58 protein-coding genes and 5 tRNA genes (2 of these 63 running past the window's edge) are annotated in these 56,175 nt (G+C 54.6%); 25 read left to right on the top strand and 38 right to left on the bottom strand.

Annotated elements, in window-relative coordinates; translation table 11 throughout:
- Nucleotides 1–134, top strand: the 3' end of a protein-coding gene (gene hypF / locus AOY24_RS15780) for a carbamoyltransferase HypF (protein WP_054176961.1). Its footprint begins 2,107 nt before the window's first position; the window shows 134 of its 2,241 coding nt (coding positions 2,108–2,241); the start codon falls outside the window, past its left edge; its stop codon occupies nt 132–134.
- Nucleotides 135–240: 106 nt separating this feature from the next.
- On the opposite strand, the gene norW is transcribed toward hypF, so the two are convergent.
- Nucleotides 241–1,383 (bottom strand): NADH:flavorubredoxin reductase NorW, encoded by a 1,143-nt coding sequence (norW, locus tag AOY24_RS15775; RefSeq protein ID WP_054176947.1) that lies wholly within the window; start codon nt 1,381–1,383, stop codon nt 241–243.
- A complete protein-coding gene (gene norV, locus AOY24_RS15770) occupies nt 1,380–2,825 on the bottom strand; it encodes an anaerobic nitric oxide reductase flavorubredoxin (protein ID WP_054176946.1) in 1,446 nt (481 codons plus the stop codon). The genes norW and norV overlap by 4 nt, the downstream gene beginning before the upstream one ends.
- Before the next feature lie 187 nt (nt 2,826–3,012).
- Between norV and norR the strand changes: the two genes are divergently transcribed.
- Nucleotides 3,013–4,530, top strand: a complete 1,518-nt coding sequence (gene norR, locus AOY24_RS15765; RefSeq protein ID WP_054176945.1) for a nitric oxide reductase transcriptional regulator NorR — start codon at nt 3,013–3,015, stop codon at nt 4,528–4,530.
- Here norR and gutQ read toward each other — a convergent pair.
- The 7 genes from gutQ to srlA all read right to left on the bottom strand — a co-directional run bounded on the left by gutQ (nt 4,527) and on the right by srlA (nt 9,485).
- A complete protein-coding gene (gutQ, locus tag AOY24_RS15760) occupies nt 4,527–5,492 on the bottom strand; it encodes an arabinose-5-phosphate isomerase GutQ (RefSeq protein ID WP_054176944.1) in 966 nt (321 codons plus the stop codon). The two genes, norR and gutQ, sit on opposite strands and share 4 nt — an antisense overlap.
- The gene (locus AOY24_RS15755; RefSeq protein ID WP_042999605.1) at nt 5,485–6,258 is read right to left on the bottom strand and encodes a DNA-binding transcriptional repressor; all 774 of its coding nucleotides are present in this window, start codon (nt 6,256–6,258) and stop codon (nt 5,485–5,487) included. Before AOY24_RS15755 ends, gutQ begins: the two co-directional genes overlap by 8 nt.
- A gap of 68 nt (nt 6,259–6,326) precedes the next feature.
- Nucleotides 6,327–6,686 carry a transcriptional regulator GutM gene (gutM, locus tag AOY24_RS15750; protein ID WP_042999606.1) on the bottom strand — a complete coding sequence of 120 codons (360 nt, stop codon included), beginning with the start codon at nt 6,684–6,686 and terminating at the stop codon, nt 6,327–6,329.
- A 91-nt stretch (nt 6,687–6,777) separates the two neighbouring features.
- Nucleotides 6,778–7,557 carry a sorbitol-6-phosphate dehydrogenase gene (srlD, locus tag AOY24_RS15745; RefSeq protein WP_042999607.1) on the bottom strand — a complete coding sequence of 260 codons (780 nt, stop codon included), beginning with the start codon at nt 7,555–7,557 and terminating at the stop codon, nt 6,778–6,780.
- A 10-nt stretch (nt 7,558–7,567) separates the two neighbouring features.
- Complete coding sequence (gene srlB, locus AOY24_RS15740) at nt 7,568–7,930, bottom strand: PTS glucitol/sorbitol transporter subunit IIA (RefSeq protein WP_042322676.1); 363 nt, start codon at nt 7,928–7,930, stop codon at nt 7,568–7,570.
- 11 nt (nt 7,931–7,941) lie between these two features.
- Complete coding sequence (locus AOY24_RS15735) at nt 7,942–8,925, bottom strand: PTS glucitol/sorbitol transporter subunit IIB (RefSeq protein ID WP_044266608.1); 984 nt, start codon at nt 8,923–8,925, stop codon at nt 7,942–7,944.
- The gene (srlA, locus tag AOY24_RS15730) at nt 8,922–9,485 is read right to left on the bottom strand and encodes a PTS glucitol/sorbitol transporter subunit IIC (protein WP_044266606.1); all 564 of its coding nucleotides are present in this window, start codon (nt 9,483–9,485) and stop codon (nt 8,922–8,924) included. Before srlA ends, AOY24_RS15735 begins: the two co-directional genes overlap by 4 nt.
- Before the next feature lie 269 nt (nt 9,486–9,754).
- Here srlA and mltB point away from each other — a divergent pair, with 269 nt between their 5' ends.
- The 15 genes from mltB (at nt 9,755) to luxS (ending at nt 21,013) form a co-directional block, all read left to right on the top strand.
- A complete protein-coding gene (gene mltB, locus AOY24_RS15725) occupies nt 9,755–10,834 on the top strand; it encodes a lytic murein transglycosylase B (RefSeq protein ID WP_042999611.1) in 1,080 nt (359 codons plus the stop codon).
- Nucleotides 10,835–10,977: 143 nt separating this feature from the next.
- Nucleotides 10,978–11,475 (top strand): nicotinamide-nucleotide amidase, encoded by a 498-nt coding sequence (gene pncC, locus AOY24_RS15720; protein WP_044255090.1) that lies wholly within the window; start codon nt 10,978–10,980, stop codon nt 11,473–11,475.
- A gap of 80 nt (nt 11,476–11,555) precedes the next feature.
- Entirely contained in the window at nt 11,556–12,617 is a 1,062-nt protein-coding gene (recA, locus tag AOY24_RS15715) for a recombinase RecA (protein ID WP_042999613.1), read from the top strand.
- A gap of 114 nt (nt 12,618–12,731) precedes the next feature.
- Complete coding sequence (recX, locus tag AOY24_RS15710) at nt 12,732–13,232, top strand: recombination regulator RecX (protein ID WP_044255094.1); 501 nt, start codon at nt 12,732–12,734, stop codon at nt 13,230–13,232.
- A 128-nt stretch (nt 13,233–13,360) separates the two neighbouring features.
- Nucleotides 13,361–15,988, top strand: a complete 2,628-nt coding sequence (gene alaS / locus AOY24_RS15705) for an alanine--tRNA ligase (protein WP_054176943.1) — start codon at nt 13,361–13,363, stop codon at nt 15,986–15,988.
- A gap of 240 nt (nt 15,989–16,228) precedes the next feature.
- Nucleotides 16,229–16,414, top strand: coding sequence for a carbon storage regulator CsrA (gene csrA / locus AOY24_RS15700; protein WP_000906486.1), 186 nt, complete (start codon nt 16,229–16,231; stop codon nt 16,412–16,414).
- A 334-nt stretch (nt 16,415–16,748) separates the two neighbouring features.
- Nucleotides 16,749–16,841: transfer RNA gene (locus AOY24_RS15695), tRNA-Ser, on the top strand.
- Between the two features lie 3 nt (nt 16,842–16,844).
- A tRNA-Arg gene (locus tag AOY24_RS15690) sits at nt 16,845–16,921 on the top strand.
- A 62-nt stretch (nt 16,922–16,983) separates the two neighbouring features.
- Nucleotides 16,984–17,060 (top strand) — tRNA-Arg (locus AOY24_RS15685).
- A 61-nt stretch (nt 17,061–17,121) separates the two neighbouring features.
- Nucleotides 17,122–17,198: transfer RNA gene (locus AOY24_RS15680), tRNA-Arg, on the top strand.
- 192 nt (nt 17,199–17,390) lie between these two features.
- A tRNA-Arg gene (locus AOY24_RS15675) sits at nt 17,391–17,467 on the top strand.
- Between the two features lie 252 nt (nt 17,468–17,719).
- Nucleotides 17,720–18,286 carry a fructose-1-phosphate/6-phosphogluconate phosphatase gene (gene yqaB / locus AOY24_RS15670; RefSeq protein WP_042999618.1) on the top strand — a complete coding sequence of 189 codons (567 nt, stop codon included), beginning with the start codon at nt 17,720–17,722 and terminating at the stop codon, nt 18,284–18,286.
- Complete coding sequence (locus tag AOY24_RS15665; RefSeq protein WP_042999619.1) at nt 18,283–18,711, top strand: YqaA family protein; 429 nt, start codon at nt 18,283–18,285, stop codon at nt 18,709–18,711. The genes yqaB and AOY24_RS15665 overlap by 4 nt, the downstream gene beginning before the upstream one ends.
- A gap of 78 nt (nt 18,712–18,789) precedes the next feature.
- Nucleotides 18,790–20,349: a glutamate--cysteine ligase gene (gshA, locus tag AOY24_RS15660; protein WP_042999620.1), complete on the top strand. Its 1,560-nt coding sequence runs from the start codon at nt 18,790–18,792 to the stop codon at nt 20,347–20,349.
- A gap of 148 nt (nt 20,350–20,497) precedes the next feature.
- A complete protein-coding gene (luxS, locus tag AOY24_RS15655) occupies nt 20,498–21,013 on the top strand; it encodes an S-ribosylhomocysteine lyase (RefSeq protein WP_003037312.1) in 516 nt (171 codons plus the stop codon).
- 41 nt (nt 21,014–21,054) lie between these two features.
- Here the strand turns inward: luxS and AOY24_RS15650 are convergent, their stop codons facing one another.
- The 16 genes from AOY24_RS15650 to AOY24_RS15575 form a co-directional block, all read right to left on the bottom strand.
- Nucleotides 21,055–22,170, bottom strand: a complete 1,116-nt coding sequence (locus AOY24_RS15650) for an ATP-binding protein (protein ID WP_054176942.1) — start codon at nt 22,168–22,170, stop codon at nt 21,055–21,057.
- Complete coding sequence (locus tag AOY24_RS15645) at nt 22,167–22,874, bottom strand: RNA ligase family protein (protein WP_042999622.1); 708 nt, start codon at nt 22,872–22,874, stop codon at nt 22,167–22,169. Before AOY24_RS15645 ends, AOY24_RS15650 begins: the two co-directional genes overlap by 4 nt.
- A gap of 270 nt (nt 22,875–23,144) precedes the next feature.
- Nucleotides 23,145–24,683: a multidrug efflux MFS transporter permease subunit EmrB gene (emrB, locus tag AOY24_RS15640; RefSeq protein ID WP_042999623.1), complete on the bottom strand. Its 1,539-nt coding sequence runs from the start codon at nt 24,681–24,683 to the stop codon at nt 23,145–23,147.
- 15 nt (nt 24,684–24,698) lie between these two features.
- A complete protein-coding gene (gene emrA, locus AOY24_RS15635; RefSeq protein ID WP_044266594.1) occupies nt 24,699–25,871 on the bottom strand; it encodes a multidrug efflux MFS transporter periplasmic adaptor subunit EmrA in 1,173 nt (390 codons plus the stop codon).
- 124 nt (nt 25,872–25,995) lie between these two features.
- Entirely contained in the window at nt 25,996–26,526 is a 531-nt protein-coding gene (gene mprA, locus AOY24_RS15630; RefSeq protein ID WP_042999625.1) for a transcriptional repressor MprA, read from the bottom strand.
- Nucleotides 26,527–26,616: 90 nt separating this feature from the next.
- On the bottom strand, nt 26,617–26,952 hold the full coding sequence (gene ygaH / locus AOY24_RS15625; protein ID WP_042326037.1) for an L-valine transporter subunit YgaH: 336 nt from the start codon (nt 26,950–26,952) through the stop codon (nt 26,617–26,619).
- Complete coding sequence (locus AOY24_RS15620; protein WP_043001836.1) at nt 26,942–27,679, bottom strand: AzlC family ABC transporter permease; 738 nt, start codon at nt 27,677–27,679, stop codon at nt 26,942–26,944. Before AOY24_RS15620 ends, ygaH begins: the two co-directional genes overlap by 11 nt.
- 114 nt (nt 27,680–27,793) lie before the next feature.
- On the bottom strand, nt 27,794–28,978 hold the full coding sequence (locus AOY24_RS15615) for an MFS transporter (RefSeq protein WP_042999626.1): 1,185 nt from the start codon (nt 28,976–28,978) through the stop codon (nt 27,794–27,796).
- A 195-nt stretch (nt 28,979–29,173) separates the two neighbouring features.
- Entirely contained in the window at nt 29,174–30,169 is a 996-nt protein-coding gene (proX, locus tag AOY24_RS15610; protein WP_054176941.1) for a glycine betaine/L-proline ABC transporter substrate-binding protein ProX, read from the bottom strand.
- Between the two features lie 68 nt (nt 30,170–30,237).
- On the bottom strand, nt 30,238–31,302 hold the full coding sequence (gene proW, locus AOY24_RS15605; protein WP_054176940.1) for a glycine betaine/L-proline ABC transporter permease ProW: 1,065 nt from the start codon (nt 31,300–31,302) through the stop codon (nt 30,238–30,240).
- Entirely contained in the window at nt 31,295–32,497 is a 1,203-nt protein-coding gene (proV, locus tag AOY24_RS15600) for a glycine betaine/L-proline ABC transporter ATP-binding protein ProV (protein WP_042999629.1), read from the bottom strand. The genes proW and proV overlap by 8 nt, the downstream gene beginning before the upstream one ends.
- A gap of 355 nt (nt 32,498–32,852) precedes the next feature.
- Complete coding sequence (gene nrdF / locus AOY24_RS15595) at nt 32,853–33,812, bottom strand: class 1b ribonucleoside-diphosphate reductase subunit beta (RefSeq protein WP_054176939.1); 960 nt, start codon at nt 33,810–33,812, stop codon at nt 32,853–32,855.
- A 10-nt stretch (nt 33,813–33,822) separates the two neighbouring features.
- Nucleotides 33,823–35,967, bottom strand: a complete 2,145-nt coding sequence (gene nrdE / locus AOY24_RS15590; protein WP_054176938.1) for a class 1b ribonucleoside-diphosphate reductase subunit alpha — start codon at nt 35,965–35,967, stop codon at nt 33,823–33,825.
- On the bottom strand, nt 35,940–36,350 hold the full coding sequence (nrdI, locus tag AOY24_RS15585) for a class Ib ribonucleoside-diphosphate reductase assembly flavoprotein NrdI (protein ID WP_042999632.1): 411 nt from the start codon (nt 36,348–36,350) through the stop codon (nt 35,940–35,942). The genes nrdE and nrdI overlap by 28 nt, the downstream gene beginning before the upstream one ends.
- On the bottom strand, nt 36,347–36,592 hold the full coding sequence (gene nrdH / locus AOY24_RS15580) for a glutaredoxin-like protein NrdH (protein WP_044266583.1): 246 nt from the start codon (nt 36,590–36,592) through the stop codon (nt 36,347–36,349). The genes nrdI and nrdH overlap by 4 nt, the downstream gene beginning before the upstream one ends.
- Nucleotides 36,593–36,782: 190 nt before the next feature.
- Nucleotides 36,783–37,214, bottom strand: coding sequence for a carboxymuconolactone decarboxylase family protein (locus AOY24_RS15575; RefSeq protein ID WP_044255114.1), 432 nt, complete (start codon nt 37,212–37,214; stop codon nt 36,783–36,785).
- Between the two features lie 88 nt (nt 37,215–37,302).
- Here AOY24_RS15575 and AOY24_RS15570 point away from each other — a divergent pair, with 88 nt between their 5' ends.
- The gene (locus AOY24_RS15570; protein ID WP_054176937.1) at nt 37,303–38,646 is read left to right on the top strand and encodes a PLP-dependent aminotransferase family protein; all 1,344 of its coding nucleotides are present in this window, start codon (nt 37,303–37,305) and stop codon (nt 38,644–38,646) included.
- Nucleotides 38,647–38,701: 55 nt separating this feature from the next.
- On the opposite strand, the gene AOY24_RS15565 is transcribed toward AOY24_RS15570, so the two are convergent.
- A complete protein-coding gene (locus tag AOY24_RS15565) occupies nt 38,702–39,028 on the bottom strand; it encodes a DUF883 domain-containing protein (protein WP_042999636.1) in 327 nt (108 codons plus the stop codon).
- Between the two features lie 161 nt (nt 39,029–39,189).
- Between AOY24_RS15565 and AOY24_RS15560 the strand changes: the two genes are divergently transcribed.
- Complete coding sequence (locus tag AOY24_RS15560; protein WP_042999637.1) at nt 39,190–39,534, top strand: DUF2002 family protein; 345 nt, start codon at nt 39,190–39,192, stop codon at nt 39,532–39,534.
- Between the two features lie 34 nt (nt 39,535–39,568).
- On the opposite strand, the gene alaE is transcribed toward AOY24_RS15560, so the two are convergent.
- Nucleotides 39,569–40,018 carry an L-alanine exporter AlaE gene (gene alaE / locus AOY24_RS15555; RefSeq protein ID WP_042999638.1) on the bottom strand — a complete coding sequence of 150 codons (450 nt, stop codon included), beginning with the start codon at nt 40,016–40,018 and terminating at the stop codon, nt 39,569–39,571.
- Between the two features lie 473 nt (nt 40,019–40,491).
- On the opposite strand from alaE, the gene stpA reads away from it, so the two are divergent.
- Nucleotides 40,492–40,893: a DNA-binding protein StpA gene (stpA, locus tag AOY24_RS15550; RefSeq protein WP_042999639.1), complete on the top strand. Its 402-nt coding sequence runs from the start codon at nt 40,492–40,494 to the stop codon at nt 40,891–40,893.
- Between the two features lie 43 nt (nt 40,894–40,936).
- On the opposite strand, the gene AOY24_RS15545 is transcribed toward stpA, so the two are convergent.
- Entirely contained in the window at nt 40,937–41,464 is a 528-nt protein-coding gene (locus AOY24_RS15545; RefSeq protein WP_054176936.1) for a rhodanese family protein, read from the bottom strand.
- A 9-nt stretch (nt 41,465–41,473) separates the two neighbouring features.
- Nucleotides 41,474–41,773, bottom strand: coding sequence for a helix-turn-helix transcriptional regulator (locus AOY24_RS15540; protein WP_042999641.1), 300 nt, complete (start codon nt 41,771–41,773; stop codon nt 41,474–41,476).
- A gap of 181 nt (nt 41,774–41,954) precedes the next feature.
- On the opposite strand from AOY24_RS15540, the gene AOY24_RS24060 reads away from it, so the two are divergent.
- On the top strand, nt 41,955–42,125 hold the full coding sequence (locus AOY24_RS24060) for a YqaE/Pmp3 family membrane protein (protein WP_042999642.1): 171 nt from the start codon (nt 41,955–41,957) through the stop codon (nt 42,123–42,125).
- A gap of 123 nt (nt 42,126–42,248) precedes the next feature.
- Nucleotides 42,249–42,698: a peptidoglycan-binding protein LysM gene (gene lysM, locus AOY24_RS15535; RefSeq protein ID WP_042999643.1), complete on the top strand. Its 450-nt coding sequence runs from the start codon at nt 42,249–42,251 to the stop codon at nt 42,696–42,698.
- Between the two features lie 10 nt (nt 42,699–42,708).
- Here the strand turns inward: lysM and csiR are convergent, their stop codons facing one another.
- The 6 genes from csiR to glaH all read right to left on the bottom strand — a co-directional run bounded on the left by csiR (nt 42,709) and on the right by glaH (nt 50,022).
- Entirely contained in the window at nt 42,709–43,401 is a 693-nt protein-coding gene (gene csiR / locus AOY24_RS15530; protein ID WP_042999644.1) for a DNA-binding transcriptional regulator CsiR, read from the bottom strand.
- 45 nt (nt 43,402–43,446) lie between these two features.
- Nucleotides 43,447–44,847, bottom strand: coding sequence for a GABA permease (gabP, locus tag AOY24_RS15525; RefSeq protein WP_042999645.1), 1,401 nt, complete (start codon nt 44,845–44,847; stop codon nt 43,447–43,449).
- Nucleotides 44,848–44,976: 129 nt separating this feature from the next.
- Nucleotides 44,977–46,260, bottom strand: coding sequence for a 4-aminobutyrate--2-oxoglutarate transaminase (gene gabT, locus AOY24_RS15520; protein ID WP_054176935.1), 1,284 nt, complete (start codon nt 46,258–46,260; stop codon nt 44,977–44,979).
- A 22-nt stretch (nt 46,261–46,282) separates the two neighbouring features.
- Nucleotides 46,283–47,734 carry an NADP-dependent succinate-semialdehyde dehydrogenase gene (gene gabD / locus AOY24_RS15515; RefSeq protein WP_042999647.1) on the bottom strand — a complete coding sequence of 484 codons (1,452 nt, stop codon included), beginning with the start codon at nt 47,732–47,734 and terminating at the stop codon, nt 46,283–46,285.
- Between the two features lie 24 nt (nt 47,735–47,758).
- On the bottom strand, nt 47,759–49,027 hold the full coding sequence (gene lhgO / locus AOY24_RS15510; protein WP_054176934.1) for an L-2-hydroxyglutarate oxidase: 1,269 nt from the start codon (nt 49,025–49,027) through the stop codon (nt 47,759–47,761).
- Nucleotides 49,028–49,044: 17 nt separating this feature from the next.
- Entirely contained in the window at nt 49,045–50,022 is a 978-nt protein-coding gene (gene glaH / locus AOY24_RS15505) for a glutarate dioxygenase GlaH (protein ID WP_042999649.1), read from the bottom strand.
- Between the two features lie 273 nt (nt 50,023–50,295).
- On the opposite strand from glaH, the gene AOY24_RS15500 reads away from it, so the two are divergent.
- On the top strand, nt 50,296–51,795 hold the full coding sequence (locus tag AOY24_RS15500; RefSeq protein ID WP_054176933.1) for a carboxylesterase: 1,500 nt from the start codon (nt 50,296–50,298) through the stop codon (nt 51,793–51,795).
- Nucleotides 51,796–51,881: 86 nt separating this feature from the next.
- Here AOY24_RS15500 and AOY24_RS15495 read toward each other — a convergent pair whose 3' ends face one another.
- Genes AOY24_RS15495 through AOY24_RS15485 form a run of 3 tightly spaced genes read right to left on the bottom strand, consistent with a single transcriptional unit; the run spans nt 51,882 to nt 54,830 of the window.
- Nucleotides 51,882–53,396: a tripartite tricarboxylate transporter permease gene (locus AOY24_RS15495; RefSeq protein ID WP_042999650.1), complete on the bottom strand. Its 1,515-nt coding sequence runs from the start codon at nt 53,394–53,396 to the stop codon at nt 51,882–51,884.
- Nucleotides 53,397–53,406: 10 nt separating this feature from the next.
- On the bottom strand, nt 53,407–53,838 hold the full coding sequence (locus AOY24_RS15490; RefSeq protein WP_042999651.1) for a tripartite tricarboxylate transporter TctB family protein: 432 nt from the start codon (nt 53,836–53,838) through the stop codon (nt 53,407–53,409).
- Nucleotides 53,839–53,852: 14 nt separating this feature from the next.
- Nucleotides 53,853–54,830 (bottom strand): tripartite tricarboxylate transporter substrate binding protein, encoded by a 978-nt coding sequence (locus AOY24_RS15485; RefSeq protein WP_054176932.1) that lies wholly within the window; start codon nt 54,828–54,830, stop codon nt 53,853–53,855.
- A gap of 152 nt (nt 54,831–54,982) precedes the next feature.
- On the opposite strand from AOY24_RS15485, the gene tctD reads away from it, so the two are divergent.
- Both tctD and AOY24_RS15475 read left to right on the top strand, forming a co-directional pair.
- A complete protein-coding gene (gene tctD / locus AOY24_RS15480; RefSeq protein WP_044255134.1) occupies nt 54,983–55,657 on the top strand; it encodes a transcriptional regulator TctD in 675 nt (224 codons plus the stop codon).
- Nucleotides 55,644–56,175, top strand: partial view of a sensor histidine kinase gene (locus AOY24_RS15475; protein WP_042999654.1) — the 5' end (the start) only. The gene runs 896 nt beyond the window's last position; only the first 532 of its 1,428 coding nucleotides appear in the window; its start codon is at nt 55,644–55,646; its stop codon lies beyond the right edge, outside the window. The genes tctD and AOY24_RS15475 overlap by 14 nt, the downstream gene beginning before the upstream one ends.

Here is a 56,175-nt window from a genome sequence, read left to right as displayed (position 1 = left end):
TACTGTCAGCTCGCCTGGCTTATTATCTGGCGGATTTTACGCTGTTGTTCCCGCAGCAGTTACCAGCCGGTGACGGTGGACTGTCGCTGGGACAGGGGGTGATTGCTGCGGCGCGTGGGATGGCGGAAGCATAAAAAAGCCCCGGGGCAGGCGGGGCGAAACGACAAGCAATATCGCACTTCCGTGTGCATGAGGTTAATCAATCAGTGGCGATAGCGCCGGATGGCGACGCAGAGCGTCTTATCCGGCCTGCCGAGGCAACGTTTTCAGCAGGGCGAAAGCCTCCTTCATTCTGTCTTCACTTACCACGAAGGCGCAGAGCTGTCCTTCACCGTTCATCCCTTTGGCTACCATGCCGTCAGATTCTGCGGCAATGTGCCAGTTCAGATCGCGACGCTGGGTTTCCCCTGCCAGATGCAGCGGCAGTTCTGGCGTTTTGATTTTGACTAACATGGCAGGCAGCTTCAGCGGCGCGTTGCCGCCGAGCAGATTTTTCGCCAGGTACATCGCACTGAGCTGAATAGGCTGCAGGAACGGTAGCACCTGAGCGTTGATCTCCGCGCAGTCGCCGAGGGCATAAATATCCGGGTGGCTGGTTTGCAGGTAGCTGTCGACACAAACGCCGCGGTTGAGGGTTAAACCGGCGCGACGCGCCAGCGCCGTTTCCGGGCGCAGACCCGTGGCGGCAATCACCACATCGACGTGAATGCTGCGCTCGCGATCGAACGTTGCACGAATACCGGATGCGGTTTTCTCCAGCCCTTGTAACTGTGATTTCAGCAACAGGTGTACGCCCATATCGGTAAGACGATGCTGTAAGCGACTGCTCACTTCCGGCGGCATCAGCGAAGCAAGCAGGCTGGCTGCGTTATCTATCAGCGTGACCGCTTTACCTGCGCGGCAGAAATCCATCGCCAGTTCGGTTCCAATCAACCCGCCGCCGACAATCAGCACCCGTTGGGCATCGCGTAGCTGTGTTTCGCAGGCACGGTACTCCTGCTGGCTGTTCAATGTGAGCATTAACTCACGTCCTGCTATCGGTGGAACAAAGGCCGCAGCGCCCGTAGCCAGCACCAGTTTGTCGTACTGCCACTGCTTGTCCTGGCTTTTTACCACGTGGGCATCGGCATCAATGTCGGTGACCCAGGTGTGGGGAAAGAGACGCAGAGCAAACTGTTCAGCAAACTCTCCCGCCGACTGACGGGTGAGGTCGTCGGCGTGCTGCGCCTGGCTTATCACATGACTGAGATCGGGTTTGTTATACTCATCCATGCTGTCAGCCGCAATCAGAGTTAACGGGACATCCGCGTCCTGCTTGCGAATGTTTTTGACTAACTGGCGGGCAGCAAAGCCCGAACCAATGATGACAATTCCCCGGCTCATTTTGCCTCCGTTGCCAGCACGTCGAAGACATCTTTGCCTAATGAACATTCCGGACAGAGGAAGTTGTCCGGCACATCGCTCCACGGCGTACCTGGCGCGACATCCTGCAACGGTTCACCTTTTGCCGGATCGTAAATCCACTGGCACACGCTGCACTGCATGCTCGGACCGAGGTCGGCTGCTGCGGCGGCGCAGGCGCATGCTTCTTCTTTGGTTGTCGCTTTCACTGTCGCGTCCGGCAACGGCGCGAGCGCCCATTGACGCGCGATTTCACGACCGTGCTGGCGGCACAGTTCCTGCGCATTCAGGTCCGGGCGCCATTTGGCCTTCAGGCTCAGCGACATTTCAAAACCGGCATCCTGTAAACGGGTGGATAAGCGGTCGACCGCTCCGCCACTCCAGCCGTGGGAACCAAAAGCGCTGGCGTGTTTGTTACGAAAACGCAGACCGGTCATCTCCTCCACCAGACCGGCGATTTTCGGCATCATCACATTGTTCATCGTGGAGGTGCCGACCAGCACACCTTTAGAGCGGAAAACGTTGGTCAGGATTTCGTTTTTATCGCTGCGGGCGACGTTAAAAATTTTCACTGCCACGTTCGGGTCGACTTCGTTAATTCCCTGCGCAATCGCATCCGCCATCATGCGGGTGTTATTGGACATGGTGTCGTAGAAAATTGTGATGCGATCTTCCTGATAATCCGCCGCCCATTTCAGATACAGCTCAACAATCTGGGTCGGATTATCGCGCCAGACCACGCCGTGGGAGGTGGCAATCATATCGACCGGCAGGTTGAAGCCGAGGATTTCGGTAATTTTTGGCGTCACCAGACGACTGAACGGGGTCAGGATATTGGCGTAGTAACGCTGGCACTGTTCGAACAGCTCGGTCTGATCCACTTCATCGTTAAACAGACGTTCGTCGCAGTAGTGCTGACCGAAAGCGTCGTTACTGAACAGGACGGCATCGCCGGTCATGTAGGTCATCATGCTGTCCGGCCAGTGCAGCATCGGCGTTTCCACGAAGATCAACTGCTTGCCATTACCAATATCCAGCGTGTCGCCGGTTTTCACGACGTTAAAATTCCACTCCGGATGGTGATGATGACCGGTAATTGAGTCAATCGCGTTGGCGGTGCAGTAGATAGGGGTATCCGGGATCTGCGTCATCAGCTCGGTCAGCGCCCCGGCGTGATCTTCTTCCGCATGGTTGATAATGATGTAATCGATGTCTGCGAGGTCGATTTCATTACGCAGGTTCTGCACAAACTCACGGCTGAATTTATGATCGACGGTATCGATCAGGACATTTTTTTCTTCACGGATGAGATAGCTGTTGTAGCTGCTGCCGCGCAGCGTTTTGTATTCGGTTCCGTGGAAATCACGCACTTCCCAGTCACGTTGGCCAACCCAATGGATATTATTTTTAACCAGAATAGACATAGCAACCTCAATTCATTTAGCGTTGTTCAAATAAGTTGTTTCGCTTATTGCAGGTCGCGTGCCAATTTTTTATCTATTTGATTTTTATTGATTTAAAATTTTATACCCATTAGATGGTAGTCAAAAAGACTATTCATAACACAGTCAATATGACAGTATGGATTGTCAAAATGACAGTGAGGACAGCATGAGTTTTTCTGTTGATGTTCTGGCGGGGATCGCCATTGAATTACAGCGCGGAGTGGGCCATCAGGATCGTTTTCAGCGTCTGATTACTACGCTGCGCCAGGTGCTGGAATGCGATGCTTCTGCGTTGCTGCGTTATGAGGCGCGCCAGTTTATCCCGCTGGCGATTGATGGTCTTGCACGTGATGTGCTCGGCAGGCGTTTTACCCTCGAAGGGCATCCCCGACTGGAGGCCATCGCCCGCGCCGGAGACGTGGTGCGCTTTCCGGCAGACAGCGATTTGCCTGACCCGTATGACGGATTGATCCCGGGGCAGGAGAGTCTGAAAGTGCATGCCTGTATTGGGTTGCCGCTTTTTGCCGGGCAGAACCTGATCGGCGCGCTGACCCTCGATGGCATGGCGCCGGATCAGTTTGATGTTTTCAGCGATGAGGAGTTACGGCTCATCGCCGCGCTGGCCGCTGGTGCATTGAGCAATGCGCTGCTGATTGAACAACTGGAAAGCCAGAATATGTTGCCGGGGTCGAGTACCGATTTCGAACAGATAAAAGAGACGCAGATGATTGGTCTCTCGCCGAACATGATGCAGTTGAAAAAAGAGATCGAGATTGTGGCAGGCTCCGATCTTAACGTGTTAATCAGCGGCGAAACTGGTACCGGGAAAGAACTGGTGGCGAAGGCGATTCACGAAGGTTCACCTCGCGCGGTCAACCCGTTGGTCTACCTGAACTGCGCCGCGCTGCCGGAAAGCGTGGCGGAGAGCGAACTGTTTGGTCATGTGAAAGGGGCATTCACCGGGGCCATCAGCAACCGTAGCGGCAAATTTGAAATGGCCGATAACGGCACGTTATTCCTCGATGAAATTGGTGAACTGTCGCTGGCTCTGCAAGCCAAACTGCTGCGCGTATTGCAGTATGGCGATATTCAGCGCGTCGGCGATGACCGCAGCCTGCGCGTGGATGTGCGCGTGCTGGCAGCAACGAATCGCGATCTGCGTGAAGAGGTGCTGGCGGGACGTTTTCGTGCCGATCTGTTTCATCGTCTGAGCGTGTTTCCGCTTTTGGTTCCCCCGCTACGGGAGCGTGGGGAAGATGTGGTGTTGCTGGCGGGTTATTTTTGCGAGCAGTGTCGATTACGACTGGGGCTTTCCCGCGTGGTGCTCAGTCCTGGGGCGCGTAGCCATCTGCTGAATTACGGCTGGCCGGGTAACGTGCGTGAACTGGAACATGCGATTCATCGGGCGGTAGTGCTGGCGCGCGCGACCCGATCCGGAGACGAAGTGGTACTGGAAGCGAAGCATTTCGCGTTGCAGGAGGAGGCCATGACGCCGCAGCCGGAAGTGACAGCGGGTTTACCGCGCAATCACAATCTGCGTGATGCGACGGAGGCGTTCCAGCGGGAAATGATTCGCCAGGCGCTGGCGCAAAATAATCACAACTGGGCGGCCAGCGCCCGGGCACTTGAAACGGATGTCGCCAACCTGCACCGGCTGGCGAAGCGTCTGGGGCTGAAGGATTAGAGTATCCCGGCCTGATAGAAATCCTGCAGGTTGATGGCGCCGGTGAGCTTACCGGTTTCATCCACCACCGGCGCGGCGGTAATTTTGCGTTTCATCAGGATCTCTTTGGCATCAATCGCCCGGCTTTCTGACTGCAAGGTGATGCCGTTGTGGGTCATCGCTTCACTGACCGGCGTGGTGAGCGCGCCGCCGCCAACCAGCCAGCGACGCAGGTCGCCGTCGGTAAAGACGCCTTTCACCTGCATCTGGTCGTCGCAAACGGCGACCAGACCCAGACCGGTACGGCTTAATTCCAGCATCGCGTCCATCACGCTGGTAGCAAGTTGAACCTGCGGGACAGCATCGTCACGGCGCATCAGGTGATGCACTTTATTAAGCAAACGCGCGCCCAACGCACCGGCCGGATGCGAGCGGGCAAAATCTTCTTCATTGAAGCCGCGTGCCTGCATAATCGCCATCGCCAGCGCGTCGCCCATCATCAGGGTATTGACGGTGCTGGAGGTCGGCGCCAGGTGCATCGGGCAGGCTTCGCGCTCAACGGAGATATCCAGAACAGCCTTCGCCGCCAGACCCAGCGGTGAATTGGGTTTGCCGGTCATTGCCAGCAGGGCGATGGATTTATCTTCCAGACGCGGGATGATGAGATCCAGCTCTTTTGCGCCGCCGGAATAGGAGATAAACAACATCACATCACGGCTTTCGATCATCCCCAGATCGCCATGCAGCGCTTCGGCAGGGTGAACAAAAAAGGCCGGGGTGCCGGTACTGGCGAGCGTCGCGGCGATTTTCTTACCAATATGGCCCGATTTGCCGATACCTGAGACAATCACTTTGCCTTCACAGTGGATAATGGTATTGGCGGCGCGGATAAAATCATCGCCCAGACGTTCCGGCAGACGGCTTGCTTCCTGTAATTCCAGCATTAACGTCTGACGGCCCGCGTTCAGTAGTGCATCACTCATTGGTTTCTCCGGTTATGATCACTTCAATCCCTTTCTCTTCCAGCGCCTGACGAAATGCGGGATCAATACCCGCGTCGGTAATCAGTTTGTCGACGCTTTCCAGACTGCACACAACATTCGGACTCTTGCGGCCAAACTTTGATGAGTCCGCCATCAGAATGACTTCGCGAGCGGCGTTACACATCGCTTTGCTGACGGTGTAAACCTCATTAAAGGTGGTCACGCCGGCACTGAGATCAATACCGTCGGTGCCCATGAAGAGTTTATCAAAACTGAACTGCTCAAAGGCGTTTTCGGCCAGTTGTCCGTGAAATGAGGCCGATTTTTTACGAAATGTTCCGCCAGGCATCAGGATGGTTTGTTCGTTGTCTAACTCGGACAGCGCGTTGACAATGTGCAGGCTGTTGGTCATGACGGTGATATTGCTAAAGCGGGTAAGCATCGGCACCATTTGTAGCACGGTACTCCCGGCATCCAGAATGATGGAGTCGCCATCATGGATAAAGCGGACCGCAGCTTCAGCAATACGCTCTTTCTTATGCGTATTGATCAGCGTTTTGTGATCGATAGGCGGATCGGACTCATCTTTATTTAACATCACGCCGCCATAGGTGCGAATGACGGTACCGGCATTTTCCAGAACGACAAGATCTTTGCGAATGGTCGTGCCCGTGGTGTCAAAGTACTGGGCCAGTTCTTCCACAGAGCTTTTACCCTGTTTTTGCAGATGCTCCAGAATGGCGGCCTGACGCTGACGAGGTTTCATAGGCGAAATAACCCTGAATTAAATTTGCGAAATGATAATTTCGCAAGCTAATAGCATTCACAACGAAATTACCCATGTTTCAGATTAAGCGCCAATGATAGTGCATTCTGCGATAGCGGATCATGGGGAAAGATCACATCAGGCTGTAATTCATTAAGATGTTTGCCCTGAATGTCGGCGATTTTTCCTGGTCTGGCGAATACGGTGAGACCTTTCATAAACAACGTATCGGTGACTCGCTGATTGTCATCGACAGCGACGGCGACCACGACGCGCGGTTTAAAACGTCCTCCTGAACGCCCTACGCCGACACGTCCCTGTTGGCAAAGCCGGTCAAATGCATTGTTAAAGCGCGATATTTGCCAGTATCCCAGCGCCAGTTGTGCACACCAGGCAATGACGGCGACAGTAACGAGTGCGGATACCATATGTTGCTCCTTTTATTTTGCCAGACGGCGGTTTTACTTTATCCGGCCAGCGGGTAGGCCCGGTAAGCGTATCGCCACCGGGCGATACCCATTAAAACATTACTTGTCCACCGGTAACGTTGATTGACTGCCCGGTGCAGTACGACGCTTTCGGGCTGGCATAGAATAACAACATGTTCAGCACATCCTGATAGTCGCAGCCGCGCTTCAGCGGAACCTTATCAATGTAATACTGCTCCACTTCGTCTGGCTTGATACCCAGCTTGGTGGCGTACTGCGGCAGCAACGACTGGAACATCGGTGACTTTAACAGGTTGCCGAGCATCAGCGAATGCACGGTAATGCCATATTCCGCCAGATCCAGCGCCAGCGACTGCGTTAACCCCACGCCGCCAAACTTCGCCGCGCTATAGCCGGAATTGTGCTTGCTGCCCACTTTACCGGATTTGGAGTTGATCTGAATAATACGTCCCTGAATCCCATCGCGGATCATCAGACGGGAGAATTCACGTGCGCAGAGGAAGTAGCCGACCAGATTCACCTGCAGCGAGCGGTCAAAATCACCGAGCTGGAAATCACTGATAAATGCTGCTTTCGCAATCCCGGCGCTGTAAACCAGCAGATCCACGCGGCCAAAGATTTCATCCACACCGCGAGAGAGTGCGAGCACGCTCTGTTCGCTGGTGGCGTCGGCGCCGAAACCGTAGGCCATGCCTTCGCCAAATTCTGCGTTAATCTCCTGTGCAACGTTTGCGGCTTTATCACTCTGAATATCTACCACCGCAACGCGATACCCTTCTGCTGCAAGCCCACGGCTGAGGAACGCCCCCAGGGTCTGTCCTCCACCAATGACAACGGCAACCTGATTCATTTTTCTCTCCTTAAGCGACAAACTTCAAAATACAGCCCGGTGCGATATCGTCCGGTACAGGCCCCGCGACATGCACGGTGCCGGGAAATTCCGCTTCGCTCAGCCCATCGAAGCGCAGGGTGATATGCCCCAGTTCACGTAAATTCTGCTCGGCCACACTGCCAACGGCAGTGACCGGATAACGATGCTGACCCAGTTCGAACTGGGCGCCGGGCTGCAGCGGGCCGTTCAGTTCGCCATGACAATGGATAAAGCAAAACTCCTCGATATCCGCAGGCGCGCCTTCACGAAAGGTAATCAGCATCTGGTCGCAGAGCGCATCCGGTGCGCTCTGGCCGATACGGGTGATGGTGGTCTGATAAATAACGGTCATGTCGACACCTCTTATTGATAGATAAAGCCGGAAACAAACCAGGCGATGAGAACGGTGGGCGCCCCCGTCAGGAAGCGGCTCACCAGTACCGACGGCACGCCGACGCGAACGGTGTCCTGACGGGCTTCTGCCAGCGACAGACCGACCGGAATAAAGTCACAGGCTGCCTGGGCGTTAATGGCAAACAGGGCGGGCAGCGCCAGATGCGGCGGGATGTTGCCCAGGCCAATTTGCACGCCGATCAGAACGCCGATAACCTGCGCAATGACCGCACCTGGGCCGAGGAACGGCGACAGCAGCGGGAACGAACAGATCAGCGCCAGCGTCACCAGACCCAACGGATGGCTGGCAAGCGGCGCCAGGCCATGGGCGATCCAGTCACCCAGACCCGAGGCCATGATGATACCGATCAGTGCCGAGACGAATGCCATGAACGGCAGAATGGTTTTCAGAACCGTATCGATGGTGTCGCGACCGGACTGGAACAGCACGGCCACCGCCGACCCCATCCCCATGCCGACTTTTGCTAACAGGCCATCGCTCTGTTCGGTGATTTTTTTGCTGCTGTCGTAATCACGCCCGGCGGTAGCGCTTGCCGGTTGTGATTGCGGCTGCGGTGCAGCAGACGCGTCGCTGATGACGGTGATGTTGTCTTCCCTGACGCCAGAGACATAAATGTCTTCAACAATATACTGGGCCAGCGGGCCGGATTTCCCGGTTGAGTGAATGTTCACGGTCGGAATACGGCGTTTAGGATAGATGCCACAACGCAGCGTCCCGCCACAGTCAATGATGGCAACGCCAATTTCGTCTTCAGGCGGTTCTCCCTCTTTAAAGCCATCGACAGCCTGCCAGCCGGTTAACTGCGCCAGTTTGTCGACAATCGCCGGGCGAGTGCCTGCGGTGATATAGACAATTTTCTTTCCGGCGGTCACGTCCAGCTCTAACGGGCCACCCCAGCCGCCAGTTCCTCGTTCAATTCGAATACGCGTCATGATGCTGCTCCTGCAAGGTGGACTTTCTGCTCAAGTTGGATACCCATCTTTTTCTCAAAGATGGAGGTTGTGAGGTCCGTGACCCAGCCACGAAAGAAGTTGGTGACCACTCCGACCAGCAGATAGCTCACGGCCAGTGGCCCGAGCGGGAGACCTAACGTGGTCAGGCCGCTGGCAATGCCGAGGTAAACGAACAGTTCGCCAGGGTTGATATGCGGGAACAGGCCGTTCATTGAGTGACAGCTGTAAGAGGCGGCTGCGTAATAGCTGGGCTTGTATTTCTCTGGCATGAAGCGGCCCAGACTCAGGGTCATGGGGTTACAAAACACAAACGTGCCAATAAAAGGCAAAATCAGGTAGCGGGACAACGGATTCCCGGCGCAGCGCTGGGCGAAGCGTTCGATTCGCTGCTGGCCGATAAAGTTGATCAGCGCATTCATGATGACCAGCAGGCTGATCAGCAGTGGAAGAATGCCGGTGACCATCCCGGTAAACACCTCTCCACCTTTCTGGAACAGCCCGATGAACCACTCTGCTCCATGTGTAATGGTTTCGATCATTGTTCTCTCCTGTAGGGATTTTTAGTTATCTTGCGAATGGGTGACTTATTTTAATCAGATTGAAAGAAATAAAAGTGTTATTTTGATCTCAAAATGAAAGTAAAATATTTTAAGTTGAAAGTTTTTGTGGAAAGGAAAGAATGTACTGACGATCTAACGAGGGGAAGTGATACGTAAATTGTGTGACGGAGCGCGTCAGGCGCTTCCTTGTATGGCGGGGGATGCTTTACCATACTTCTCTCTGGCTGAATCTGTTTAATGGATGTCTCATGTTCAAGCGTCGTTATGTAGCATTACTTCCCCTGTTTGTGTTACTTGCTGCCTGTAGTAGCAAACCGAAACCTCAAGAGCCTCAAACGACAACGGGCACGCCTTCCGGCGGCTTCCTGCTTGAGCCCCAGCACAACGTTATGCAAATGGGCGGCGACTTTGCCAATAACCCAAATGCGCAGCAGTTCATCGATAAGATGGTGAACAAGCACGGTTTTAATCGTCAGCAGTTGCAGGAGATCCTGTCACAGGCGAAGCGCCTGGATTACGTTTTGCGTCTGATGGACAGGCAGGCGCCGACCACGCAGCCGCCGGCCGGACCTAACGGCGCATGGCTACGCTATCGCAAACAGTTCATTACCCCGGATAACGTGCAAAACGGCGTGGCATTCTGGAATCAGTATGAAGATGCGCTCAACCGTGCCTGGCAGGTTTACGGCGTTCCGCCGGAGATCATCGTGGGCATTATTGGCGTGGAAACCCGCTGGGGCCGTGTGATGGGAAAAACGCGCATTCTGGACGCGCTGGCGACGCTGTCGTTTAACTACCCACGTCGTGCGGAGTACTTCTCCGGCGAGCTGGAGACGTTCCTGCTGATGGCGCGTAACGAACAGGATGACCCGTTAGATTTGAAAGGATCCTTTGCTGGCGCGATGGGTTACGGACAGTTCATGCCGTCGTCTTATAAAGAGTACGCGGTAGATTTCAACGGCGACGGCCACATCAACCTGTGGGATCCGGTCGATGCTATCGGTAGCGTGGCGAATTACTTCAAAGCGCACGGTTGGGTGAAGGGCGACGCGGTGGCGGTGATGGCGAACGGTCAGGCACCGGGACTGGCGAATGGCTTTAAAACGCAGTACAGCCTTTCTCAACTGGCGGCCGCCGGACTCACGCCGCAACAACCGCTGGGCAACCATCAGCAGGTGAGCCTGCTGCGCCTGGATATTGGTACCGGCTACCAGTACTGGTACGGTTTGCCGAACTTCTATGCTATTACCCGCTACAACCACAGCACCCATTACGCGATGGCGGTGTGGCAGTTAGGTCAGGCAGTGGCGCTGGCGCGCGTGCAATAATGGTTTTTACCCAGGGTTGCTTCGGCTTCCCTGGGCCTCACTCGATTTTTCGGAATCCCCCTCGTAAAATTGTTACCTCATCCCCATCTCCGTTGGGAAAGTGTTATCTTGTCCGGCATATTTTTTAACTGACAGAGGCTGATATGACTGACAGTGAACTGATGCAGTTAAGTGAACAGGTCGGGCTGGCGCTGAAAGCGCGTGGTGCGACGGTGACTACCGCAGAGTCCTGCACCGGCGGTTGGGTGGCGAAAGCCATTACCGATATTGCTGGCAGCTCCGCCTGGTTTGAGCGCGGTTTTGTCACCTACAGTAACGAAGCAAAATCGCAGATGATCGGCGTGCGGGAAGAGACGCTGGCGCAGCATGGCGCGGTCAGTGAACCGGTGGTGGTTGAGATGGCGATTGGCGCACTGAAAGCGGCACGTGCCGATTTTGCGGTTTCCATCAGCGGGATCGCCGGGCCGGATGGCGGCAGCGAAGAGAAACCGGTCGGCACCGTCTGGTTTGCCTTCGCCAGCGTGCGCGGAGAAGGGATTACCCGTCGGGAATGCTTTCACGGCGACCGTGAGGCGGTGCGTCGGCAAGCCACGGTTTATGCGCTGCAAACCCTGTGGCAACAATTTCTACAAAATACTTGATACTGTATGACCATACAGTATAATTGCGACAACAGTACAGAATCACTATCCGGTTTCAGCCGGCATGACAGGAGTAATTAATGGCTATCGACGAAAACAAACAGAAAGCGTTGGCGGCAGCGCTGGGCCAGATCGAAAAGCAATTCGGTAAAGGCTCCATCATGCGCCTGGGTGAAGACCGTTCTATGGATGTGGAAACGATCTCCACAGGTTCGCTTTCACTGGATATCGCGCTGGGCGCAGGCGGCCTGCCGATGGGCCGCATCGTCGAAATCTACGGGCCGGAATCATCCGGTAAAACCACGCTGACGCTGCAGGTGATTGCCGCGGCGCAGCGCGAAGGTAAAACCTGTGCGTTTATCGATGCAGAACACGCGCTGGACCCGATCTATGCACGTAAGCTGGGCGTTGATATCGACAATCTGCTCTGTTCTCAGCCGGACACCGGTGAACAGGCGCTGGAAATCTGTGATGCGCTGGCGCGTTCTGGCGCTGTCGACGTTATCGTTGTCGACTCCGTAGCGGCACTGACGCCGAAAGCGGAAATCGAAGGCGAAATCGGTGACTCTCACATGGGCCTCGCGGCGCGTATGATGAGCCAGGCGATGCGTAAACTGGCCGGTAACCTGAAGCAGTCCAACACGCTGCTGATCTTCATCAACCAGATCCGTATGAAAATTGGTGTGATGTTCGGTAACCCGGAAACCACGACCGGTGGTAACGCACTGAAATTCTACGCTTCTGTTCGTCTGGATATCCGTCGTATTGGCGCGGTGAAAGAGGGCGATAACGTGGTTGGCAGCGAAACCCGCGTGAAGGTGGTGAAAAACAAAATTGCGGCACCGTTTAAACAGGCTGAATTCCAGATCCTTTACGGTGAAGGTATTAACTTCTATGGCGAACTGGTTGACCTGGGCGTGAAAGAGAAGCTGATCGAGAAAGCGGGCGCCTGGTACAGCTACAACGGCGAGAAAATTGGTCAGGGTAAAGCGAATGCAACCACCTGGCTGAAAGACAACCCGGCGACTGCGAAGGAAATTGAGAAGAAAGTTCGCGAAATGCTGCTCAATAACCAGGATACCAAACCTGACTTCGCTGCTGATGACGGTGAAGGCGTTGCGGAAACCAACGAAGATTTTTAATCGTCAGGTGTCGTCCGTCCGGATAACGCAACACTGCCATCCGGCAAAAAGTTGAATTACACTCAAGGGCTGCATTGATGCAGCCTTTTTGCATTTCTGATTTCGAAGGTTGTTATGAGTGAACCCACACCGCGCCGACCCGCGTATTCCCGGCTGTTAGATCGCGCAGTACGTATCCTCGCGGTTCGTGACCACAGCGAACAAGAGTTGCGACGTAAACTTGCCGCCCCGGTGATGGGGAAAAATGGACCGGAAGAGATTGATGCGACTGCGGAAGATTATGAACGAGTGATTGCCTGGTGTTACGAGCATCAGTATCTCGATGACGACCGGTTTATCGCCCGCTTTATCGCCAGCCGCAGCCGTAAAGGCTATGGTCCGGCGCGCATTCGCCAGGAGTTGAATCAAAAGGGCATTGCCCGTGAATCGACGGAAAAAGCAATGCGGGAATGTGAGATTGACTGGAGCGTTCTCGCACGCGATCAGGCCTGTCGTAAATATGGTGAACCGCTGCCTGGCGCATTTTCAGAAAAGGTTAAGATACAGCGATTTTTGCTCTATCGTGGATATCTGATGGAGGATATCCAGGAAATATGGCGAAATTTTGACGATTGAGCGCATACGGGATTTTACTTCCCCGTAAAGAAAACTTATCTTATTCCCACTTTTCAGTTGCCGGCGGCCCAGTCAATCAAGAGTTGTTGCTGGTAATGATTTTTCGTTAGCAAGATTTCAGGATAATTATGAGCAAGAGCACCGCTGAGATCCGTCAGGCGTTTCTCGACTTTTTCCATAGTAAGGGACATCAGGTAGTTGCCAGCAGCTCCCTGGTTCCAAACAATGACCCCACTTTGTTGTTTACCAACGCCGGGATGAACCAGTTCAAGGACGTTTTCCTTGGGCTCGACAAGCGTAATTATTCCCGCGCAACCACATCTCAACGCTGCGTGCGGGCGGGTGGTAAGCACAACGATCTGGAAAACGTTGGTTACACTGCACGTCACCATACCTTCTTCGAAATGCTGGGTAACTTCAGCTTCGGCGACTATTTCAAGCATGATGCAATCCAGTACGCATGGGAATTGCTGACCGGTGAAAACTGGTTTGCCCTGCCGAAAGAGCGTCTGTGGGTGACCGTCTACGAAACAGACGATGAAGCCTATGAAATCTGGGAAAAAGAAGTCGGTATTCCTCGCGAGCGTATTATCCGCATCGGTGATAACAAAGGTGCGGCTTATGCGTCCGACAACTTCTGGCAGATGGGCGACACCGGTCCGTGCGGTCCGTGCACCGAAATTTTCTACGATCATGGCGATCACATCTGGGGCGGCCCTCCGGGAAGCCCGGAAGAGGACGGCGATCGCTACATTGAGATCTGGAACATCGTCTTTATGCAGTTCAACCGTCAGGCTGACGGTACGATGGAGCCGCTGCCTAAGCCTTCCGTGGATACCGGTATGGGTCTGGAACGTATTGCGGCTGTGCTGCAACATGTCAACTCCAACTACGAAATTGACCTGTTCCGTACGCTGATTGAAGCAGTAGCGAAAGTGACCGGTGCAACCGATCTGAGCAACAAGTCACTGCGCGTGATTGCGGATCACATTCGTTCCTGTGCGTTCCTGATTGCCGACGGCGTGGTTCCGTCGAACGAAAACCGTGGCTATGTTTTGCGTCGTATCATTCGTCGTGCGGTACGTCATGGCAACATGCTGGGCGCGAAAGAGACCTTCTTCTATAAACTGGTGGGTCCACTGATTGACGTCATGGGATCGGCGGGCGAAGAACTGAAGCGTCAGCAGGCTCAGGTTGAGCAAGTTCTGAAAACCGAAGAAGAGCAGTTTGCCCGTACGCTCGAGCGTGGCCTGGCGCTGCTGGACGAAGAACTGGCGACACTGTCCGGCGATACGCTGGACGGCGAAACAGCATTCCGTCTGTACGATACCTACGGTTTCCCGGTTGATCTGACGGCTGACGTGTGCCGTGAGCGCAACATCAAAGTGGATGAAGCCGGTTTTGAAGCCGCCATGGAAGAGCAGCGTCGTCGCGCGCGCGAAGCCAGCGGTTTCGGTGCGGACTATAACGCGATGATTCGCGTGGATAGCGCCTCTGAATTTAAAGGCTACGACCATCTGGAACTGAACGGTAAAGTGACCGCGCTGTTTGTTGATGGTAAAGCGGTTGATGCGATCAGTGTCGGTCAGGAAGCCGTTGTCGTACTGGATCAAACCCCATTCTATGCGGAATCCGGTGGTCAGGTTGGCGATAAAGGTGAACTGAAAGGCGCGGGCTTTGCGTTTGCCGTAAGTGACACGCAAAAATATGGTCAGGCAATTGGCCACCTCGGCAAGCTGTCTGCGGGCTCTCTGAAAGTGGGCGATGCGGTCCAGGCTGATGTGGATGAGGCGCGTCGTGCGCGTATTCGTCTGAATCACTCCGCAACGCACCTGATGCACGCGGCGTTGCGCCAGATTCTGGGCAAGCACGTGGCGCAGAAAGGGTCGCTGGTTAACGACAAAATGCTGCGCTTCGATTTCTCGCATAATGAAGCAATGAAGCCGGCGGAAATCCGGGCGGTTGAAGATCTGGTGAACGCGCAGATTCGTCGTAACCTGCCGGTTGAAACCCACGTGATGGATCTGGAAGCGGCGAAAGCAAAAGGCGCAATGGCGCTGTTCGGCGAGAAATATGACGAACGCGTTCGCGTGCTGAGCATGGGTGATTTCTCTACCGAACTGTGCGGCGGGACGCACGCCAGCCGTACCGGTGACATCGGCCTGTTCCGTATTGTCTCTGAGTCCGGAACCGCCGCCGGGGTTCGTCGCATTGAAGCGGTAACCGGTGAGGGCGCCATTGCGACTGTGCATGCAGAAAGCGATCGTTTAGCCGATATTGCACATCTGTTGAAGGGCGATAGCCAGAATCTGGGCGACAAAGTGCGTTCAGTGCTGGAACGTACTCGTCAGCTTGAGAAAGAGCTTCAGCAGTTGAAAGAACATGCTGCGGCGCAGGAAAGTGCGAATCTTTCCAGCAAAGCGGTTGATATCAATGGCGTTAAGCTGTTGGTGAGTGAGCTTGCGGGTGTTGAGCCGAAAATGTTGCGCACCATGGTTGATGATCTGAAAAATCAACTGGGGTCGACAATTATCGTGCTGGCAACGGCAGCGGAAGGTAAGGTTTCTCTGATTGCTGGTGTGTCTAAGGACGTGACCGACCGTGTCAAAGCAGGGGAACTGGTAGGTATGGTCGCTCAGCAGGTGGGCGGTAAGGGTGGTGGTCGTCCGGACATGGCGCAAGCCGGTGGTACGGATGCTTCTGCTCTGCCTGCGGCGTTAGCCAGTGTGCAAGCCTGGGTCAGCGCAAAATTGTAATAACTATAAGCGTTAGCCGATGCCGCGGATAAGCATTCCGCGGCGTTTGCATCAACGTTGTCGACAACGATAAAGTCAGGTTGAAGTTGTGTATATCGGCTAAACTTAGGTTTAACAGAATGTGATGCCGTGACTGCTTACATGTAATGTGTTTGTCATCGCTTACTTTTTGGCGTTATATGATGGATAATGCCGGGATACAGAGAGACCCGACTCTTTTAATCTTTCAAGGAGCAAAGAATGCTGATTCTGACTCGTCGAGTTGGTGAGACCCTCATGATTGGAGATGAGGTCACCGTGACAGTTTTAGGGGTGAAGGGCAACCAGGTACGCATCGGCGTAAACGCCCCGAAAGAAGTATCTGTCCATCGTGAAGAGATCTACCAGCGTATCCAGGCTGAAAAATCCCAGCAGTCCAGTTACTAAGGTTTCCGCGTCTCACCTGACCGGGTGAGGCGCAACCTGACATCGTCGCAATATCCCACTCTGTTTCGTTTTTCTGTGACTCTTTTTCCAGTTTCGCCTGGCGCTACTGCATCCGTATGTCTTTTCCATTGAGGTAGTCCGTTGCCCAGAGTCCAATTTATCTGTTGATAAAACACTCTTTTTGCCGTTTTTGCAGACTAATTGAACGTGAAGTGTGCAAACGATAAAAGCTCAGGAAAAATTGTTTGACTTATAAGTCCCAGAAAGTAATATGTGCGCCACGCAGCGACGATGAGCAGAAACAAGTTCTTCGAAGCACTCGTAAGAGGCGTGTGGTGAGGTGGCCGAGAGGCTGAAGGCGCTCCCCTGCTAAGGGAGTATGCGGTCAAAAGCTGCATCCGGGGTTCGAATCCCCGCCTCACCGCCATTTGCATCCGTAGCTCAGCTGGATAGAGTACTCGGCTACGAACCGAGCGGTCGGAGGTTCGAATCCTCCCGGATGCACCATCTCTTACTTGATACGGCTTTAGTAGCGGTATCAAAATCTGCAGTAAAGTAAGTTTCCCGATGCATCCGTAGCTCAGCTGGATAGAGTACTCGGCTACGAACCGAGCGGTCGGAGGTTCGAATCCTCCCGGATGCACCATCTCTTACTTGATACCGCTTTTGTGCAGTATCAATATCGGCAGTAAAATAAGTTTTCCGATGCATCCGTAGCTCAGCTGGATAGAGTACTCGGCTACGAACCGAGCGGTCGGAGGTTCGAATCCTCCCGGATGCACCATCTTCTCCCGAATAACAGCGAGTTTGTTGTTTCATGGTCTGCGAGAGCATCGTAAGCACCAGGGGGATAACGTTGCGCCAGCAACAGCCCTAAGGGCGAGGCTTCGCCGAGTCATCCTCCCGGATGCACCATCTCTTACTTGATACCGCTTTTGTGCAGTATCAGTATCAGCAGTAAAATAAGTTTCCCGATGCATCCGTAGCTCAGCTGGATAGAGTACTCGGCTACGAACCGAGCGGTCGGAGGTTCGAATCCTCCCGGATGCACCATCTTCTCCCGGATAACAGCCAGTTTGTTGTTTCATGGTCTGCGAGAGTATCGCGAGTACCAGGGGGGATAGCGTTGCGCCAGCAACGGCCCGAACCGCGAGGCTTCGCCGAGTCATCTTCCCGGATGCACCATTTTTTTCTTTTCCTTACTCCTTTGCATTCATCTCCTGAACAATCCTCAGCATCGTCGTCAGCGACAAAATCCAGCAATTACGATAAAGTAACGTCTGTTTATTTGCCGGTGAGAGCGCTATGTACGAACGTTATGCGGGTCTGATTTTCGATATGGATGGTACCCTTCTGGATACTGAACCGACGCACCGTAAGGCGTGGGTTGAAGTATTAGGTCGTTACGGTATGCATTTTGATCTTCAGGCGATGATTGCCCTTAACGGCTCAGCCACATGGCGTATTGCTCAGTCCATTATTGAGTTGAATCATGCGGATCTCGATCCTCACGCGTTAGCCCGTGAAAAAACCGACGCGGTAAAAATCATGCTCCTCGACAGCGTCGAGCCGTTGCCGCTGGTTGAGGTGGTAAAAGCGTGGCATGGTCGTCGCCCGATGTCCGTCGGAACCGGCAGTGAAAGCGCAGTAGCGGAAGCGCTGCTGGCTCATCTGGGGCTGCGTCGCTATTTTGATGCCGTCGTTGCTGCCGATCATGTCCAGCACCATAAACCCGCGCCAGATACTTTCCTGCTTTGTGCGGAGCGTATGGGCGTGCCTCCGGCGCAGTGCGTGGTATTTGAAGATGCGGACTTTGGTATCCAGGCAGCACGCGCCGCCGGAATGGATGCTGTGGACGTTCGACTCCTGTGAGTGACGGACTGTCGCTCCTTTCATTGTTCGCCAGCAGTTTCCTCAGCGCTACGCTGTTGCCCGGCAACTCGGAAGTCGTTCTGATTGCCATGTTACTGGCCGGACTCAGTCATCCCTGGGTCTTAGTTTTAACAGCAACAATGGGTAATAGCCTTGGAGGGTTAACTAACGTTATCCTTGGGCGTTTCTTCCCGCTGCGCAAGACATCGCGCTGGCAGGAGAAAGCCACAGGCTGGCTTAAACGCTATGGCGCGGTCACACTATTATTAAGCTGGATGCCGGTTGTGGGTGATTTACTGTGCCTGTTAGCGGGATGGATGCGCCTCTCGTGGGGGCCGGTGCTCTTTTTTTTATGCCTTGGCAAAGCGCTGCGTTATATTGTCGTCGCGGCTGCTACCGTTCAGGGCATTACCTGGTGGCACTAATTGTGCCTGGGGATTAGCCTTTAGGTTAACCACTACAATTATGCTAATTAATACGATTTTGACAGGCGGGAGGTCAATTTGATCCCGGACGTATCACAGGCTTTGGCCTGGCTGGAAAAGCATCCTCAGGCATTACAGGGGATACAGCGCGGGCTGGAGCGCGAGACATTGCGCGTGAATGCGGATGGCACGTTGGCGACAACGGGGCATCCTGAAGCGTTAGGCTCAGCGCTGACGCATAAATGGATTACCACGGATTTCGCGGAAGCGCTGCTGGAGTTTATCACACCGGTAGACGGCGATATCCAGCATATGCTGACCTTCATGCGTGACCTGCATCGTTATACCGCCAGAAATATGGGTGATGAGCGCATGTGGCCACTGAGCATGCCTTGCTACATTGCCGAAGGTCAGGACATTGAACTGGCGCAATATGGCACTTCAAATATTGGTCGTATGAAAACGCTGTACCGTGAAGGGTTGAAAAACCGTTACGGTGCGTTGATGCAAACTATTTCCGGTGTGCACTACAACTTTTCACTGCCGATGGCATTCTGGCAGGCGAAATGTGGCGTAGTGGAAGGCGAAGAGGCAAAAGAGAAAATCTCTGCCGGCTATTTCCGCCTGATCCGTAACTATTACCGCTTTGGCTGGGTCATTCCTTATTTGTTTGGTGCGTCCCCGGCGATTTGCGCTTCCTTCCTGCAGGGCAAACCGACCACGCTGCCGTTTGAGAAAACCGACTGCGGAATGTACTACCTGCCGTACGCGACCTCGCTGCGACTGAGCGATCTGGGTTATACCAATAAGTCGCAAAGCAATCTCGGAATTACGTTTAACGATCTCTACGAGTATGTGGCAGGATTGAAGCGGGCGATTAAAACGCCTTCTGAAGAGTATGCGGCAGTAGGGCTGGAAAAAGACGGTAAGCGTCTGCAAATCAACAGCAACGTGCTGCAGATTGAAAATGAGCTGTACGCGCCGATTCGTCCGAAACGCGTTACGCGTAGCGGTGAGTCGCCTTCAGATGCGCTTCTGCGTGGCGGTATCGAATACATCGAAGTCCGCTCGCTGGATATTAATCCGTTCTCGCCAATTGGCGTGGACGAGCAACAGGTGCGTTTCCTTGACCTGTTTATGGTCTGGTGTGTGCTGGCCGATGCACCGGAGATGAGCAGCAGTGAGCTGCTATGTACGCGTACCAACTGGAATCGGGTGATTCTGGAAGGGCGTAAGCCGGGCCTGACGTTAGGGATTGGTTGTGAAACTGCACAGTTCCCGCTGCCCGAAGTGGGTAAAGATCTGTTCCGCGATCTGAAGCGTGTGGCACAAACGCTGGACAGCATCCACGGCGGAGAGGATTATCAGAAAGTCTGTGACGAACTGGTTGCCTGCTTTGATAACCCGGAATTAACGTTCTCTGCACGTATTCTGCGGTCTATGATTGATACGGGTATTGGCGGTACGGGCAGGGCGCTGGGCGAAGCTTACCGCAATCTGCTGCGTGAAGAGCCGCTGGAAATTTTGCAGGAAGAAGACTTTGTGGCTGAACGTGACGCCTCAAAACGTCGTCAGCGCGAAGTTGAAGCGGCAGATTCGGAACCGTTTGACAGCTGGCTGGCAAAGCAGCAGGCCTGACAGAAAAGAAAAAGGCCACTCGGGAGTGGCCAAAATTTCATCTCTGAAAACAGGGATGATGATAACAAATGCGCGTCTTTCATATACTCAGACTCGCACCGGAACAAAGAGTTCAGTTTATTTATAAAAAATTATCGGAGGTGGCTAAATGCCGTTGTTAGATAGCTTCACTGTCGATCATACCCGGATGGAAGCACCTGCAGTCCGTGTGGCGAAAACGATGAACACTCCACACGGTGACGCCATCACCGTGTTTGATCTGCGTTTCTGCATTCCAAATAAAGAGGTGATGCCGGAGAAAGGGATTCACACGCTGGAGCATCTGTTCGCAGGCTTTATGCGTAATCACCTCAACGGTAACGGCGTCGAGATTATCGATATCTCCCCGATGGGTTGCCGTACCGGTTTCTATATGAGCCTGATAGGTACGCCGGATGAGCAGCGCGTGGCAGATGCATGGAAAGCGGCGATGGCCGACGTGCTGAAAGTTCAGGATCAGAATCAGATCCCGGAACTGAACGTCTACCAGTGCGGTACATATCAGATGCACTCCCTGAGTGAAGCACAGGATATCGCGCGTCATATTCTGGAGCGCGACGTTCGCGTCAACAGCAATGAAGAGCTGGCGCTGCCAAAAGAGAAGTTGCAGGAACTGCATATCTAGTTAGTGCTGTAGCCGGACAGAGGTGGCTCTGTCCGGTTTGTTCACTCATCTCTCACCTGATATTCCACGCAGTGCGCTTCATCAGACTGAGGTACTTCCAGCTTTGACGCCATTCTCATTATAACCGCGTCCGGAACCGCATATTGGCGGTTTGCATTTTGCTGCTTCCATTGCGCCCATGGAACTTCAATGTAGACAATTTTTACCCGTGCACCGTAGGCAGTAAAAAGGTCGATGAGCTGGCTTCGTAGCTGTCGGGTAATATTGGTCGCATTCCAGACAAAAGCCGTTTTTTGTCGCAGCAAAGCCCGTGCATCTTCTTTTGCCTGCTGGACGACGCGACCGGTTGCCGACCTGTCTTCCGGGCTAACACCAAGGCGACGGCGGGTATCATCAAGACTCACTACCGGTATGCCGGGACAGTGTTCGCTGATATAGCGATCCTTACCCATTCCGGGCAGCGCACTCATTATAATCACTTCAAAGCTTTCTGTTTCCCAGGGGATGAAATCGGCTGAACTGTTCGAATGCGTCAGATAATGCCAGCGAGCCGCATCGGAAACGAAGTGACGGGCATGTCCCCAGCACTGTTGTTCCTGACAGAAAAGCTCAAACAGGGCGATCCGGTCGAGCATCTCCTCCCTATCCTGACAGCGTCGCCCTTCTATATCGGCACGGGCGAGCAGCGTCAGCAGGCGGGTGTCAATCCGCATAGCCGCGCTAAGCAGCAGGCGCTCAGGGGCGGGACGTTCGAGTAGCCACAACGGCAGTCCGTGCAGGCGAACCAGCGCCGCGATTTGCTCACGCAGAATAAAGGGTGTGGGAATATCTCGCCACAGGATCTGCCGTGTCGTGAGTTCACCTTTGCGCGCATGGCCCAATGACTGGATGCGACCGTGTTCATCACGCTGCGTGGTGCTGCGCTTTTCCACATCGTGTAGCAGCGCCGCAGCCCATAGCAGCTCTTGTTGCTGTGGTGAGCATCGCTGAAAGTCAGGCATGGTTGATAGCGCGTTGAGCACCATTTCAGTATGAATGCCAACGTCCCCCTCGGCATGATGGACGGGATCCTGTGGTACATCGTGCATCTCTTCTACCCAGCGGAATTGTTGTCGCAGCGCCGACCAGCTTTTGTCACCAGTAAGCTGCCAGATCATAACTGGCCTCCAAAGGCAAATTCATGGGCCAGACGAGCCCGTCGCCAGTTGCGCTTCCAGTGTTCCGTTGTTTTGACATGATTCTTACGGACAAACTTAAACACTTGGTGGGCGAAATCATCCACAGGAAATTCGTTGCGATTACGGCTCACGATGCCTTCAAGGGTGCAGGGCTGACCGGCCTGGATATCCCATGGGTCGAACGCGCCGCGTCCGTTGGTTAGCGCAAGAAATTCTCGCTGCCACGCTTTTTCATCCTGACCAGGCTGCGGTCCTGGGATTTCCGGGACGCAGGGAAAATCAAACAGCGCGGCATAGAACTGCACTTCTTCCCAGCTTAGCCACATATCCTGGCAGCGGATGGCAAACAGGAAAAAGTCCTGCTCCAGCGCGTGATATTCAATCGAGTGGACGGCATAGAGGTTCTCGCCGAAAAGCTCTAAATCGCCAAGATCGTTTTTTAGCAATTGCCAGCGCTGGCGAATTTTATGCGTCCACGCGGATTGCGTTGGGGCTGCATGAGAGCGGGCAAAAACGCCGTGGCGATTCAGGCAGTTATTTTCACCATCCAGCTTTTCGGTGTGCACCAGTAGAGGAATAACCTGCAAATCTCGCCAGTAGTCGGCGTTGATACGGTCATCGCTAGTAGTGCCGGGGGAGAAAGGATAGTGCCAGGTTCTCCCGTATTTTCGTTGCGTATTCATGATAATTCATTATTTATGTTGTTATAAAGTTACGCCCGCGGGGAGGCGAGTTGTGAGGTTAACGGGTTTAAAGGGATAGTGTGAATTTCACCCATCAAGGCGAGGGTGTAGATAAAGAGGATTGACAACCTGAGCGAAGCGCTCAGAACCGGCTAGTTGTTAATGGAAGTATTTGGGGCGGCGTAAAGATACACCTCTTATGATGATAAAACAACCACCTGCATTTTCAGGCAATAAAAAAGGGATCCGCGGATCCCTTTAAATCAAACCTTAGTGCGCGCCACCACCGCCACCGCCCGCACCAAATGGGGGTTTGGCGAACCAGACCAGACCGAGCAACACCAGGAAGATCCCCGCCGACATCCAGAAGATCTCGTTGGCTGAAATAATCAGCCCCTGATTCGTTATCTGCTGGGCTATCCAGCCAGACGCCTGTTGCTGCGTCATGCCCAGTCCCTGTAGCTGATCGTACATTGCCTGCGCATTCGGGTTATACGGATTCACCGACTCGGTTAACTGTGCATGGTGCATCGATTCCCGGTTGGTCCACATGGTGGTGGTGATCGATGTCCCGATTGACCCCGCCAGCGTTCGCGTAAAGTTAGACAAACTCGATGCCGCCGCCAGACGCTCAGGCGGTAAGCCAGACAGCGTGATGGTTGTTAGCGGCATAAAGAAGCACGCCACCGCGAAGCCCTGAATAAACTGTGGCCAGGCGGAGGCGCCGAAGTCCATTCCCGGTTCAAACGTCCACGCGCGCCAGTAAAAGCAGACGGCATACATAATAAAGCTGAACGTCACCAGCCTGCGCATATCCAGCTTATGGGCAAAGCGGCCAATAATCGGCGACAGGATCACCGGAATAATCCCCACCGGCGCGGACGCCAGACCCGCCCACGTCGCGGTATAGCCGTAAACCTCCTGCAAAAGCTGAGGTAGCAGAACAATAGCCCCGAAGTACAGCATATAAGCCAGACTGATACACAAACAGCCGATGGTAAAGTTTCGCGACTTAAACAGTGAGAGATCGACAATGGGGTTATCGTCGGTAAGCTCCCAGACAATCAGGAAGCTAATGGCGACCACCGCCACCACGGTCAGAATGATGATCTCCTGTGAGGCGAACCAGTCCAGCTCTTTCCCCCGGTCGAGCATAATCTGCAGGCTACCGATCCCAATGACCAGCAGCGCCAGCCCGATGGCGTCAATCCGCCGCTGTTCCGTGCGTGTTTCGCGTCCACGCAGGGTTTGCAGCGTCATCAGAACGACGGCAATACCGATCGGCACGTTGATAAAGAAAATCCAGCCCCAGTGATAGTTATCGCTGATATAGCCGCCCAGAATCGGGCCGCAAATCGGCGCGACAATCACTGTCATCGACCACAGCGCCAGCGCGATAGAGCGCTTTGCCGGAGGGTAGTTATTGAGTAGCAGACTTTGCGAAAGCGGGATCAGCGGCCCGGCAACCACCCCCTGAACGACGCGGAAGAAGATCAGCATGTTCAGACTACTGGAGACGCCGCACGCCCAGGAGGCGATGGCAAACGCCACCGTTGACCACATGAAGAGCTTCACTTCCCCAACGCGCTTTGCCAGCCAGCCGGTAATGGGAATCGAGATGGCGTTCGCCACCCCGAAAGAGGTGATCACCCACGTCCCCTGGCTCAGCGATGAGCCCAGGTTCCCGGCGATCGTAGGGATCGCCACGTTAGCAATGGTGGAGTCCAGCACCTGCATGAATGTCGCCAGCGACAGCGCAATCGTCATAATGACGAGCTGCGCGCCCTCCAGCGGTTTTTGCTGTTGCATCACACGCACCTCAGATTAGCCTGCGTTGGCCTGCACAATCTCTTCGATCAGTTTATTGACCGGGGCAAGGCTGATTTCACGGGCGTTACTCTCAGACACCGGCGTAGTGCGCACCTGGCTGGCGAGCACCTGACCGTCGCGGTTCGCGGTATCGACGGTGACGAGCGTCGATAAACCAATCCGCAACGGATGTTGCGCCAGCTGCTGTGCATCCAGTTCGATACGTACAGGCAGACGCTGAACCACTTTGATCCAGTTACCGGTTGCGTTCTGTGCTGGCAGCAGTGAGAAGGCGCTACCGGTCCCCATATCAAGACCGACCACTTTACCGGTGTACTTAACATCATCGCCGTAGATATCACTGATCACCGTTGCCGGTTGGCCGATGCGCATATGGGCAAGCTGCGTCTCTTTGAAGTTAGCATCAACCCACAGATTGGTGGCCGGAACCACAGCCATCAGCGGCGTGGTAGGGCTGATCTGCGCGCCAGGCTGCACGGCGCGGCGCGACACGTAGCCGGTCATTGGGCTGACGATCTTCGTTCGCTCGAGCGCCAGCCAGGCGTTACGCACTTCGGTGGCGGCCTGTTGGACGGCGGGCTGATCTTCCAGCTTGCTGTCGAGAATCATCGCCTGATTAGCATTGTATTGCTGAATGGCAACATCAAGCTGCGCCTGAGCGCTGGCCACGGCATCCCGTGCGTGTTGCAGCTCTTCACGACCAATCAGATTGGCGTTACCCAGTGGTACGCGACGGTTAAAATCGCTTTGCGCCTGGGCAAGGGCCGTTTTCTGCACCGCAATGTTCGCCTGCAACTGTTTGCTGTTGATCATTAACTGATGCGTCTGACGGACGCTGGAGGCCAGCGCGGTCTTCGCTTTTTCAAATGCCTGTCTGGCATCCGTCTGATCGAGCGTGACGAGAACGTCACCCTGTTTAACAAAATCAGTGTTATCCGCCCAGACTTTCGTCACGCTGCCGGATACCTGTGCCATGATTTGAACCTGGTTCCCTGCCACGTACGCATCATCGGTCTCTTCGACATGACGCAGTACCAAAAACCAATAAATCCCATATGCCACGGCAATAACGATAAAGAGCAAGGTCAGGAGGAGTAGCGTACTTTTACGTTTGCTTTTCTTCTTAACCGGTTGCTGCGGGGTTTGGGTCTCCGCATTTGCGCTCATGTTGTTCTCCACGATCTTATTTTTTCGTCGGCTGAGCCGAGCTGTTTATCAGAAAGGCCAGCACGTTCAAGTGCTGGCCAGTCAGTTTTCTTTGGTAATCTGGATTATTGAGCGAGTCGACGCGTTAGCTCAGCGCCTCAAGGATAGCACCCTCCTGGTCCATCTGATCGAGACGCGTCAGAAGCTTACGAGTGATGTGCTCAAGCTGTTCTTTTTCTGCAGTGTTAAGAGCGGACCACAGTTGATGCAGGCAGTTATGCTGCGGCGGTAATACTTCGCGCAAAAATGCATGGCCTTTATCGGTTAACTGCAGATGCAGGCAACGACGATCGTTGTCGCTTTCATGGCGCTCGATCCAACCGCGCTTTTCCAGCTCATCAGCGATACGTGTCGCGTTAGTACGGGATGATCCCAGGGCACAGCTCAGTTCAGAAGGCTGAATGCTGTGGTTTTCCTGAGACTCCAGCGTAATCAACGCCATAAACAACGTCTCGTTAATCCCTTGAGCTTTCAGCATTTTATTGCGGTTATCCAGCAGTTTTCCTTGCATATGCATGCAAAGACGAGTCAGCAGGATTTCCTGATACGGAAAATCCTCGTGGCGGCTGGCGCGAAATTTTAGCATTTGTTCAATGGGCGTAAACGAACTATCCATTTGGGCATGACCTCATTAATTTCAGCCGATATAGTAACGACAGTGACAAATAAAGTAAATGTATTATTAAATTAAAATGATTTTTCCAACCTATAAAACCGCCAACATTTTCCACGCTAATCCATAGGCCAGAGCACTTAATAGCGTAGGAATGATGATACTGCGCGTTTTATAAAAACTAGCACCCAGTACAGCAAAGCCCACGAGCGTCGGCACGAAGCGACTGGCATCGTGCATGACCTCAGGGGCCGTTGACACAACCAGCAGGGCGCAAATTGATGCAATGCCGATGGTGTCGAGTAAAACGCCGGTTGCACCACGCTTGCCTGGACGGGTATTTCCCATCTTCAGACGCAGCGGTAAATAGCGAAACCCATAATTTACACAGCCGACCAGCAATCCGAGCAGCAGCACCTCATAGCGCATCGGGAACTCCTTGCCAGAAAGCCTGAATCAGCGCGGTCAGGCAACCACACACAATCCCCGCCAGAATCGCGGCGGGGATGGAAAACAGCGTCACGCCCGCCAGTGCGCCCGCTAAGGCGGCGGTCACGCACAGGGACTGTTTACGCTGGAATGACGCCAGCAGAAAACTCATAAACAGCGCGGGGAGCATAAAACCGAGCGCCGCTTCGACCGCCGGGAATCCTTTCAATAAACCGCTGCCGGAAAAGGCGCCGAGTACGGTTCCCAGCACCCAGGAGGCCCAGGAGCAAAACGCGATGCCAATCATCCAGTTCTCGCTCCAGCGACGGTTATCCCGCACCAGCTTTGCAGTGGCAGCGGCAAAGACTTCGTCGGTGAGACCAAACGCCCACAGGGCGGTTTTCGGTTTACTGAGTTTCTGGGCGATACGACTGCGCAGGGAAGGACCGTATAAAACATGGCGTACATCCATCGCCATAACGGTCAGGGCGGCAACCCATAATGTGCTGCCTGCGGCGAGCATGGTTGTGATAACGAACTGGCTGGCACCGGCATAAATAATGCAGGAGAAAAACACGCTCTCAACCGGGCTAAACCCGAGACGGGTGGCATTGAGACCAAATGCAAAGGCAACAGGAATATAGCTGATGACGATGGGTAAGCTGTCTTTGAATCCTTCCGCACAGGTAGCCGGAGGGGTATTGGGCAGAGATGCGGGCCTTTCCATAGAGTTTTGCGCGTTATCACCAATGTTAAAATTATCAGGGTTAATAATCTCTATCACCTTAACAGACTGGGGGGCTCCTTAACACCCTCAGGAGCCCAAACGCTTGCCGGGCGCTTAAATTGCAGCGTCTTGTCGGTGAAATCCTCGCCACCAGACCAGCAGGTTCAGTACGGCAACGGTCGTCCCTGCCAGACAAACGCCCAGCCATCCGGCATGCTGCCAGGCCGAGGCGGAGATCAATGACCCTGCTGCCCCGCCGATAAAGTAACTGGTCATATACCCGGCGGTCAGACGGTTTCGGGCCTCCGGATACAAACGGTAAATCACCGTCTGATTAGTGATGTGAACCCCCTGAACGGTAAGATCCAGAACCAGAATCCCCACAATCAGCGCCAGTACTGAGGTGTGTCCCAACCAGATAGCGAGCCAGGAAAGCAGTAATAGCAGCAGGCCATAGGTCGTGGTGAGGTGAGAATGTCCTTTATCCGCAAAACCGCCAGCCGGACGCGCGCCGAGTGCACCAGCGGCACCCGCCAGCCCAAACAGGCCAATCATCCCTTCAGAATAGTTAAACGGCGGGGCGGCCAGTAAAAAGGCCATTGACGTCCAGAGAATGCTGAAATTGGCGAAGGTCAGGCAGCCCAGCAGTGCACGCGTGCGCAGCAGTTTATCGCGGGTAAACAAACTGAATACCGAACCCAGCAACTGCGGGTAGTTCAGGTGGGTGTCTGACTTCACCTTTGGCAAGCCGCGCCACAGCGCGATAGCCATCAGCGCCATCAATACGGAGGCGACCCAGAAGACAGTGCGCCAACCGCCGAGATTCGCCAGCAGTCCCGCCACGGTTCGCGCCAGCAAAATGCCCAGCAGCAGGCCGCTCATGATGGTCCCGACCACTTTGCCGCGTTTATCCGGCGTGGCAAGCGTCGCCGCCAACGGCACCAGAATCTGTGCAACCACGGAAAAAAGTCCGGTCAGCGCCGTACCGAGGATCATCATCGCCAGCGACTGACTGCTGGCGGTAATCAGCATCCCGCCCGCCGCCAGCAGCGTCATGGAGACGATCAGCGTCCGGCGTTCAAACATATCGCCAAGCGGAACCAGAAACAGTAAACCGGCGGCGTAGCCAAGCTGAGCGGCGGTGACGATAAACCCCGCTGAACTGGCAGAAAGTAAGAAGTGGCGTGCGATGGTTTCGAGCAGTGGCTGTGCATAATAGTTGCTGGCGACGGCCAGACCGGTAGCCACTGACATGAGAACGATCAGTGCCGGGCTCAGCCCGTGAGAGGTTTTTGTCATTATGTTCGCAATCGTGAGTCAGGTGATGATTTCTTTGGGAATCAATCATAGCGGACATTTATGAATGTTGGGGATTTGTTGCGTGCCGGTTTGTGCGATCAGGGGAGGGAACGGAGGGAGCTGGCCGGGAACCGCGTTCCCGGCTATCGTATGCCAGATAAGCGCATCGCGCGCCATCCGGCATTCAGGAGGCAATTACTTCTGCGCCGCCAGCGCGTCGTTCACCCAGCCGTCAAACTGCTGCTGGTGGGCTTTGATCCAGCCGTCAACATGACCCTGAACGTCAGCTTCCGACGCTTTGCCCTCATGCATCATCGCGTTTTGCGCGTTAATGTCCGCCAGCGGCAGTTTCATGATGGCAAACAGTTTCGCCGCCGCCGGGTTTTTCTCTGCCCAGGCCTTGTTGGCAACGATGTGCATGGTGTTTACCGGGAAGCCATAGTTCGCGCCATTCGGCAGTTTAGTATCGATATCTTTCTGTTCGCCCGGCAGTGAGGAGAACGGCACCTGTAACCAGACCACATCTTTACCTGGCTTCATCACGTCGCTCACCCAGTAAGGCGTCCAGGTGTAATACAGAATTGGTTTACCTTCTTTAAAGCGGGTGATGGTATCGGCCATCATCGCTGCATAGTTACCGTGGCTGACGTCGACGGTTTTTTCCAGATCAAACGCTTTGTTCTGGTGGTTAATCACGGCTTCACAGCCCCAGCCTGGTGAGCAGCCCATCATGTCCGCTTTACCGTCGCCGTTGGTGTCGAAGATTTTAGCGATGTTGGGGTCTTTTAACTGGGCGATATTAGTGATTTTGTACTGCTCAGCGGTTTTCTTATCGATCAGGTAACCCTGCGCAGCCCCGGTGACGAATGTGCCTTCGCGGTAAAACTTCTTGTCCCCGCCTGCCGCAGAAAACATATCGTCGTGCAGCGGCTGCCAGTTGACGGCGGTAAAGGTAGCGTCACCGGAGGCAATAGAGATGTAGCCCACGTTATAGTCGACTTCGCTCGGTTTATTGACGGTGTAACCCAATTTCTCCAGCGCGCGGCTCACCAGCAGCGTCTGAAAGGTTTCTTCGGTGATGGTGCTCTGTACCGGTTGGACGGTAATGCCTTTGCCTGGCAGGTCGGCAGCGAAAGCGCTGGTAGAGACAAGGGTGGCAAACGCTGTGGCAATCATGATTTTCTGTCGCATCGTTGTTCCTTAATTATTGGAGGGACGTGTAGGCCCGGTAAGCGCAGCGCCACCGGGCAACAGGTGAATTACTTAATGAAAGGGCGCGTAACGAGCCCGACAGGACCGGTGGTGTACCAGCGACGGTTACCGCGGCTGCGTGAGTCGCGACCCACGGCCTGAGTCAGACGATCCAGAATGATGGCGAGGATCACAATGCCGACCCCGCCGACGGTGGCCAGTCCCATATCGAGACGACCGATACCGCGCAGTACCATCTGGCCCAGACCACCGACGGCAATCATGGAGGCGATCACGACCATCGAGAGCGCAAGCATGAGCGTCTGGTTGACCCCTGCCATAATGGTGGGCATCGCCAGCGGTAACTGAACTTTGAACAGCATCTGACGCGGACTGGCTCCAAATGAACGTGACGCTTCGATCAAATCAGCCGGAACCTGGTTAATCCCAAGGATCGTCAGACGCACAATCGGCGGCAACGCAAAGATGATCGTCACGACCACCCCCGGCACGTTGCCAATACCGAACAGCATCACAATCGGCACCAGATAGACGAACGCTGGTGTTGTCTGCATGGCGTCGAGCAGCGGACGAACGATCTTCGCCGCCCGTGGGCTGCGCGCCAGCCAGATCCCCATCGGCAGGCCGATTACCACGCAGAACAGCAGGGCGGTCAGCACCAGCGCCAGCGTAATCATCGCCTGCGACCAGGCGCCGATCGCGCCGATGGCAATCAGGGAAACAAGTGTTGCAACGCCCATCCCGACGCCGGAAATCTGCCAGGCGATCAGGGCGAAAACGACGAGCGCCACCGGAGCCGGCATCCCCAGCAGCAACTGCTGAAAACCGTTAAGGATGTAATCCACCGGAACACGAATGCCCTGGAAGACGGGACGAAAATGGGTAACCACCCAGTCGATCCCTTCAGTGACCCAACTGTCGAGCGGGATCAGCGTCTTATGGAACGGATCCATAATGTTGAAATGTTCAGGTGCTGGCGCAGGTGCGCTGGTCAGCCAGTCTGCGCTGCCGCTATCGGCAGGCGTCCCGGACGGCGTGCTCCAGGCGTCAGCGGATGGTGCGGCGCTTTCAGCCGCTGGTGCGGTATCCCACGGATTAGATTGATCAGCCATTGTTTGTCCCCTCGCGATCTAAAGCCTGTAGCAGCATGCGTTTTGAAATAATGCCTACATACTGTTGTTCCTCATCGACAACCGGCACCGCGCACGGCGCTTGTCCGACATGAGAGAGCAGCTCGCTAAGTGGGGTTTGTGCATCTACGGCCAGCGGCTCGTCGATTAACGCCCCTTCAATGCCCTGAGCCTGACCTAATGCCGCTTTTAATGAGTCGATGGAGACCACGCCAACAAACTTATTGCCGCGTTCGATGACGTAACCGTATTCCCGATCTTCGTCCTGTAATAATTTCAGGGCTGAACGGGGGCCAAAGCCCGGCGTTTTACGAATCAGTCCCACCGGGCTACGGCGGGCAATATCTTTCGCGCTAAAGACCTGGCTAATATCGACGCCACGGAAGAAGGTACGCACATAATCGTTCGCCGGATTATTCAGAATTTCATCCGGTGTACCGACCTGAACCACTTCGCCATTTTGCATAATGGCAATTCGGTCGCCAATACGCATCGCTTCATCAAGGTCGTGGGAAATAAAGACGACGGTGCGCTGATGTTTCGCCTGCAGTTTCACCAGTTCATCCTGCATCTCGGTACGAATTAAGGGATCGAGCGCAGAGAAGGCTTCATCCATTAATAAGATGTCAGGGTTAATGGCTAATGCTCTGGCGAGACCGACACGCTGACGCATGCCGCCGGAAAGTTCATCCGGGTAGCCGTGCGCATAATTTTCAAGTCCCACCTGGCGCAGGGCATCCAGCGCTTTTTCGCGACGTTCCTCAGCACTTACACCGGCTAATTCCATGCCGAATGCGGTATTGTCCAGAACGGTCATGTGCGGCATCAGCGCAAATGACTGGAAGACCATCGCAATCTTTTTTCTGCGCACCTCGCGGAGTTCGGCATCCGATATTTTGGCGATATCGACGCCGTCGATCAGTACCTGTCCGCGGGTGGGTTCAATCAGGCGATTGAGAAGGCGTACCATTGTGGATTTACCCGAACCGGATAATCCCATGATGACAAATATCTCGCCTTCTTCAATGGCCAGACTGGCGTCTTTAACGCCAAGCGATAGCCCTGTTTTTTCCAGAATTTGTTCTTTTGAAAGTCCTTTTTCAATATATTTGAAGGCGCGCTGTGGATGCTCTCCAAATACTTTATATAGATTTTTTACTTCTAATTTAATTGCCATGCAATAGAAAGATTCCCGTTATTTATATATATCGATATGTTACCTGATAGAAATAGTCACCTTTTTCTACCCTAACATACTGAGAATCTGAGACAACCCTGAATGTGGCATGAGGGGAAATAGTGTGGAAGGCAAATTGCCGGGACTTCCCATGATATAAGGGCTGAGAGCAAACCACGGTTGGTGAATATTTTTTGTAAGGAACACTGGAAAGGCGCCTGAATTTCGAAAATTCAGGCGAATATGACAACAGCTATTGAGTGTAGAACACCCTGAAATAGTTGGGTGAGAAAAACGTGATCTGCTTAAAATATTAACGTAAATATTGTAATGATATTCCCTATATTAATTTGTGTTAAAAATTCCAGTCTTCGTCTTCTGTTTCGACGGCTTTACCCATTACGTATGACGATCCCGAGCCAGAGAAAAAGTCGTGGTTTTCGTCGGCGTTAGGCGAAAGCGCAGCAAGTATCGCCGGGTTCACCTCCGCCATTTCCGCCGGGAACAGCGCCTCATAGCCCAGGTTCATCAACGCCTTGTTGGCGTTGTAGCAAAGGAACGCATTGACATCCTCTGCCCAGGCGGTGTCGGCATACAGTTCTTCGGTATAACGGACTTCGTTATCGTACAGTTCCATCAGCAGCTCGAGGGCAAAATCCTTCAGCTCGTCACGCTCGGATTGAGAGCGTTTTTCCAGTCCTTTCTGGTATTTATAGCCGATGTAATAGCCATGAACCGCTTCGTCACGAATGATTAGCCGGATCAGATCGGCGGTGTTGGTGAGCTTACCGCGGCTGGAGAAATACATCGGCAACCAGAAGCCGGAATAGAACAGGAAGGATTCCAGAAACACACTGGCAATCTTCTTCTTTAACGGGTCGTCGCTGGCGTAATGCGCGAGGATAATCTGCGCCTTTTGTTGTAACGGCGCATTTTCTTCGCTCCAGGCATAAGCGGCATCGACATCTTTCGTCTGGCACAGCGTAGAGAAGATGGAACTGTAGGAGCGGGCGTGCACCGCTTCCATAAAACTGATGTTCGACAGCACCGCCTCCTCATGCGGTGTCAGGGAATCTGCCATCAGCGACGGGGCTCCGGCGATATTCTGGATGGTGTCGAGCAGCGTCAGGCCGGTAAAGACGCGGATGGTCAGCTGCTGCTCGGCGGCGCTCAGGTTTTGCCACGCTGGAATATCGTTAGACAACGGTACTTTCTCCGGCAACCAGAAGTTGCTGGTCAGGCGGTTCCACACTTCGAGATCTTTGTCGTCCAGAATCTTATTCCAGTTGATGGCGCTCACGCGTGATAATGTCATACCGGTCTCCTTACAATGCGCACGAAACGCAGCCTTCTATTTCTGTACCTTCCAGCGCCAGCTGTCGCAAGCGAATGTAATATAACGACTTAATGCCTTTTCGCCAGGCGTAGATCTGCGCTTTGTTGATATCGCGGGTGGTGGCGGTATCGGGGAAAAACAGCGTCAGCGACAGGCCCTGATCGACGTGTTTAGTGGCTTCGGCGTAGGTATCAATGATTTTCTGTGCGCCGATTTCATACGCGTCCTGATACATATCCAGATTCTCATTGGTCATGAACGGAGCCGGATAGTAGACGCGCCCGGTTTTGCCCTCTTTGCGAATCTCCACTTTCGAGACAATCGGATGAATGCTCGACGTCGCATGATTGATGTAGGAGATCGAACCGGTCGGTGGCACCGCCTGTAAATTCTGGTTGTAGATGCCATAGCGCATTACTTCATCGCGCAGATACCGCCACATTTCACGCGTCGGCAGCGTGATGCCGCTACGGGCAAACAGCGCCCGGACTTTCTCGGTTTTCGGCGTCCAGTTCTGCTCCAGATACTGCGTGAAGAACTCGCCGCTGGCGTAGCGCGACTGCGCAAATCCGGCAAAGGTCTGCCCACGCTCGCGTGCCAGCAGCATCGACGTATGCAGTGCATGCCAGGTGATGGTGTAAAAGTAGAGATTGGTGAAATCCAGTCCTTCTGGCGAACCATAGGCGATGCCTTCGCGCGCCAGATAGCCGTGCAGGTTCATCTGTCCCAGTCCGATGGCGTGGGAGGCGGCATTACCGGCGACAATCGACGGGACGCTGTGGATATGGCTCATATCTGACACCGCCGTCAGCCCGCGAATCGCTGTTTCGACCGTCCGGCCAATGTCCGGAGAATCCATGGTGTGGGCAATATTCAGCGAGCCGAGGTTGCAGGAGATGTCATGCCCGGTCTGGGCGTAGTCAAGATTCTCCTCGTAGGTAGAGGCGCTGTTGACCTGCAAAATTTCCGAGCACAGGTTGCTCATATTAATGCGACCCGCAATCGGGTTGGCGCGATTCACCGTATCCTCATACATAATGTAGGGATAGCCGGATTCAAACTGAATTTCTGCCAGTGTCTGGAAAAAGTCGCGGGCGTTAATGTATTTTTTGCGCACGCGCTCGTCGGCGACCAGTTCGTCGTATCGTTCGCTTATGGCGATATCGCCGAAGGGCTTACCGTAAAGACGCTCGACGTCATACGGTGAAAACAGCGCCATCTGCGCATTCTGTTTGGCCAGGCGGAAAGTGACGTCCGGGATCACTACCCCTAGTGAGAGCGTTTTAATGCGGATCTTTTCGTCGGCGTTTTCGCGTTTAGTATCGAGGAAACGCAGAATATCCGGATGATGCGCATGCAGATAGACCGCCCCCGCCCCCTGACGTGCGCCTAGCTGGTTGGCATAGGAAAAGGCGTCTTCCAGCATCTTCATCACCGGGATCACCCCGGAGGACTGGTTTTCGATGCGCTTGATGGGCGCACCGGCTTCGCGCAGGTTAGAGAGTAAAAACGCCACGCCGCCGCCGCGTTTGGAGAGCTGAAGCGCGGAGTTCACCGCCCGACCGATCGACTCCATGTTATCTTCAATCCGCAGCAGGAAGCAGGAGACCAGTTCGCCGCGCTGCTGTTTACCGGAGTTTAAGAAGGTGGGCGTGGCGGGCTGGAAACGCCCCGAGAGCATCTCATCGGTGAGTTGTGACGCCAGCGCTTCATCCCCCTGCGCAAGTGTGAGCGCAACCATCACCACCCGGTCTTCAAAGTGTTCCAGATAGCGTTTGCCATCAAAGGTTTTCAGCGTGTAGCTGGTGTAAAACTTCCAGGCACCGAGGAAGGTCTGGAAACGAAAACCGCTGGCGTGAGCGCGGGCAAACAGCGACACCACGAAAGCGCGATCGTAGCGTGCCAGAACGCTTTCGTCGTAATACCCTTCGCGTACCAGCGTTTGCAGACGTTCCTCCTGACTGCTAAACGTGACAGAGTGGGGGCCAACATGGGCGGTAAAAAAGGCGTCGACCGCCTGCCGGTCCTTATCGAACTGAATACGGCCTGCTTTATCGTACAGATTCAGCATGGCGTTCAGTGCATGGTAATCCAGCGATTCCTGCGTTACGCGTTCTGCGGTTGTCGTTGCCAAAATTCGCTTACTCCTTTTCGAACGTTGTCGATGTCGGCGGGGGTTCCCATCAGTTCAAAACGATAGAGCCAGGGTACGGCACATTTTTGGGCGATCACTTCCCCTGCGCGACCATACGCCTCGCCGAAGTTACGATTGCCAGAGGCAATGACGCCGCGAATTAACGCCCGGTTGTGAGCATCATTTAAAAAGCGGATCACCTGTCGCGGCACTGCGCCAGCCGTGCCGCCGCCACCGTAGGAAGGCACCACCAGAATGTAGGGATCGTCTACCCGGATCCGTTCGCGTTCATTCAGCGGAATGCGAATGGCGGGCAGCCCCAGACGCTGCATAAAACGGTGCGTATTTTCGGAGCTGCTGGAGAAGTAGACGAGCGGGTTCATGCGCTGGCTACCCGAGGCTCTGGATGCAGACGGTTGATCATATCCGGACGAAATCCTGACCAACGGGTTTCGCCGGCAATGACCACCGGCAACTGGCGAAAACCTTCTGCGCGCAGGGTATCCGCTGCTTCCGGCACCAGATCGACGTTTATCATCTCAAATTCAAATCCACGGCTTTCCAGCGCCCGTTTAGTGGCGTGGCACTGAACACAATCATTTCTAGTGTAAATAGTAATGCGCATGATTCGTATTTCCATTTAAAATGAAAGAACGGCGCGATAAGACGCGTCGGTTTGGGTGTGTACTGATAGAGGGAATACTAGATGTAGTTGAAATAAGTTTCAACCATACAAGATATGGGAATTATCGATTAATTACTCCCCACCGATGAGCCTGGCGGGGAGCGGGAGTTTGTGCTGAAAAATCGCCGGATTACATCCGCATGCTAACGGCCAGGCGGTTGAAGCAGTTCATCAGACCGATCGCAAAGGTCAGGTCGCTGATTTCGCGAGCGCTAAAATGCGTAAGCAGCGGCAGATAAACGTCATCTTCAGCATGGGTTCTGGCGATATCGGTCACCGATTCAGCCCACGCCAGCGCCGCTTGTTCCTGCGCGCTGAAATGATGACTCACTCGCCAGCCGGCCAGCGCGTCCAGTTTACTTTGCGTGACACCCGATTTACGCAGCGCCTTGCTGTGCATTTCCAGGCAAAATGCGCAGCCGTTGATCTGCGAAATACGCAGGTAAATCAATTCCATCAGCGTGGTATCCAGCGCGCTGTTTTCCAGTGCCGTTTTCGCTTGTACCAGGGCGTTATAGACTTCAGGGCTGAGTTCATAGTAGGGCTGGCGTAACGTCGTCATGGTGCTTCTCCTCGTGTTGATGGCCGGCAATGTAGCACTATAATGGACTGCAAAAGAGAGCCATATTTTTACGAAAAAAGCAGACCATATGCCGCGCTATCAGCAAATTGCACGTCAGTTAAAAACGGCCATTGAACGTGGGGAACTCCAGCCCGGAGCCAGACTACCGTCCAGTCGTACCTGGTCACAGGAGCTGGGTATTTCGCGCTCGACGGTGGAAAACGCTTATGCGGAGCTGGTGGCACAGGGCTGGCTGGAGCGGCGAGGGCAGGCGGGAACGTTTGTCAGCGCACAGTTGCATCCGGAGCAGACGTACAGCGAACCGGTGGTCTTTGCCGGAGAAAGTACCGTTCCTCAGCCCTTCCAGATGGGGCTTCCTGCGCTGGATCTCTTCCCGCGAGACATCTGGGCGCGGGTGATGGGGCGACGACTGCGCACGCAGACGCGTTTTGATCTGGCTCTCGGCGACGTCTGCGGTGAAGCCGTGTTACGCCAGGCAATCGTGGACTATCTGCGCGTGTCGCGCAGTATTGACTGTCTGCCCGAGCAGATTTTTATCACCTCAGGCTATGCGGCATCAATGACCCTCATCCTGCGCGCGCTGGCCACGCCGGGCGATGGCATGTGGATTGAAGATCCCGGCTTTCCGTTGATCCGTCCGGTGATTGAGCAGGAAAATGTCGCGCTGCTGCCGGTTCCGATCGATGACGACGGGTTGAATGCGGCGATCGGGATCCGCGATTATCCGGATGCGCGTTTTGCGCTACTCACTCCGGCCCATCAAAGCCCGCTTGGCGTCGCGCTGTCGTTAGCCCGGCGTCATCAACTGCTGGAGTGGGCATCACATACCCAGGCGTGGATTATTGAAGATGATTACGACAGCGAGTTTCGTTATCACGGTAAACCGCTGCCGCCGCTGAAAAGTCTGGATGCGCCACAGCGGGTAATTTACGCCGGTACGTTCAGCAAATCGCTGTTTCCCGCCTTGCGCTGTGCATGGCTGGTGGTGCCAGTAAACCAGGTGAGTCGTTTTCGTCAGCAGGCGGTACGGATGGCCTGTAGCGTGCCGCTGCTCTGGCAGCAAACGCTGGCGGATTTTATCCGTGATGGGCATTTCTGGCGGCATCTGAAAAAAATGCGTCAGCACTATGCGCAGCGAAGGCAATGGACGGAAAGGGCGCTCGGCGAACAGGGATTTCACGTTGTGCCCCAACAGGGCGGGATACAGCTGGTGATTACTGTTGACGGTGACGATATCGCGCCGGTACGCAAAGCCAATGAGGCGGGCCTGGCGGTCCAGGCCCTGAGTCGCTGGCGGTTGAATACATCGGGGATGGGAGGGATTTTGCTGTCGTTCACTAACATCGCTTCGCCTGAAATCGCAAGACAGGTGGCAAAGCGGTTGCGACAGGCCATTCAGTCAGCGCTTTAGTCGAGTTTATGCCAGGCCGGATATACGTAAACGCTATCCGGCACCGGCCTCATCCTTAGCGACGAAGACTCAGCAACGCACCGACAAAGATCCCCACCGCCGCCGCCGTACCGATGCTACACCAGGGTTTATCACGCACAAACGTATCAGCGCAGCCTACGGCGTCACGGGCGGCTTGCTGCACGCGCGTCCGGCCATGCATTTTCGCACGCGTCTCTTTCAGTAGCGCCTGTGCTTTACGCCGTGCGGTATCTGCTTCATCCTTCGCATCGCTACCCAATGACTTCAGTACGGCTTCCAGACTATCGGCTAATTGATTGACGTCATTATGAATATCCTGCACGCCATCATCTACGTCGTTTCGGTTCGGTCGGTTAAACATATGATCCTCCAGTGATTTCGATGTGACTTTCAGTTTAGTCGATATTTTTAACTTCTGAGACGCCTCACGGCGTTATTGCGCGTTTATGGACTTTTCTGAAAGCGTTGCCAATGCTGAATCAGGTAAGGTAAGCCCGCAGTAAAAGATAACGAGGAAAAAATATGTATTTACGACCTGACGAGGTGGCGCGCGTACTTGAAAAAGTGGGGTTTACCGTTGATGTGGTAACACAGAAAACGTACGGTTATCGACGTGGCGAGAATTATGTCTATGTTAATCGCGAAGCGCGTATGGGACGCACTGCGCTGGTGATTCATCCGACATTAAAAGAGCGCAGTTCTTCGCTGGCTGAACCGGCATCTGAAATTAAAACCTGCGACCATTATCAGCATTTTCCGCTTTATTTAGCCGGGGACACCCACGAACACTACGGCATTCCTCACGGCTTTAGTTCGCGTATTGCGCTTGAGCGTTATTTGAATGGACTGTTTGGCGAGGCGAGTTAATTAAGCGACTGGCACAGCCAGTCGCAAAGTCGTTTCAGGCTTTAACCTGTTGGTAGCGACTCACCTTAAACAGGCGGCGGCAATAATCGAGGAAATAGCCATATACCGCCCCCATCATCATCGATATTACGATATTAGAACTGACTGCGGCGGTAATTTGATGCCAGTCAGCGCCCACCGTCAGCAGAATAGCGACATAAACCGGGGACTGGAAGGTGACATAAGCCAGTACATCCGCCAGGTTTTTCAGCCACCCCGCAGAACCCACTTTACGCGACGCCTTCATAAAGAGATCACGATACATTCCATAGGGCCAGGCGATCAGAATGTTGACCGGAATGGCGACCAATCGGGACGAAAGTGATTGCTCAAAGGTCATTCCGGAGAGGAAGATCTCGATCAACATGTTCACGACAGAACAATAAACAACCATCGCGAACGTGTCTGCTACAGCATGACGCAAGCGTGACTGTGGTGAGAACATGCTGATGCTCCTTGTAAAAAAGGGGTAAAATTGCCGTTAAATAAGTTCGTGTTAGTGTTTTGTTGTGGTGTTTTTGCTTAATGCTAGAGTATATTGCTGCATTGTAACTATCAACTAGCGAAATATTTTTATTTTGACGCTTTTTGTCGATAAAATACTCTGTAACCGCCTGATTTTTGTACCGGATAGAGTTTTTGTTGTTTGTGTATTTTAAATGATTAAAAATCAATATGTTATGTTGGTGTTCTGGTTGAGGGGTTTCCCTGTAAGGCAAAAACCGCATTCTATGTTCGATGAGCCGATATGGAGGTTATTCGTCAGAGAATGAGAAAATGAGCCGGAATATTATTTAGCGTATATTAACGGGAGGTGGTATTTCCTCTGTTATATTCCAGGGGCTGGAAAATGTTCTAACAATATAATAGACTGCGCAGTGTAATAATTTGTTTTTGCGTTAAAGGATTTTAATTATTATGAATTTGATGTTACAGAACTTAAATAATATTCGTAAATTACGCGCCATGGCTCGCGAATTCTCCATTGACGTTCTTGAAGAAATGCTGGAGAAATTCAGGGTCGTCACTAAAGAAAGACGTGAAGAAGAAGAACAGTTACAGCGTCAGCGCGCTGAACAGCAGCAGAAAATTAATACTTTGCTGGAAATGATGAAGGCCGACGGAATTAGCCCGGAAGAGTTATTCAGCAATGACGCCGCGGCCATGCGAGTGGGTAAAAAACGCCAGCCGCGTCCGGCGAAATATCGCTATACCGATCTTAACGGGGAAAGTAAAACCTGGACCGGTCAGGGGCGTACGCCAAAACCGATTGCCCAGGCACTGGCGGCAGGTAAATCGCTGGACGATTTTCTGATCTAATTCTGTAAGCGGTGAGGTGTTCCTCACCGCTTATTTCCCGTGATTATTGAGGACGGCGATTCCACGGCATTTTGTCGAGCAATCGCGCCATGCCGCAAAAACCAGTCAGTCCGGCGAACAGCAACCCCGCGCCTACAAAACCGCTGAGCAGGAAAAAGCCGCTGTTGACGCTATATCCCAACACTACGCCCAGTAAGGCCAGCCCGCCTGCGGCAATTTGTACCTGACGCATCAGCGGAAGCGGCTGTGATTTATCTTCTGCCGTGGGGAAAACCGCCGCTTTCCAGCCGTCAATGCCCCCTTCCAGCAACAAGGCTTCAGCCGGTGCGGCAAGAGCCTGCAAGGTAGCCGCATTGTTTTGCGTTCGTTTTCCGGACTGACAATGGAAAATGACGCATTCACCTTGCAGCCTGGCAGGAAAGCCCCCCTGTTCGAGCGTACTCAGCGGTGCGAGATGGGCCTGCTGAATATGTTCACGCAGATATTCGTCGGCATCGCGAATATCAATCAGTCTGGCGCCTTGCTCAATACGGGCCTTTGCGTCGCGCGGGGAAATCGTCCCGATGGTCATGTTCACTCCTTATGGACAATAGACGTTTTTCAATGTGGCAATGAGTGAATTCACCGCTGCATTTTTAATGAAATAGAGGATGCGCTGAGCATCGCGCTGGCTGCCAATCAGCCCTTCTTCGCGCATTTTTGCCAGATGCTGTGAAGTGGCCGAGGGACTTAACCCGGTGGCGCGTGCCAGATCGCCCGCGCTGGTGCCCGGTGAGCCGCAAAGCATACACAGGATCAGCAGTCGCTTAGGGTTGCTCATCGCTTTCAGCAGGGCCGCCGCCTGTTCCGCGCTGGCCTGGAGTTGTTCGAGTTCGCTCATATTTATTTTAGTGTTTTCTAAATTAAGTAAAGTCTAAAATAAAAATGAAGAGACTGCCAGTGTAAAAATCGTAAAAGAGGGTAAAAGCGAGAGTGATAACTGGCAATCTCCGCTAAGCTCGCTACGCTTAGGGATAAAATCCCTTTTTAAACAATGAGTAATTTTTCTTTTTGGAGTGTATATGGGTTTCTGGAGAATTGTATTTACGATCATTCTGCCGCCGCTGGGGGTCCTGTTGGGTAAAGGATTCGGCTGGGCGTTCATTCTTAATATCGTTCTGACCTTACTGGGCTATATTCCGGGTTTAATTCACGCGTTCTGGGTGCAAACCCGTCCTTCATCTCTTTCTTAACCGCCATGATACCGCCCGATAGCGTGACGTTATCGGGCCACACCGATCGCCGCGCCGTCAGAATTTTAAGCGAAACTTTCTGCTACACTTCCTGAGTGTTTATTGTCAACGATCGAGGTGGATATGGGACTTTTCAACTTTGTAAAAGACGCCGGGGAAAAACTGTGGGATGCAGTAACCGGTAATCACGATAAAGACGATTTAGCAAAAAAGGTGCAGGACCATCTGCATAAAACCGGTATTCCGGATGCTGACAAGGTGAATGTACAAATTGCTGATGGCAAGGCGACGGTGACGGGTGACGGATTAAGTCAGGAAGCGAAAGAAAAAATCCTGATTGCGGTCGGGAATATTTCCGGGATTGCCAGCGTGGAGGATCAGGTTAAAACCGACGCGCCTGCCGCCGAGAGTCAGTTCTACACGGTGAAATCCGGCGATACCCTGAGCGCTATTTCGAAACAGGTTTACGGCAATGCCAACCTGTATAACAAAATTTTTGAGGCGAATAAGCCGATGCTTAAAAGCCCGGATAAAATATATCCCGGCCAGGTGCTGCGTATTCCGGAAGAATAAATAAGCGCCGTCAGGATTTTTGCGCCAGTAGTTTACCGGTCATGGCCTGCTGGATAATAGGTATCGGCGTCAGTAAATGTTGGCGCATGAGTTCACTGGCGCGCGTCGCATCGCGCGCCAGAATTGCCTCCGTTAGCGTCTGATGCTGAATGTGTTTATCCTCCAGCATTTCAACCGACAAGACCGTTTTTCGCAGCCAGATAAACCGATAGCGCGCCGCGAGATCAAACAACCGTTCACGCATTTGCAGCAGATACTGCGAACCGCATCCGGCAACAATAGCGGTATGGTATGCCTGATGGCGTAAATCCCACTCATCCAGCAGGTGTTCGCTGGCGTCGCTGGCCTCTAGCTTGCTGAGCATGTGGGCGCGGGCGAGGATCTCAGCTTCCCATTCGTCACCGCCGCGTTCAATCGCCAGACTTACCAGCATGGCTTCCATATTGGCCCGGGCGTCGAAAATATCGAGCAGTTCCTGCTCTGACATGGACGCCACCCGATACCCTTTTTGATTCACCACCGTGACCAGCCGTTCCGCCACCAGATGAGAAAGCGCCTCCCTGAGCGGCCCAACGCCAAGAGAATAGCGTGAAGTTAATAAACTCATGCGCAGTTTTTCATCAGGTTGATAAACACCACGGATAATATCGTTCTTCAGCCAGCGGTATCCATCTATGGCCGTCGGATGGGAAATGGCGGTCATGGTCTTACTCCTGAATCGTGTTCCCGGCCTGCGCCGGGAAATCATTTAACGGGTATTTTGCAGCGGTGTCTTTTGCCACAATACCAGTTTTTTCCAGCGCGACATAATCGGCACGGTGCAAATAATCCCCAACCCCAGCAACCCTGTGGAAATCACTTCCAGCTGTTGCGCCGGGCGGAAGAGCATCACAACCAGCACAAAGATGATAAAGCCAATCACCAGCCAGGTCAGCCATGGATAGAGCCACATTTTCAGTTTGATCTCGCCGCCTTCCGCCAGCAGGATTTTGCGCATCCTCAGCTGAGAAACGGCGATAACCAGATACACCAGCAGGGCGATAGCGCCGGAGCTGTCAATCAGGAACTTAAACACTTTTGCCGGGGCATAATAGTTCACGACGACGGTTAAAAACGCCGCGCCTGTCGAGAGTAACACCGCCACCCAGGGGGTTTTGCTGCGATTGATTTTACCCATCATCGCTGGCGCGTCGCCACGGCGGCTCAGGGAGTAGAGCATTCGCGACGCGGTATACAGCGCAGAGTTCAGGCAACTGGTTACCGACAGCAGGATCACACAGTCCATGATCAGTTTGGCATGCGGAATATGCAGCAGTTCCAGCACCGACTGATAGGAACCTACTTCTTTCAGACCCGGCATGTTCCACGGAATCAGGGAGACGACGACAAAGATCGAACACAGATAAAAGATCGAAATACGCCAGATGACCGAGTTAGTGGCGCGGACGATGTGCTTATCCGGCGTATCGGATTCGGCAGCGGCGATGGTAACAATCTCAGCGCCCATAAAGGAGAACATGGTGATCAGCATGGCGCTTAGCACCGCGCCAAAGCCGTTCGGCATAAAGCCGCCGTGATCCCACAAGCGCGAAATACCGCTGACTTCAGCGTAAGGGTAAAAACCGCTGATCGCCGCGGCACCCAGCGCGATAAAGGCGAGGATGGCAATCACTTTGCACAGCGCCAGCCAGAACTCAAATTCACCGTAGTTTTTGACGCTCAGCAAATTACTGCCGGTCAACGCCAGCGTGATGACCAGCGAGAACAGCCAGATCGGGATGCCAGGGACCCAGGAATTGAGGATGATGGCGGCGATATTCGCTTCAAGCGGGATCACCAACACCCAGAACCACCAGTACAACCAGCCGATGGTGTAGCCTGCCCAGCGTCCGATGGCTTTATCGGCGTACGTGGAAAAGGAACCGGTGTCCGGCGTGGCGACGGCCATTTCGGCCAGCATCCGCATAATCATCACCACCAGTAATCCGGCGAACAGATAGGCCAGCAGGACCGCGGGCCCGGCCTGGGCTATCGCCACACTGGAACCCACAAACAGACTTGCGCCGATAACCCCGGCAATAGACAGCATGGTGACGTGGCGTGATTTCAGCCCGCCCCCTAAATCATGTGATTGCGACAGTTGCCCCATCTTATGACCTCTTTATTGTTATTGAACCGTTTGCCGGATGGCGGCTCCGCCTTATCCGACCTTCAGAGGAGAGGTTTTCCAGGCCGGACAAGACGCCGAGGCATCTTGTCCGGCAGCGCTACAGGCGTGTTAACCGTGTTTCGCCTCATCAAAACACTGGGCGATAATGTCCAGCCCCTGGCGGATTTGCGCCTCTTCAATGGTGAGCGGAACGAGGATGCGCAGCACGTTGTAGTACGGCCCACAGGAGAGCAGGATCAGACCTTTATCGCGGGCGCGCGTGACGATCTCTGCCGTCAGTTTTGCATCCGGCTTGTTGTGGTCGCCGTCTTCAAACAGTTCGATGGCGATCATCGCCCCCAGCCCACGGACATCGCCGATTTCACGATGCGTTTCGGCAATCGCCAGCAGACCGTTGCGCAGGGTTTTGCCGAGTTCGTTGGCTTTTTGCAGCAGATTTTCCTGCTCGAAAATGTTCAGGACCGCCAGCGCGGCGGCGCAGGCAATCGGGTTACCGGCATAGGTGCCGCCCAGTCCACCCGGCGGGATGGCGTCCATGACGTCGGCGCGTCCGGTGACGCCCGCCAGCGGGAAGCCCCCGGCAATGGATTTGGCGAAGGTAGTGATGTCCGGTGCCACGCCCATCTGCTCCATCGCAAACAGCGTACCGGTACGCCCCGCACCGCTCTGTACTTCATCGGCAATCAGCATGATCCCGTGTTCGTCGCAAATCGCGCGCAGGCGCTGCATAAAGGCCGGAGAGGCGGCGTAGAAACCGCCTTCGCCCTGTACTGGTTCAATCACGATGGCGGCGATATCTTCCGGCGCGGCATCATTTTTAAAGATGCGGTGAATGCTGGCGATGGCGTCATCTTCGCTAATGCCGTGCAGGGCGCACGGATAGAGCGCGCGATAGACGTGACCCGGCATCAGCCCCATTCCGGCGGAGTACGGATTCACTTTCCCGGTCAGCGACAGGGTGTAGTGAGTGCGACCGTGGTATGCACCGCTAAAGGCGATCGTCCCCGTCCGTTTCGTTGCCGCGCGGGCGATCTTCACCGCGTTTTCTACCGCTTCGGAACCGGTGGTGACCAGCAGGGTCTTCTTGGCGAAGTCGCCCGGCACTTTCTGGTTCATGATTTCGCACAGTTGCAGATACGGCTCATAGGCCAACACCTGGAAGCAGGTGTGGGACAGTTTTTTCAGTTGCGCTTCGACTGCCGAGACGATCTGCGGGTGCAGGTGTCCGGTGTTCAGCACCGCGATGCCGCCAGCAAAATCCAGGAATTCACGGCCTTCCACATCCCAGACCCGGCAGTTTTCCGCGCGCGCGGCAAAGATCGGATGAATTTGTCCTACGCCACGCGGGACGGCATGAGCGCGACGCTGCATTAATTCGTTATTGGTGCTCATCAGGTGTTCTCCAGTTGATTTATTATGAAAGGCCAATGCACAGGTATTTGATTTCTAAGTAATCTTCGATGCCGTATTTGGAACCTTCACGGCCAAGACCGGAGGCTTTGATCCCGCCAAACGGCGCGACTTCGTTCGAGATAATGCCGGTATTAATGCCGACGATGCCGTACTCCAGCGCCTCGCCAACGCGAAAGACGCGGCTCAAATCGCGGGCGTAGAAATAGGCCGCCAGACCAAACTCGGTGTCGTTGGCCTGTCTGATAACGTCGGCTTCATCACTAAAGCGGAACAGCGGAGCCAATGGACCGAAGGTCTCTTCTTTGGCGACCTTTGCGTTGTCTGGCACGTCCACCAGAATGGTGGGCTGGAAGAAATTACCGCCCAGCGCGTGCGGTTTTCCGCCGGTGATGATGCGCGCCCCTTTTTCCAGCGCATCGGCAATATGCTCCTGCACTTTGGCGACCGCTTTCTCATCAATCAGTGGGCCGGTAGTGACGTCGGGTGCCAGACCGTCACCGAGATGCAGTTTTTCCACCGCCTGTTGCAGCTTCTCCGCAAAGCGCTCATAAACGCCGTCCTGCACATACAGACGGTTGGCGCAGACGCAGGTCTGTCCGGCGTTGCGGAACTTGGACGCCAGCGCGCCTTCAACCGCTTTATCGAGGCAGGCATCGTCAAAGACGATAAACGGCGCATTACCGCCCAACTCCAGAGAGACTTTTTTGATGTCTTTGGCGCACTGTTCCATCAACTGACGACCAATCTCCGTCGAACCGGTGAACGACAGTTTGCGCACCAGCGGATTGTGGGTCAGTTCGTTACCGACCGCGCCCGCCGAACCGGTGACAACACTGAATACGCCCGGCGGGATCCCGGCGCGGTTTGCCAGTTCCGCCAGCGCCAGCGCGGAGAACGGCGTCTGGCTGGCGGGTTTAAGCACCATCGTGCAGCCAGCCGCCAGTGCCGGACCGGCTTTGCGGGTGATCATCGCTGACGGGAAGTTCCACGGCGTAATGGCGGCAGTAACGCCAATTGGTTGCTTAATGACGATCAGGCGTTTGTCGGCCTGGTGTCCGGGAATGGTGTCGCCATAAATGCGTTTGCCCTCTTCGGCAAACCACTCAATAAAGGAGGCGGCATAGCTGATTTCCCCTTTGGCTTCTGCCAGCGGCTTGCCCTGTTCCAGGGTCATCAGGCGGGCGAGATCGTCCTGATGCTCCAGCATCAGATTGAACCAGCGACGCAGAATATTCGCCCGCTCTTTGGCGGTGAGGTCGCGCCAGGCGGGCAGCGCGCGGTTAGCGGCCTCAATGGCATCGCGGGTTTCCGCGCTGCCCATTTTCGGCACGCTGCCCAGCGTCTTGCCGTTGGCCGGGTTGGTCACCGCAATGACTTCGCCGCTATCGGCATCGCGCCACTGGCCGTCGATCAAGGCCTGCTGACGGAACAACGTCGGATCGTTTAGTTGCATGATGGCTTCCTGTCTGAAAAAAGGTTAACGGGTGAAAGCGGCGTGTAAGGTGTCCACGCTACGTGCCGCACGCAGCGTGCGTCCGGGGTTGCTCTGGTTTGCCAGCAGCGTTTGTACCTGGCTGACGATGTGTGCGCCGATAGGCAGCGCTGACGTCGCCGCAGGGGAGGGGGCATTGCAGGTGTGGATCGATCGTGGTGTGGTGACAAACAGAAAATCGTCAATCAGCTTGCCGTCCGGCGAAACGGCCTGAGCGCGGACGCCTGCAGGCCACGGTTGCAGATCGTTTAGCGTCAGGCTCGGGCAGTACTTTTGCACCAGTCGCAGATAGCCACTCTTGCACAGCGAGTTTTTCATTTCGCTTAAACCGGCGCGCAGGTTGTTTTGCAGAACCCGACGAATGCCGGAAGAACCGAGGATCTCCAGCGTATCGCTGAGCGAAAAGTCGCGTTTGCGATAGCCCTCGCGCTTAAACGCCAGCACCGCATTCGGCCCAACCGTGACGCTGCCGTCGATCATGCGGGTGAGATGGACGCCGAGAAACGGCATCGCCGGATCGGGAATTGGGTAGATCAAATGGTTGACGATATGGTTGTGTTCCGCCGCCAGGCGGAAGTACTCGCCACGGAACGGGCAGATGATAAAGCCTGGCTCGACGCCGAGCATTTTCACCAGCCGATCGGCCATCAGTCCGGAGCAGGTAATTAGCGTCGACCCTTCAAATTCCTGTCCCTGGCGGGTACGCACGACCACGCCCGAGGCGTGCTCTTTCAGAGCGCTGACGTCGGCGTTGTAGATAATTTCGCCGCCTCTGGCCTGGAAGATTTTCGCCATCGCCGCCGTGACCTCCCGGTAGCTGACGATCCCGCTGGACGGCACAAAAATGCCGCCGAGTCCGGTGATGTTTGGTTCGCGCTCGCGCAATTCCTGCGCATTCAGCCACTCGCGTTCTAAGCCATTCGCGGCGGTGCGATCCCACAGGGCGCGCATCCGTTCCATTTCCTGTTCAGAGGTGGCGACCAACATCTTGCCGCAGGTGTCGTAGCGGATGTCGTTTTGATCGCAAAAGGCTTTGGTCGCACGGTTACCGGCGAGACAAAACTGCGCCTTCAGACTGCCGGGAGTGTAATAAACCCCGGCATGGATCACGCCGCTGTTGTGGCCTGTCTGATGACAGGCCGGGCCGGACTCTTTTTCCAGCAGCGCGATGCGAGCGTCCGGATAGACCTCACTTAACTGCATGGCGGTCGACATGCCAATAATGCCGCCGCCAATAATCACAAAATCATACATCCGCTTTTCCTTCACGCTTACTGATGCGTCTGGTAGTGGTGGGTGGAATAAGCGAAGTAGCCGCGCTGACGCATGAGTTCGCGGCGCAGGTCCGGGTGCGAGGTAAAACGATCGCGACCGTGTAGCCAGAACAGGTTGTTGATCAACAGGAATTTACCCACCGAAACCGGAACGGACAGGATGCTTTTGCTGGTTTCCAGCGCATCAGACAGCTCGCTCAGCCAGACACCTTCTTCAAAATCTTTTGGCTGCACAAACTGGTCGATGTAGCGCATAACCGGGCGGCCCTGTTGGTCGACGTCAAATACCGGGTGGTACACATCATGACTGACGTTCTTGCTGGGCGGCGCAGCGAAGCGCATCGGACGGCGCGCCAGTGGGTGGCTGAAGTACTCGTCAAGATGTTCCCAGTCGTCAAGATGCAGCAGCAGCGAGTTGCCGCCGGTCATGTTTTGCTCGTCGATTTTCATCATCAGCACGTAATCGGTGATCTCTTCGACGTAGGTGCCGTCGTTATGCAACTCCATTACGCGGTGTGGCTGACGCAGATAGCTGTCTGAGTTATCGACGTTTTTTACCACAAAGCGCGCATAATACTGACCGCTCATGGCATCAAAGTTGGAGCGTCCAACCAGATGGGCCACCGCGGTTGCCAGTTTGACCATATCGTCAGCCTGCGCCACGTTATCGATGCCTTCTGCGTTGATCAGTAACGCGCCCTTTGCGCGATCCAGCAGCGTTTTCAGCAGCAGCGGCTGCAGCTGGTTGTCGCACAGATCGTCAAGGATCTTGCCCACTTTGAAGCGCAGGAACGATTTGTATTCCAGTGCCTGCACCGGCCATTGCGCGACCTGCCGAAGAAAGTGTTCTGTCGTCCGGGCGGAAAAGGTCAGCTCCAGCAGACGTGGGGATTGGGCTGACGGTTTCAGCGTAAATCCGTTGCCAGGCTGGCCTGGATCTTCAGCGTTTGGTTTAACGGCAGTCAGTGCATTCATCAGAATCGATCCTCTCAGTAGATGGTCAGGGAGACATGGCGAAGCTCATTTCGTAGCCATAAATTAAAAATATCTACATTTTTAGAAAACGCGCACAAAATGAACTTTTTGTTTCTTTTTTGTGATCAAAAACAACAAATATTTAACATTATTAAATGCAGGGGTAAATGCATGCGTATCGGGAGAAAAGGGCGGAAAAGGTTGAGGAAACCGCCGGTTAGCCTACACTAACGCCGGTTGCGGTGTGTCTGATGAGCGAGGTTCGGGATAAACATGTTGCTTAAAAACCTCTTCCGTCGGGTGAAGTGGGTCAGTTCCGGCCTGTTGGCGCTGATCAAACACGTGGTGCTGACGCTGCTGGTGGTACTGATTATTTTTCTCGGCGTGCGGGTGTATCAGACAGAGAGTGGGCCTGATCTTCATTCCTGGCATACCTGGCACGGGAATGAAATGAGCGCGGCGGCGCTGGATAACGCCACCTTTGCGCAGTATCAGGCACGGGAAGCGGCGCTGTTTGCCGATCTACAAAAACAGGTGGGCGATACGCTGAGCCCGGATGAGCAGACGCCGATCAACCGTTTCTGGTTGGGCAGTCGGGTTGCTCCGGCGCAATTTACCCCCAACTGGAACCGCTCATTCGTGTTGATGCCGCAAGGCAAACCGCGCGGCGTTGCCGTGATGCTCCACGGCCTGACCGACTCGCCCTACAGCCTGAAAGATATCGCCCGGATCTACCAGCTGCAGGGATTTATCGCCGTGGTGCCACGCCTGCCCGGACACGGTACCGCGCCAGGCGCGTTAACGGCGGTCGACTGGGAAGCGTGGCTGGCCGCGACACGTCTGGCGGTGCGTGAGGCGACGAGACTGGCGGGTAACGAGGTGCCGCTGCATCTGGTGGGGTACTCTAACGGCGGCGCGCTGGCGCTGAAATACACGCTGGACAGTATGGACGACGCCACGCTGCGACGTCCGCGTCAGGTGGTGTTGCTGTCGCCGATGATTGGCGTCACCTCCTTCGCCCGTTTTGCCGGGCTGGCGGGACTGCCGGCGCTGTTTCCCGCGTTTGCCAAAGCGGCGTGGCTCAACGTCACGCCAGAATTTAACCCCTTCAAATACAATTCGTTTCCGGTCAATGCGGCGCGGCAGTCTTATCTGTTGACCAAAGCGCTACAGCAGCAAATTGTCCAGGATGCGCAGACTATGCGACTTCACGATCTGCCGCCGGTGCTGACCTTCCAGTCGGTAATGGATTCCACCGTCAGCACCCAGGCGGTAGTGGAGTCGTTGTATCGCTATCTGGGACCTAACGGCAGCGAACTGGTGCTGTTTGATATCAATCAGGCGGCTAACCTGCGCCCTCTGCTGCGGACATCTTCTTATACCGCCGCCGCGACGTTGCTGCCCTCCGTACCGCGAGCTTACCGCACAACGGTGGTCACTAATGCCACGGCAGAAACGCTGGCCGTGGTGGCGCGTGACACCCTCGCCGGAACGCGTGATGTGCAGGTTCAGCCGTTACAGGAGGCCTGGCCGCAGGAGATGTATTCGTTGTCGCATGTGGCGGTGCCCTTTCCAATGACCGATTCGTTGTATGGGTTGAAGCCGGATGTGTTGAATCGCTATGGGCTGAGCATTGGCACGATTGCGCTGCGCGGAGAGACCTCCACGCTGCTGGTGGGGCTGGATACGTTAATGCGTGTCACCTCGAATCCGTTCTTTCCCTATATGAAGGAACGGATTGAGGCGGTTATCGGAAGGAATGTTAAGAATTGAGACTGTTGCCGGATGACAACGCGGCGTGTTTTATGCGGCCTGGGTTGCGGGTAGGCCGGATAAGCGAAGCGCCATCCGGCGAGGCATTACCCGACATCCACCTGCGGTTTGGTGTGGCGCTTACGGAGGATCCGTAACAGCGGCGGGATCACAATGACTGCCACCGCCATCACCAGCAGCACTTTGGTGACGCTACTTTCCCACAGAATCGCCATATTGCCGTTACTGATCGACAACGCACGGCGCAGGTTTTGTTCGAGCATTTCGCCCAGCACAAAGCCTAAGATCAGCGGCGACATCGGGAAGTGCATTTTGCGCAGAACGTAGCCCAGCACGCCGAGCGCGACCATCAGCACCAGATCGAAGGTTGTACTGTGTACGGCGTACACCCCGACAGCGGAAACCGCCGCGATAGCCGGTACCAGGAACCACAGTGGGATGGTCAGCATCCGGGTGAACAGGCCGATCAGCGGAATGTTCATCACCAGCAGCATCACGTTGGCAATCAGCAGAGCCGCAATCAATCCCCAGACGATATCCGGTTGTTCGGTAAACATCGCCGGTCCCGGCGTGATGTTGTACAGGGTTAGGGCACCCATCATCACCGCCGTGGTGCCGGAGCCCGGCACGCCCAGCGTCAGCATCGGAATAAACGAGCCACAGGCCGACGCGTTATTCGCCGCTTCTGGTGCGGCAACTCCACGAATATCGCCTTTGCCGAAGCTGTCGCTGTTGCCGCTGATTTTTTTCTCGGTCATGTAGGTGATGGCGCTGGCGATGGTGGCACCCGCGCCCGGCAGCACGCCGACGAAGAAGCCAATCACCGACGAGCGCAGCGTCGCGCCGACGCACTGCGCGCCTTCTTTGGCGTTGAACAGCATGCGCCCTGTTTTGCGTACCAGTTTCTGCCCGCTGCTGGTATGTTCCAGCATCAGCAGGATTTCAGAAACCGAGAACAGGCCGATCACCACGACGATAAACTGCACGCCGTCAGAAAGATGCACGCTGTCAAAGGTAAAGCGATACACCCCGGTGTTGGCGTCAACGCCGACGGTCGCCAGTCCCAGACCAATCAGCGCCGCCAGAAACGATTTCAGCGGATTTTGCGCCATCATGCTGCCAAGACAGGCAATCGCAAAAACCATGAGCGCGAAGTACTCTGCCGGACCAAACGCCAGCGACCATTGCGCCAGTAAGGGGGCGAACAGAATGATTCCGCCGATGGCGATCAGTGAGCCAAAGAAGGAGCTGACCGCTGAAATAGAGAGCGCGACGCCGCCGCGCCCCTGTTGCGCCATCGGGTAGCCGTCCAGCGCGGTCATAATTGCCGCCGCATCGCCGGGCACGTTGAGCAAAATCGACGAAATGCGTCCGCCGTATTCGCAACCAATGTAAACCGTTGCCAGCAGGATTAGCGCCGATTCCGCTGGCAGATGCAAAGCAAAGGCCAGTGGCAACAGGATCGCCACGCCGTTGATCGGCCCCAGACCCGGCAGCAGACCGACAATGGTGCCGACGAAGCAGCCGATCAGCGCGATCACCAGGTTTTCCGGCGTCATCGCCACCGCAAAACCCTGAGAAAGATATATCCAGGTATCCATCGTTTCTCCGTTAACTCAGCCAGGCGCCGAGCGGTAAGGTGACATCAAGCAGGCGGTCGAAGGCATACCACAGGGCGACGCCGAGGATCGCGCCGGAAATGCCCGCGGCGGGTAATGTGGCGCCAAACAGAATGCCAATCACCAGCGTCAGAATGGCGGTGGCGACAGGGAAGCCCAGCCACTCAAAGCCCCAGGCGTACATCAACAGGACGATCACCATAGTTAACAGTTTTTGCAGGACGTGCCGGCGCGGCCAGTCCACAACATCCGGATGGCGTAACAGTAGTGCCAGCGCGCATAGCGCCATCAGGGCGATAATCCCCAGCGGAAACGGACGCGGGCCGACCGGTTCGTAACTGTATTCACTCTGAATTTGCCAGGCGATAAACAGCCCGGCGATACACAGCAACAGCCAGATACCGGCGAAAATACGATCGCTCATCGGAGCCTCCATCTTTATTTCGCCAGGCCAAAGGCTTTCGCCTGCTCGCGGTAACCGGTCACCTGTTTTTTGACATACTCATCAAGCTGTTGACCCGTCATATTGAATTCGAACAGGCCACGCAGGTCGCGCTGCTTTTTGAACGCGTCGGTCTGCTGGAGTTTTTCAAATGCCTGCACCCACCATTGATACTCGGCATCACTGACTTTCGGGCCGACATAAAAGCCGCGAATGATGGGCCAGACCAGGTCGTAACCCTGCTCTTTGGCGGTAGGCACATTGGCGAGTTGTCCGGGCAGACGGTTTTCAGAGAAGACGGCGAGGACGCGGATTTTATCGCCGCTTAGATAGGGCACCATCTCACTGAGATCGCCGGAAACCACCTGAACATGATTGCCCATCAGTGCGGTGACTGGTTCGCCGCCGCCTTCAAAGGCGACATAGCGCATCTTGTGCGGATCGACGTGAGCCTGTTGCGCCAGCAGCGCCGACTTCATCCAGTCCTGGCTGCCAATAGAGGCCCCGGCGCCAATCACCACGCTGTTGGGATCTTTTTCCATCGCGGTGAGCAGATCTTTCAGTGACTTCCACGGCGAGTCGGCGCGCACGGCGATCATGCCGTAGTCCGTACCGACGCTCGCCAGCCAGCGCACATCATCCACGCCGTAACGACCAAATTTACCCTGCGACAGGTTCAACAGCGAACCGCCGGAGAACGCCACGACCGTCCCCGCTTCGGCGGGCCGTTGCGCGACGATCGCGTTATAGGCGACTGCGCCCACGCCGCCTGGCATGTAGGTGACGCGCATCGGTTTCTCGATAGCGCCAGTTTCCATCATGCTCACCTGAATCAGTTTGCAGGTAAGGTCAAAGCCGCCGCCCGGTTTCGCCGGGGCGATACATTCGGTACGCGACGGCGCTTCTTGCGCCAGGACAGAGGTGCTCATCAGTAAAACGCTTGCAGCAAGGGTACGAACGAACTGTTTTTTCATTATTTATCCTCACGCCGGAGAACCGGATGGTAGGGTTCGGAAGATTATTTTTTGATTATGTGAACCAACATGTAGCGGTTCAGTTGCGTGATTGTTAAAACATTAACCTTTCATTTCCCTTTCAATGCGGCAGAAACTTTACAGGATGTGATATGCGTCTCTTATTGGCGGAAGATAACCGTGAGCTGGCTCACTGGCTGGAAAAAGCGCTGGTGCAGAACGGATTCGCCGTGGACTGTGTGTTCGACGGACTGGCTGCCGACCATCTTCTGCATAGCGAAACCTATGCGCTGGCGGTTCTGGATATCAACATGCCTGGGATCGACGGACTGGAAGTGGTGCAGCGTCTGCGTAAGCGTGCGCAGACGCTGCCGGTGCTGCTGCTGACAGCGCGTAGCGCGGTGGCGGATCGGGTAAAAGGACTCAATGCCGGAGCGGATGATTATCTGCCCAAGCCCTTCGAACTTGAGGAACTGGACGCCCGGCTGCGGGCTTTGCTCCGGCGCAGTGCGGGACAGGTACAGGAGCTTCAGCAACTGGGCGATCTGGCATTCCATGATGAAGGGTATTTCTTGCTTCAGCAGCAACCGCTGGCGCTCACCCCGCGTGAATTGGCGCTGTTGACGGTGCTGATGTATCGCAGAACCCGTCCGGTATCGCGCCAGCAGTTGTTCGAACAGGTCTTCAGCCTGAACGATGAGGTCAGCCCCGAAAGTATCGAACTGTACATTCATCGTCTGCGGAAAAAATTACAGGGCAGCAATGTGCGGATCACCACGCTGCGCGGGCTGGGATACGTGCTGGAGTGCGGCAATGAGGTGGGTTAAACCCCAGTCGTTATACCTGCAATTGATGCTGTTTCTTGGTCTACCGTTGATTCTGCTGTGGGGACTGTCGGCGTTTAACAGCTACGTCAGCGCCCTGCAGGCGGCAACGCAGGCCTATGACCGCACGCTGCTGTCGTCTGCCCGCACGGTGGCGGAGCGGCTGGTGGTCCGCAATGCAACGCTGGAGGTCAATGTTCCGTGGGTGGTGCTGGACAGCTTTGAACTGAACATGAACGACCGGCTGTACTATAAAGTGGTGGATCCGTCGGGGAAGGTGATTTCAGGTTACGACGACCTGCCGGCAATGCCGCCTTCCACCTCTCGTACGCAACTCTACCCTGCGCTGGCCTGGTTTTATCATACGCAATATCAGGGGCAGGCCATTCGCGTGGCGCGCCTGCTACAGCCGGTAAACGAGGGCGGCATTGTCGGGATGGCGGAGATCTACGTCGCAGAGACGCTACAATCGCGGCGTTACCTGGCAGGACAACTGCTGTTTTCGTCATCGGTAACGCAGG

It is taken from the genome of Citrobacter sp. CtB7.12 (assembly GCF_001297795.1).
GTDB lineage: Bacteria > Pseudomonadota > Gammaproteobacteria > Enterobacterales > Enterobacteriaceae > Citrobacter_A > Citrobacter_A amalonaticus.
This window is presented reverse-complemented; position numbering and strand designations above follow the sequence as displayed.

Excerpts from the sequence above, each read along its gene's own strand:
- norW (WP_054176947.1), bottom strand. The coding sequence starts at position 1,383 with ATGAGCCGGGGAATTGTCATCATTGGTTCGGGCTTTGCTGCCCGCCAG.
- norV (WP_054176946.1), bottom strand. The coding sequence starts at position 2,825 with ATGTCTATTCTGGTTAAAAATAATATCCATTGGGTTGGCCAACGTGAC.
- norR (WP_054176945.1), top strand. The coding sequence starts at position 3,013 with ATGAGTTTTTCTGTTGATGTTCTGGCGGGGATCGCCATTGAATTACAG.
- gutQ (WP_054176944.1), bottom strand. The coding sequence starts at position 5,492 with ATGAGTGATGCACTACTGAACGCGGGCCGTCAGACGTTAATGCTGGAA.
- AOY24_RS15755 (WP_042999605.1), bottom strand. The coding sequence starts at position 6,258 with ATGAAACCTCGTCAGCGTCAGGCCGCCATTCTGGAGCATCTGCAAAAA.
- gutM (WP_042999606.1), bottom strand. The coding sequence starts at position 6,686 with ATGGTATCCGCACTCGTTACTGTCGCCGTCATTGCCTGGTGTGCACAA.
- srlD (WP_042999607.1), bottom strand. The coding sequence starts at position 7,557 with ATGAATCAGGTTGCCGTTGTCATTGGTGGAGGACAGACCCTGGGGGCG.
- srlB (WP_042322676.1), bottom strand. The coding sequence starts at position 7,930 with ATGACCGTTATTTATCAGACCACCATCACCCGTATCGGCCAGAGCGCA.
- AOY24_RS15735 (WP_044266608.1), bottom strand. The coding sequence starts at position 8,925 with ATGACGCGTATTCGAATTGAACGAGGAACTGGCGGCTGGGGTGGCCCG.
- srlA (WP_044266606.1), bottom strand. The coding sequence starts at position 9,485 with ATGATCGAAACCATTACACATGGAGCAGAGTGGTTCATCGGGCTGTTC.
- mltB (WP_042999611.1), top strand. The coding sequence starts at position 9,755 with ATGTTCAAGCGTCGTTATGTAGCATTACTTCCCCTGTTTGTGTTACTT.
- pncC (WP_044255090.1), top strand. The coding sequence starts at position 10,978 with ATGACTGACAGTGAACTGATGCAGTTAAGTGAACAGGTCGGGCTGGCG.
- recA (WP_042999613.1), top strand. The coding sequence starts at position 11,556 with ATGGCTATCGACGAAAACAAACAGAAAGCGTTGGCGGCAGCGCTGGGC.
- recX (WP_044255094.1), top strand. The coding sequence starts at position 12,732 with ATGAGTGAACCCACACCGCGCCGACCCGCGTATTCCCGGCTGTTAGAT.
- alaS (WP_054176943.1), top strand. The coding sequence starts at position 13,361 with ATGAGCAAGAGCACCGCTGAGATCCGTCAGGCGTTTCTCGACTTTTTC.
- csrA (WP_000906486.1), top strand. The coding sequence starts at position 16,229 with ATGCTGATTCTGACTCGTCGAGTTGGTGAGACCCTCATGATTGGAGAT.
- yqaB (WP_042999618.1), top strand. The coding sequence starts at position 17,720 with ATGTACGAACGTTATGCGGGTCTGATTTTCGATATGGATGGTACCCTT.
- luxS (WP_003037312.1), top strand. The coding sequence starts at position 20,498 with ATGCCGTTGTTAGATAGCTTCACTGTCGATCATACCCGGATGGAAGCA.
- AOY24_RS15650 (WP_054176942.1), bottom strand. The coding sequence starts at position 22,170 with ATGATCTGGCAGCTTACTGGTGACAAAAGCTGGTCGGCGCTGCGACAA.
- AOY24_RS15645 (WP_042999622.1), bottom strand. The coding sequence starts at position 22,874 with ATGAATACGCAACGAAAATACGGGAGAACCTGGCACTATCCTTTCTCC.
- emrB (WP_042999623.1), bottom strand. The coding sequence starts at position 24,683 with ATGCAACAGCAAAAACCGCTGGAGGGCGCGCAGCTCGTCATTATGACG.
- emrA (WP_044266594.1), bottom strand. The coding sequence starts at position 25,871 with ATGAGCGCAAATGCGGAGACCCAAACCCCGCAGCAACCGGTTAAGAAG.
- mprA (WP_042999625.1), bottom strand. The coding sequence starts at position 26,526 with ATGGATAGTTCGTTTACGCCCATTGAACAAATGCTAAAATTTCGCGCC.
- ygaH (WP_042326037.1), bottom strand. The coding sequence starts at position 26,952 with ATGCGCTATGAGGTGCTGCTGCTCGGATTGCTGGTCGGCTGTGTAAAT.
- AOY24_RS15620 (WP_043001836.1), bottom strand. The coding sequence starts at position 27,679 with ATGGAAAGGCCCGCATCTCTGCCCAATACCCCTCCGGCTACCTGTGCG.
- AOY24_RS15615 (WP_042999626.1), bottom strand. The coding sequence starts at position 28,978 with ATGACAAAAACCTCTCACGGGCTGAGCCCGGCACTGATCGTTCTCATG.
- proX (WP_054176941.1), bottom strand. The coding sequence starts at position 30,169 with ATGCGACAGAAAATCATGATTGCCACAGCGTTTGCCACCCTTGTCTCT.
- proW (WP_054176940.1), bottom strand. The coding sequence starts at position 31,302 with ATGGCTGATCAATCTAATCCGTGGGATACCGCACCAGCGGCTGAAAGC.
- proV (WP_042999629.1), bottom strand. The coding sequence starts at position 32,497 with ATGGCAATTAAATTAGAAGTAAAAAATCTATATAAAGTATTTGGAGAG.
- nrdF (WP_054176939.1), bottom strand. The coding sequence starts at position 33,812 with ATGACATTATCACGCGTGAGCGCCATCAACTGGAATAAGATTCTGGAC.
- nrdI (WP_042999632.1), bottom strand. The coding sequence starts at position 36,350 with ATGAACCCGCTCGTCTACTTCTCCAGCAGCTCCGAAAATACGCACCGT.
- nrdH (WP_044266583.1), bottom strand. The coding sequence starts at position 36,592 with ATGCGCATTACTATTTACACTAGAAATGATTGTGTTCAGTGCCACGCC.
- AOY24_RS15575 (WP_044255114.1), bottom strand. The coding sequence starts at position 37,214 with ATGACGACGTTACGCCAGCCCTACTATGAACTCAGCCCTGAAGTCTAT.
- AOY24_RS15570 (WP_054176937.1), top strand. The coding sequence starts at position 37,303 with ATGCCGCGCTATCAGCAAATTGCACGTCAGTTAAAAACGGCCATTGAA.
- AOY24_RS15565 (WP_042999636.1), bottom strand. The coding sequence starts at position 39,028 with ATGTTTAACCGACCGAACCGAAACGACGTAGATGATGGCGTGCAGGAT.
- AOY24_RS15560 (WP_042999637.1), top strand. The coding sequence starts at position 39,190 with ATGTATTTACGACCTGACGAGGTGGCGCGCGTACTTGAAAAAGTGGGG.
- alaE (WP_042999638.1), bottom strand. The coding sequence starts at position 40,018 with ATGTTCTCACCACAGTCACGCTTGCGTCATGCTGTAGCAGACACGTTC.
- stpA (WP_042999639.1), top strand. The coding sequence starts at position 40,492 with ATGAATTTGATGTTACAGAACTTAAATAATATTCGTAAATTACGCGCC.
- AOY24_RS15545 (WP_054176936.1), bottom strand. The coding sequence starts at position 41,464 with ATGACCATCGGGACGATTTCCCCGCGCGACGCAAAGGCCCGTATTGAG.
- AOY24_RS15540 (WP_042999641.1), bottom strand. The coding sequence starts at position 41,773 with ATGAGCGAACTCGAACAACTCCAGGCCAGCGCGGAACAGGCGGCGGCC.
- AOY24_RS24060 (WP_042999642.1), top strand. The coding sequence starts at position 41,955 with ATGGGTTTCTGGAGAATTGTATTTACGATCATTCTGCCGCCGCTGGGG.
- lysM (WP_042999643.1), top strand. The coding sequence starts at position 42,249 with ATGGGACTTTTCAACTTTGTAAAAGACGCCGGGGAAAAACTGTGGGAT.
- csiR (WP_042999644.1), bottom strand. The coding sequence starts at position 43,401 with ATGACCGCCATTTCCCATCCGACGGCCATAGATGGATACCGCTGGCTG.
- gabP (WP_042999645.1), bottom strand. The coding sequence starts at position 44,847 with ATGGGGCAACTGTCGCAATCACATGATTTAGGGGGCGGGCTGAAATCA.
- gabT (WP_054176935.1), bottom strand. The coding sequence starts at position 46,260 with ATGAGCACCAATAACGAATTAATGCAGCGTCGCGCTCATGCCGTCCCG.
- gabD (WP_042999647.1), bottom strand. The coding sequence starts at position 47,734 with ATGCAACTAAACGATCCGACGTTGTTCCGTCAGCAGGCCTTGATCGAC.
- lhgO (WP_054176934.1), bottom strand. The coding sequence starts at position 49,027 with ATGTATGATTTTGTGATTATTGGCGGCGGCATTATTGGCATGTCGACC.
- glaH (WP_042999649.1), bottom strand. The coding sequence starts at position 50,022 with ATGAATGCACTGACTGCCGTTAAACCAAACGCTGAAGATCCAGGCCAG.
- AOY24_RS15500 (WP_054176933.1), top strand. The coding sequence starts at position 50,296 with ATGTTGCTTAAAAACCTCTTCCGTCGGGTGAAGTGGGTCAGTTCCGGC.
- AOY24_RS15495 (WP_042999650.1), bottom strand. The coding sequence starts at position 53,396 with ATGGATACCTGGATATATCTTTCTCAGGGTTTTGCGGTGGCGATGACG.
- AOY24_RS15490 (WP_042999651.1), bottom strand. The coding sequence starts at position 53,838 with ATGAGCGATCGTATTTTCGCCGGTATCTGGCTGTTGCTGTGTATCGCC.
- AOY24_RS15485 (WP_054176932.1), bottom strand. The coding sequence starts at position 54,830 with ATGAAAAAACAGTTCGTTCGTACCCTTGCTGCAAGCGTTTTACTGATG.
- tctD (WP_044255134.1), top strand. The coding sequence starts at position 54,983 with ATGCGTCTCTTATTGGCGGAAGATAACCGTGAGCTGGCTCACTGGCTG.